At 69.0% G+C, this 57,671-nt stretch carries 49 protein-coding genes and 2 pseudogenes (2 of these 51 cut by a window edge); 28 read left to right on the top strand and 23 right to left on the bottom strand.

The features are described from left to right. A protein-coding gene (locus OHB13_RS02570; protein WP_328375274.1) for an FG-GAP-like repeat-containing protein crosses the window boundary here: on the top strand, positions 1-616 show its end. It extends 851 nt beyond the left edge of the window; only the last 616 of its 1,467 coding nucleotides appear in the window; its start codon lies beyond the left edge, outside the window; the stop codon is at positions 614-616. 795 nt (positions 617-1,411) lie between these two features. Here OHB13_RS02570 and OHB13_RS02565 read toward each other — a convergent pair. Then, positions 1,412-1,684, bottom strand: coding sequence for a hypothetical protein (locus tag OHB13_RS02565; protein ID WP_328375273.1), 273 nt, complete (start codon positions 1,682-1,684; stop codon positions 1,412-1,414). 428 nt (positions 1,685-2,112) lie between these two features. On the opposite strand from OHB13_RS02565, the gene OHB13_RS02560 reads away from it, so the two are divergent. Both OHB13_RS02560 and OHB13_RS02555 read left to right on the top strand, forming a co-directional pair. Beyond that, positions 2,113-2,721: a hypothetical protein gene (locus OHB13_RS02560; protein ID WP_328375272.1), complete on the top strand. Its 609-nt coding sequence runs from the start codon at positions 2,113-2,115 to the stop codon at positions 2,719-2,721. Positions 2,722-2,790: 69 nt separating this feature from the next. After that, positions 2,791-3,939 carry a helix-turn-helix domain-containing protein gene (locus OHB13_RS02555; protein ID WP_328375270.1) on the top strand — a complete coding sequence of 383 codons (1,149 nt, stop codon included), beginning with the start codon at positions 2,791-2,793 and terminating at the stop codon, positions 3,937-3,939. A gap of 504 nt (positions 3,940-4,443) precedes the next feature. On the opposite strand, the gene OHB13_RS02550 is transcribed toward OHB13_RS02555, so the two are convergent. The 4 genes from OHB13_RS02550 to OHB13_RS02535 all read right to left on the bottom strand — a co-directional run bounded on the left by OHB13_RS02550 (position 4,444) and on the right by OHB13_RS02535 (position 8,460). Next, a complete protein-coding gene (locus tag OHB13_RS02550) occupies positions 4,444-5,043 on the bottom strand; it encodes a restriction endonuclease (RefSeq protein WP_328375268.1) in 600 nt (199 codons plus the stop codon). Further along, positions 5,040-6,341: a restriction endonuclease gene (locus tag OHB13_RS02545; RefSeq protein WP_328375266.1), complete on the bottom strand. Its 1,302-nt coding sequence runs from the start codon at positions 6,339-6,341 to the stop codon at positions 5,040-5,042. Before OHB13_RS02545 ends, OHB13_RS02550 begins: the two co-directional genes overlap by 4 nt. Positions 6,342-6,933: 592 nt before the next feature. Next, a complete protein-coding gene (locus OHB13_RS02540; protein ID WP_328375264.1) occupies positions 6,934-8,151 on the bottom strand; it encodes a PIN domain-containing protein in 1,218 nt (405 codons plus the stop codon). A gap of 60 nt (positions 8,152-8,211) precedes the next feature. Then, positions 8,212-8,460, bottom strand: a complete 249-nt coding sequence (locus OHB13_RS02535; protein ID WP_328375262.1) for a hypothetical protein — start codon at positions 8,458-8,460, stop codon at positions 8,212-8,214. A 191-nt stretch (positions 8,461-8,651) separates the two neighbouring features. On the opposite strand from OHB13_RS02535, the gene OHB13_RS38700 reads away from it, so the two are divergent. The 4 genes from OHB13_RS38700 to OHB13_RS02515 all read left to right on the top strand — a co-directional run bounded on the left by OHB13_RS38700 (position 8,652) and on the right by OHB13_RS02515 (position 20,720). Beyond that, the gene (locus OHB13_RS38700; protein ID WP_443062919.1) at positions 8,652-9,695 is read left to right on the top strand and encodes a DUF6415 family natural product biosynthesis protein; all 1,044 of its coding nucleotides are present in this window, start codon (positions 8,652-8,654) and stop codon (positions 9,693-9,695) included. 17 nt (positions 9,696-9,712) lie between these two features. Then, positions 9,713-13,447 (top strand): LamG domain-containing protein, encoded by a 3,735-nt coding sequence (locus tag OHB13_RS02525; protein WP_405945067.1) that lies wholly within the window; start codon positions 9,713-9,715, stop codon positions 13,445-13,447. A 179-nt stretch (positions 13,448-13,626) separates the two neighbouring features. Continuing rightward, the gene (locus OHB13_RS02520) at positions 13,627-20,151 is read left to right on the top strand and encodes an RHS repeat-associated core domain-containing protein (protein ID WP_328375259.1); all 6,525 of its coding nucleotides are present in this window, start codon (positions 13,627-13,629) and stop codon (positions 20,149-20,151) included. A gap of 134 nt (positions 20,152-20,285) precedes the next feature. After that, on the top strand, positions 20,286-20,720 hold the full coding sequence (locus tag OHB13_RS02515; protein ID WP_328375258.1) for an SUKH-4 family immunity protein: 435 nt from the start codon (positions 20,286-20,288) through the stop codon (positions 20,718-20,720). Positions 20,721-21,081: 361 nt separating this feature from the next. On the opposite strand, the pseudogene OHB13_RS02510 reads toward OHB13_RS02515, so the two are convergent. After that, positions 21,082-21,392, bottom strand: a pseudogene (locus OHB13_RS02510) (hypothetical protein); the annotation flags it as partial. On the opposite strand from OHB13_RS02510, the gene OHB13_RS02505 reads away from it, so the two are divergent. Both OHB13_RS02505 and OHB13_RS02500 read left to right on the top strand, forming a co-directional pair. Beyond that, a complete protein-coding gene (locus tag OHB13_RS02505; protein ID WP_328375256.1) occupies positions 21,367-21,549 on the top strand; it encodes a hypothetical protein in 183 nt (60 codons plus the stop codon). The pseudogene OHB13_RS02510 and the gene OHB13_RS02505 overlap by 26 nt on opposite strands. Before the next feature lie 29 nt (positions 21,550-21,578). After that, positions 21,579-22,106 (top strand): hypothetical protein, encoded by a 528-nt coding sequence (locus tag OHB13_RS02500; protein WP_328375254.1) that lies wholly within the window; start codon positions 21,579-21,581, stop codon positions 22,104-22,106. 327 nt (positions 22,107-22,433) lie between these two features. Here OHB13_RS02500 and OHB13_RS02495 read toward each other — a convergent pair whose 3' ends face one another. Next, entirely contained in the window at positions 22,434-22,673 is a 240-nt protein-coding gene (locus OHB13_RS02495; RefSeq protein WP_328375252.1) for a helix-turn-helix domain-containing protein, read from the bottom strand. 300 nt (positions 22,674-22,973) lie between these two features. Here OHB13_RS02495 and OHB13_RS02490 point away from each other — a divergent pair, with 300 nt between their 5' ends. From OHB13_RS02490 to OHB13_RS02480, 3 genes are all read left to right on the top strand, one after another. Continuing rightward, positions 22,974-23,135 (top strand): hypothetical protein, encoded by a 162-nt coding sequence (locus OHB13_RS02490; RefSeq protein WP_328375250.1) that lies wholly within the window; start codon positions 22,974-22,976, stop codon positions 23,133-23,135. A gap of 145 nt (positions 23,136-23,280) precedes the next feature. After that, positions 23,281-23,508, top strand: a complete 228-nt coding sequence (locus OHB13_RS02485; RefSeq protein WP_328375248.1) for a hypothetical protein — start codon at positions 23,281-23,283, stop codon at positions 23,506-23,508. A gap of 2 nt (positions 23,509-23,510) precedes the next feature. Beyond that, the gene (locus OHB13_RS02480; RefSeq protein ID WP_328380198.1) at positions 23,511-24,548 is read left to right on the top strand and encodes an NUDIX hydrolase; all 1,038 of its coding nucleotides are present in this window, start codon (positions 23,511-23,513) and stop codon (positions 24,546-24,548) included. Positions 24,549-24,620: 72 nt separating this feature from the next. Here the strand turns inward: OHB13_RS02480 and OHB13_RS02475 are convergent, their stop codons facing one another. Continuing rightward, positions 24,621-25,415, bottom strand: a complete 795-nt coding sequence (locus OHB13_RS02475; RefSeq protein WP_266859746.1) for a TetR/AcrR family transcriptional regulator — start codon at positions 25,413-25,415, stop codon at positions 24,621-24,623. Between the two features lie 84 nt (positions 25,416-25,499). Here OHB13_RS02475 and OHB13_RS02470 point away from each other — a divergent pair, with 84 nt between their 5' ends. The 3 genes and pseudogenes from OHB13_RS02470 (at position 25,500) to OHB13_RS02460 (ending at position 27,327) form a co-directional block, all read left to right on the top strand. Then, a complete protein-coding gene (locus tag OHB13_RS02470) occupies positions 25,500-26,738 on the top strand; it encodes an FAD-dependent oxidoreductase (protein WP_328375245.1) in 1,239 nt (412 codons plus the stop codon). 192 nt (positions 26,739-26,930) lie between these two features. Further along, a pseudogene (locus OHB13_RS38695) lies at positions 26,931-27,116 on the top strand (helix-turn-helix domain-containing protein); the annotation flags it as partial. Positions 27,117-27,174: 58 nt separating this feature from the next. Further along, positions 27,175-27,327, top strand: a complete 153-nt coding sequence (locus OHB13_RS02460; protein WP_328375243.1) for a hypothetical protein — start codon at positions 27,175-27,177, stop codon at positions 27,325-27,327. Between the two features lie 153 nt (positions 27,328-27,480). Here the strand turns inward: OHB13_RS02460 and OHB13_RS02455 are convergent, their stop codons facing one another. Then, positions 27,481-27,858 (bottom strand): nuclear transport factor 2 family protein, encoded by a 378-nt coding sequence (locus OHB13_RS02455; protein WP_024757633.1) that lies wholly within the window; start codon positions 27,856-27,858, stop codon positions 27,481-27,483. A gap of 118 nt (positions 27,859-27,976) precedes the next feature. Next, positions 27,977-29,344 (bottom strand): dipeptidase, encoded by a 1,368-nt coding sequence (locus tag OHB13_RS02450; RefSeq protein ID WP_328375241.1) that lies wholly within the window; start codon positions 29,342-29,344, stop codon positions 27,977-27,979. 166 nt (positions 29,345-29,510) lie between these two features. Between OHB13_RS02450 and OHB13_RS02445 the strand changes: the two genes are divergently transcribed. Continuing rightward, positions 29,511-30,827 carry a geranylgeranyl reductase family protein gene (locus tag OHB13_RS02445; protein ID WP_266859752.1) on the top strand — a complete coding sequence of 439 codons (1,317 nt, stop codon included), beginning with the start codon at positions 29,511-29,513 and terminating at the stop codon, positions 30,825-30,827. A 123-nt stretch (positions 30,828-30,950) separates the two neighbouring features. Here the strand turns inward: OHB13_RS02445 and OHB13_RS02440 are convergent, their stop codons facing one another. Beyond that, a complete protein-coding gene (locus OHB13_RS02440; RefSeq protein WP_328375238.1) occupies positions 30,951-31,400 on the bottom strand; it encodes a nitroreductase/quinone reductase family protein in 450 nt (149 codons plus the stop codon). A 133-nt stretch (positions 31,401-31,533) separates the two neighbouring features. On the opposite strand from OHB13_RS02440, the gene OHB13_RS02435 reads away from it, so the two are divergent. From OHB13_RS02435 to OHB13_RS02425, 3 genes are read left to right on the top strand one after another with little or no spacing between them, the layout of a single operon-like run. After that, positions 31,534-32,229 (top strand): TetR/AcrR family transcriptional regulator, encoded by a 696-nt coding sequence (locus OHB13_RS02435; RefSeq protein ID WP_266859756.1) that lies wholly within the window; start codon positions 31,534-31,536, stop codon positions 32,227-32,229. A 59-nt stretch (positions 32,230-32,288) separates the two neighbouring features. Next, positions 32,289-33,758, top strand: a complete 1,470-nt coding sequence (locus tag OHB13_RS02430; protein ID WP_443062918.1) for a sensor histidine kinase — start codon at positions 32,289-32,291, stop codon at positions 33,756-33,758. Next, positions 33,755-34,420, top strand: coding sequence for a response regulator (locus tag OHB13_RS02425; protein ID WP_266859760.1), 666 nt, complete (start codon positions 33,755-33,757; stop codon positions 34,418-34,420). Before OHB13_RS02430 ends, OHB13_RS02425 begins: the two co-directional genes overlap by 4 nt. Before the next feature lie 61 nt (positions 34,421-34,481). Here the strand turns inward: OHB13_RS02425 and OHB13_RS02420 are convergent, their stop codons facing one another. Together OHB13_RS02420 and OHB13_RS02415 are read right to left on the bottom strand one after the other, a co-directional pair. Next, positions 34,482-35,228 carry a maleylpyruvate isomerase family mycothiol-dependent enzyme gene (locus tag OHB13_RS02420; protein ID WP_328375231.1) on the bottom strand — a complete coding sequence of 249 codons (747 nt, stop codon included), beginning with the start codon at positions 35,226-35,228 and terminating at the stop codon, positions 34,482-34,484. 41 nt (positions 35,229-35,269) lie between these two features. Beyond that, a complete protein-coding gene (locus tag OHB13_RS02415; protein WP_328375230.1) occupies positions 35,270-36,493 on the bottom strand; it encodes an MFS transporter in 1,224 nt (407 codons plus the stop codon). Positions 36,494-36,580: 87 nt separating this feature from the next. On the opposite strand from OHB13_RS02415, the gene OHB13_RS02410 reads away from it, so the two are divergent. Then, positions 36,581-37,795: an ROK family protein gene (locus tag OHB13_RS02410; RefSeq protein WP_266859766.1), complete on the top strand. Its 1,215-nt coding sequence runs from the start codon at positions 36,581-36,583 to the stop codon at positions 37,793-37,795. 60 nt (positions 37,796-37,855) lie between these two features. Here the strand turns inward: OHB13_RS02410 and OHB13_RS02405 are convergent, their stop codons facing one another. Further along, complete coding sequence (locus OHB13_RS02405) at positions 37,856-38,641, bottom strand: TetR/AcrR family transcriptional regulator (protein ID WP_328375227.1); 786 nt, start codon at positions 38,639-38,641, stop codon at positions 37,856-37,858. 114 nt (positions 38,642-38,755) lie between these two features. On the opposite strand from OHB13_RS02405, the gene OHB13_RS02400 reads away from it, so the two are divergent. From OHB13_RS02400 to OHB13_RS02390, 3 genes are all read left to right on the top strand, one after another. Continuing rightward, positions 38,756-40,234 carry an APC family permease gene (locus OHB13_RS02400; protein WP_328375225.1) on the top strand — a complete coding sequence of 493 codons (1,479 nt, stop codon included), beginning with the start codon at positions 38,756-38,758 and terminating at the stop codon, positions 40,232-40,234. A gap of 122 nt (positions 40,235-40,356) precedes the next feature. Beyond that, positions 40,357-41,991 (top strand): amidohydrolase, encoded by a 1,635-nt coding sequence (locus OHB13_RS02395; protein WP_328375223.1) that lies wholly within the window; start codon positions 40,357-40,359, stop codon positions 41,989-41,991. 225 nt (positions 41,992-42,216) lie between these two features. After that, positions 42,217-42,507, top strand: coding sequence for an SHOCT domain-containing protein (locus tag OHB13_RS02390; RefSeq protein ID WP_266859773.1), 291 nt, complete (start codon positions 42,217-42,219; stop codon positions 42,505-42,507). A 67-nt stretch (positions 42,508-42,574) separates the two neighbouring features. Here OHB13_RS02390 and OHB13_RS02385 read toward each other — a convergent pair whose 3' ends face one another. Further along, positions 42,575-43,072: an ATP-binding protein gene (locus OHB13_RS02385; RefSeq protein WP_266859775.1), complete on the bottom strand. Its 498-nt coding sequence runs from the start codon at positions 43,070-43,072 to the stop codon at positions 42,575-42,577. A 140-nt stretch (positions 43,073-43,212) separates the two neighbouring features. Beyond that, entirely contained in the window at positions 43,213-43,524 is a 312-nt protein-coding gene (locus OHB13_RS02380; protein ID WP_266859777.1) for a hypothetical protein, read from the bottom strand. A 222-nt stretch (positions 43,525-43,746) separates the two neighbouring features. Here OHB13_RS02380 and OHB13_RS02375 point away from each other — a divergent pair, with 222 nt between their 5' ends. Further along, positions 43,747-44,880, top strand: a complete 1,134-nt coding sequence (locus tag OHB13_RS02375; protein ID WP_328375219.1) for a PLP-dependent cysteine synthase family protein — start codon at positions 43,747-43,749, stop codon at positions 44,878-44,880. A 9-nt stretch (positions 44,881-44,889) separates the two neighbouring features. Here OHB13_RS02375 and OHB13_RS02370 read toward each other — a convergent pair whose 3' ends face one another. Further along, positions 44,890-45,363 carry an SRPBCC family protein gene (locus OHB13_RS02370; RefSeq protein WP_328375217.1) on the bottom strand — a complete coding sequence of 158 codons (474 nt, stop codon included), beginning with the start codon at positions 45,361-45,363 and terminating at the stop codon, positions 44,890-44,892. A gap of 203 nt (positions 45,364-45,566) precedes the next feature. Here OHB13_RS02370 and OHB13_RS02365 point away from each other — a divergent pair, with 203 nt between their 5' ends. Beyond that, positions 45,567-45,956 (top strand): DoxX family protein, encoded by a 390-nt coding sequence (locus OHB13_RS02365; protein WP_328375215.1) that lies wholly within the window; start codon positions 45,567-45,569, stop codon positions 45,954-45,956. A 32-nt stretch (positions 45,957-45,988) separates the two neighbouring features. Here the strand turns inward: OHB13_RS02365 and OHB13_RS02360 are convergent, their stop codons facing one another. Both OHB13_RS02360 and OHB13_RS02355 read right to left on the bottom strand, forming a co-directional pair. After that, a complete protein-coding gene (locus OHB13_RS02360; protein WP_266859783.1) occupies positions 45,989-46,690 on the bottom strand; it encodes a dienelactone hydrolase family protein in 702 nt (233 codons plus the stop codon). Between the two features lie 140 nt (positions 46,691-46,830). Then, positions 46,831-47,664, bottom strand: a complete 834-nt coding sequence (locus OHB13_RS02355) for a DeoR/GlpR family DNA-binding transcription regulator (RefSeq protein ID WP_266859785.1) — start codon at positions 47,662-47,664, stop codon at positions 46,831-46,833. Between the two features lie 283 nt (positions 47,665-47,947). Between OHB13_RS02355 and OHB13_RS02350 the strand changes: the two genes are divergently transcribed. After that, positions 47,948-50,341 (top strand): hypothetical protein, encoded by a 2,394-nt coding sequence (locus OHB13_RS02350; protein ID WP_328375209.1) that lies wholly within the window; start codon positions 47,948-47,950, stop codon positions 50,339-50,341. Here OHB13_RS02350 and OHB13_RS02345 read toward each other — a convergent pair. The 3 genes from OHB13_RS02345 to OHB13_RS02335 all read right to left on the bottom strand — a co-directional run bounded on the left by OHB13_RS02345 (position 50,301) and on the right by OHB13_RS02335 (position 54,387). Continuing rightward, a complete protein-coding gene (locus OHB13_RS02345; RefSeq protein WP_328375207.1) occupies positions 50,301-52,754 on the bottom strand; it encodes a right-handed parallel beta-helix repeat-containing protein in 2,454 nt (817 codons plus the stop codon). The genes OHB13_RS02350 and OHB13_RS02345 overlap by 41 nt on opposite strands. A gap of 89 nt (positions 52,755-52,843) precedes the next feature. Beyond that, positions 52,844-53,452 (bottom strand): Rv1733c family protein, encoded by a 609-nt coding sequence (locus tag OHB13_RS02340; RefSeq protein ID WP_328375206.1) that lies wholly within the window; start codon positions 53,450-53,452, stop codon positions 52,844-52,846. A gap of 491 nt (positions 53,453-53,943) precedes the next feature. Then, positions 53,944-54,387 (bottom strand): DUF6643 family protein, encoded by a 444-nt coding sequence (locus tag OHB13_RS02335; protein WP_266859793.1) that lies wholly within the window; start codon positions 54,385-54,387, stop codon positions 53,944-53,946. 283 nt (positions 54,388-54,670) lie between these two features. Between OHB13_RS02335 and OHB13_RS02330 the strand changes: the two genes are divergently transcribed. Continuing rightward, positions 54,671-55,960 carry a TerD family protein gene (locus OHB13_RS02330; RefSeq protein WP_328375203.1) on the top strand — a complete coding sequence of 430 codons (1,290 nt, stop codon included), beginning with the start codon at positions 54,671-54,673 and terminating at the stop codon, positions 55,958-55,960. 51 nt (positions 55,961-56,011) lie between these two features. On the opposite strand, the gene OHB13_RS02325 is transcribed toward OHB13_RS02330, so the two are convergent. Beyond that, the gene (locus OHB13_RS02325) at positions 56,012-57,250 is read right to left on the bottom strand and encodes a glycosyltransferase (protein ID WP_328375201.1); all 1,239 of its coding nucleotides are present in this window, start codon (positions 57,248-57,250) and stop codon (positions 56,012-56,014) included. A gap of 58 nt (positions 57,251-57,308) precedes the next feature. Between OHB13_RS02325 and OHB13_RS02320 the strand changes: the two genes are divergently transcribed. Continuing rightward, on the top strand, positions 57,309-57,671 hold the 5' portion of the coding sequence (locus OHB13_RS02320; RefSeq protein ID WP_328375199.1) for a glutamate racemase. 423 nt of this gene lie beyond the right edge of the window; only the first 363 of its 786 coding nucleotides appear in the window; its start codon is at positions 57,309-57,311; the stop codon falls past the right edge of the window.

The raw sequence follows: 57,671 nt of genomic DNA, 5'->3' as shown, positions 1-57,671 counted from the left end.
CCATGACGGCTATGCCGACATCGTTGTCGGCCGTCCGGTGGAGGGCTACGACAGTGATCTCAACCTGCCCCTCGCCAAGGGCGGCATGATCATGTACATCCCCGGTGGCGCGTCCGGCCCGCAGGGCACCAAGGCCAAGGCCTTCAGCCAGGACAGTGCGGGTGTCCCCGGGGCGTCCGAGGTGGGCGACAAGTTCGGCGAGGCGGTCTCCGTCGGTGACACCAACGGCGACGGCTACGGCGACATCGCCGTCGGTCTCCCCGGCGAGGCCCTCGGCACCAAGGCGAAGGCCGGACAGGTGATCGTCCTGCCCGGCAGCGCGACCGGACCCACCGGCACCGGCTCCAAGGCGTTCAACCAGGACACCCCGGGCGTCGAGGGTGCCGTCGAGGCCAATGACGCCTTCGGCGGGGCGACTTCGCTGATGGACGCCAACGGCGACGGCCGGGCCGAGCTTGTCGTCGGCTCGCCCGGTGAGAACGCCAACGCCGGATCCGTCTGGGTCCTGCCGGGCAGCACCGCCGGCACGACCGGCACCGGTTCGATGACCTTCGGATCCGGCACGCTCGGTACGGACCCGGCGAACGCCAAGCTGGGGTCGTCCTTCAACCGCTGACCCGCAGGCAGTACCAGTCGCTGACACAGGATGCCCAGGGCCCTGCCCTGGGCATCTCTGCTGTCCGGTGCACAGGGCGCCGCACCCGGGGGCCCCGTGCACGGTCCGTGCGGCGAATCGCCCGTCCGATGCACCATGCCGCCCAACCGGGTTTCCGTGGCAAGGTGTTGCGGGCAAACCACTGGGGCCCAGGCAGCGAAGAGGGGGAACCGTGATCGTCTGGATCAACGGGCGGACCCAGAAAGTTGCTGGTCAGCGGCTTACCTGCTGAAATGTCTTGCATTGTCTAGCCTAAGTTAGCTCGCTCTAGCTTTACTTAGCCCTGATGAGCAAGATCTTTCTCCCATCCGTCTCCCATGGGAGACGGATGGGAGAGGGCTGCGATGGAGTTCCAGATCCGAGACCGTTCGGTCAACCAGGGGCGCCGTGAGCTATCGCCGCCGAGCGGACTCGGGCCCCGCCGGGCTAATCCAGGGCGCCGCCGCCGTCCGGCTCCCGGAGCGTCGGCCGGATACCTTGCCCGCCGGGCCGGTGGTCCGTCGGCGGCGGTCGACCTTTGCCGACAGGTGGCGTCGCAGTACGCATAATTCGCACGCCCAGCAGAAACGGGCGTGCCGCAGGCGCCGCAGGGCGGCCCGATCCCCAGCATCCGCTACGCATGCGCGTGCGGGACGTCCGGCATGCCCGGGAGCAAGGTCCCCCTTAACAGCAATTCCGCCCCAGGATCCCAGGGCGGGAAGCCGGTCCAGCACCTGCTGGAGGCGCTGGACCCTCGTCTTTCGCTCGTCGTTCTCCTCATCCGCCAGGCCGCTCAGCAGGGCAGCGAATGCGGTCGTCTTGGCGAGAGCCCGCGTCAGGCTCTCGGTTGAAGGATGGGCGAGCAGTACCGAGATGTTCGACCTGTTCGACCTGTCGCAGTTTCGGCGGCCCGCGCACCGCGGACTGGCGCAGGAGGATGCGGCGTCCTTCGATTTCCGCGGCGGTGAGCTTTTCACCGTCGCAGACGATCGGCAGCCCCGGCCTCAGCGTCATCGTCCACTGACTCATCCGTTTCTCCGCAGTACGCATTCATCTGACAGTGGTCCCGCCGCCAGGTCCGTGGTCAGCCGGCCCGACCACAGCAGGGCCATCAGCACCGGTCGGGCCTCCTCGGGCTCGCGGTCTCCGGCCAGGCGCCGTTCGGCGAGCGCCAGCTCCCCGTCCGACGACGCGGCCCGTCCATCTTGGGCACATATGAATCGCTGTGCCCTTCCCCGCCGTGGCGGGGAGGGCACAGGTTCGCGGAAGGCAGGCCGCGGCTCGTCACTTCGCTCGCAACCAGTGGCGCAGTCCGAAACGACGAAGCCGCAGAATCTTATAAAGATGGGCCCTTGTTTGAGGTAGGGTCTCTCTCAGTCAACTGCCCTGTATCGGAGGTCCTCTTGCCGTTCTCCCTATCGATGTCCCCCTTGGAGCCCGACGACGTTCGGGCTCAACTTGGCGGAATGGGGACAAGGTTGGAGTACCTGCACGACGTTCTGCGCGCGGGCGAGGCGGCGCGGCGAACCGCAGTCCCCAACGACCCGACGGGGACTGGCGGGCGGAGGGCCTACGAGGCCCACGTGCGCACCCTTCGGGAGCTGCATATCGAGCGCGAGGGGTGGGCGCGGCTCGTGCATGGCCGCTTGGAGTTGGTCTGCAACGCCGATCGGTCGATGGCGATGGGCGTCATGGTCGGTGACGCCGCCACAGGCCAGGCGAGCCTGTTCCCGAAGAACGGGCGCCGCCGGGGCGCCGCCACCGGACAGGTCACCCAAGCCAACGAGGGCGAGGGGGCGGCACAAGTCCAGACCGCTCTGTTCGTGGCGGGCGCAGGGCCCAGGGGCGTGTCGCTCAGCGAGGAGGAAGCCGCCGCGCTGAAGACGTGGTTTCTTCTGTCGTACCGCACGAAGGTCGGGGACGCGGTACGCGTCGGCTGCGAGCTGTCGCGGCCTAAGCGGTTCGTGGACGGATTCGTGGTCGAATGGGGAAGACGGATTCCGCTTCCCGCGCTGACGATGGACGGAATCGAACCTTTGAACGATGATGGGCCTGGGGAGATCGACATCCCTGTCGATTTCCGCTGAGTCCGATGGTGGGGGCGTCGGAGTCCGCCGCCCCCACCAGGCACCACCGATAGCTGAGGCAGCCCCCACATGGTGACCCCGTCCCGCATCGCACTGGCACGCAAGCGCAGAGGGATGACCCTCGCCCAGTTGTCGGACCGGTCTAGTATCTCGCTGCAAAGCCTGTCGAACTATGAAACCGGGCGAACCGCTCCGCGCTCCGCCACCCTGAACAAGCTGGCGTCCGCCCTGGACTTCCCCGCAGCCTTCTTCCAAGGGCCGCCGCTGGAGGAACTCCCCGCCGACGGAATCTCGTGGAGGGCACGCAGCAAGACCTCACCACGGGTGTTGGATGCTGCCCGCGCCGCAGGAACGCTCGGTGCGACGCTTTACACCTGGATCGCTGAAAGCTTCCGTCTTCCAGCGGTGGACGTGCCATCTCTGGGCAGGCCGGATCCGGAAACGGCCGCCGCGATGGTCCGCACCCGCTGGGAACTGGGGGAAGCACCGGCACCCAATATGGTGCACCTTCTAGAAGCCCATGGAGTGCGCGTGTTCTCCCTGGACCCCGATCACGCCGAGGTCGACGCGTTCGCCGTCTGGCGTGAAGGCGTGCCCTTCGTATTCCTCAACACCCTAAAATCGGCCGAACGAGGCCGCTTCGACGCCGCTCACGAACTCGGGCACCTCGTGATGCATGGGAGCGAGCACGCCTGCTCGGGTCCCGAAGCCGAGCGCCAGGCGAACGCCTTCGCATCCGCGTTCCTCATGCCCAGGGCTAGCGTCCTGGGCCACATGCCGTCGGGTGCCCACGTCGACCAGATCATCCGCGGCAAGCGGATCTGGAAGGTCTCCGCCATGGCCCTGACGTACCGCCTGCACGATTTGAGCCTGCTCACGGACTGGCAGTACAGGTCGACTTGCGCGGAACTGAGCCGGTTGGGGTATCGCTCCGCCGAACCCGAGAGCATGGGAGAGCGGGAAACATCGCAAGTGCTGACCAAGGTATTCGCGGCGCTGCGCACAAAGGGTGTGAAGCCTTCTGCCGTAGCCGCGGAACTGGGGCTGACAAGCGAGGAAATGAACAGGCTTCTGTTCGGCCTTACGCTCACAACCGTCGCCGGCGGTGGACAGCAAACCGCACCCACTCCCACGCGACACCTGTCCGCAGTTAGCTCTCCTCCTTCTGTAGCCGCTCGTCCGCCGTCGAATCCCGTACCCGCGTTCGCTAGGCCGTGAGTTCGCCGCTTGGACAGGTCAGTCATCTGGTCGGGTCAGGCTTGGAGGCATCGACGCCCCCTCCTGTCCGGTGCTGGTTGCGTTCTCATGTGCCTCTGGTCCGGACCTCCGTGGTCCAGCGAGGCGCGCCCGCTGCGTTCCGGTCGACGCGCTCTGCCAAGTCGGGCGGCCCGACGCCATTTGGTCGAGCGCACGACCAAGACCCAGCCACGCGACCTGGCCTTCAGCAGCGCGTTCAAGGCAGCAATCAGCCGGTACAGGCTACGCGCCTTCGCTTGTGCACCCTCATGGTGGGCGAGCCCCGAGCACCTCTCTATGCCCCATCGGCCACTTCGACCCCGGCCCCGCCGAGGCGATTGGTTCCGTCTTCTCCGCCAAGTCCGGTCCGTTTTGCCCGGCCCGAAAGCCCAAGCCGGGCGTCTCTATGAGAAGCAGTCGGGCATCGCGGAAGGTGGAGCGCCCGTGGAGGTCGTTCACTCGACGCGGTTCCTGGACAGGGGAGCCTCACGGTGAATGTGGAGCGTTGTCCAGGCTGTTCGCCTTGCCCAGGCCGAGGATCTCCTGCAGGGATTCACCCCATGTGGCCCAGTGCGCCAGTTCCTGCTTGCCGAACGGGGCGATGTCGTGTTGCCGAGCGAACTTCAATGCGGGTTTGGTGAACTCGCTACTGGTGACGGCCACGACGAGGTCCGCGCCGTGTACCGGACGTGCAGTGCCGTTCAACGCGTACAGGACGCCCACTTCGACGCGCCGAGCGGTCGTGATGAGCTTGCACTGCGCGACCAGCTTCTCGCCGGTGGGTGCGACCGCTATGATGTCTGCGCCGCGGTCGCCTGCTCCGCCGTGTCTTTGCAGGACGTTGAATCCGTCGCGTTGGAGCAGGGTAGCGACCATCTCCTCGAACCCGCGCGGTGACATGGATTGGATGGCTGCCAGCGAGACGCTGCCCGGGGAGGTGGTGAATCTCAGGCCCCGTGCTTCTCGCATGGCCAGGTCGTGCAGGAATTCGCGGTCCCGGGCCAGTGCTTCGAAGATGCGCGGGGCACGGCCTTGTATCCCGTCGACGAGGCGTGCCGCCTCGTCGAGTTCGGACGGACTGTTCAAGGCGCTGCAGCGGTAGCGTTCCCGTAGGTCCGTCCGTACCAGCGGCGTAGCGCGTCCGAGATTTCCTCGGCCGCGGCGCACGCCGTTCGCACGTTCTCCAGTTCGTCTGCGAGGATCTTTCTTAAGTGGCCGGCAGCAAGTCGGCAAGGGGCGTCCATAGGCGTCCACCACGGTTCATCGAATTCCGGTCGGTACAGCTCCCGCCGTCTCGCGTGGGCGAGCTCCCGGTCGATCATGTCGTGGTGTAGTTGGATTTGTTCCGCGGCGTCTTGGACCAGTTCCATTTCGGTGGTCCAGGTGAACGCGGCGAGAAGGCCGTCCCTATCGGGTTCCAGGATGCGCAGCGCGGTGGGCGGGCCCTGCCGGAGGGCCCGGCCGGACGACGCCTCGGGAGGCTTGCCGGAGCCGAGTATCTCGGATAGGGGGGTACCCCACTCCATCCATCGACGTAGATCGTCCCTGTCGATGAGGAGGATCCGCTGTTCCCGGGCATAGCGGCGTGCGGGGCGTGAGAACCGTCCGTTCGAGGCGACGGTGATGAGCGCACCAGGGAAACGGTCGCCCGCCGTACGGCTGAGCTGCTGGACGCGAGGCAGCCCGACGGTGGGCGCAGGGAAGAGGTTGAAGAAGGAGTGAGGGACGGATACCTGTTCGGGCTGGATGACCAGGGTTTTGCCGTCCGGCAGGCGCGTCAGGACGGGCGTGCTCCTGATGCCCCTATGCACCACCGGCTCCATGGACCCGTCGGTAAGCTCTTCGATCCATTCGCCCAAGTCGTCGTGCAGGAGACGGTCCAGCCGCGACAAGGTGATGCCGTCCGCCGTCTTCGCCTGTCGCCGACTGGCTTCCTGAAGTGCGAGCTCGTGCAGCACGTCGCGGTCGAGGGCCAGTAGGTCGTCGAGCCGCTCCCTGGCGGCGCTGAGATGCCGAGACAAGGGCAAGACCGATTCCACGAGCGAACACGACCGTGATGCGTCGAGATCTCTGTGTATCTCGGCCAGCACGACGTCACACTCGTCGGCCGCCTGCCGGGCCTCTTCCTCTTCCGACGTCAAAGCGGTGACCAGTGATTCGGCTGCTTCGGCGCAGAGGGCGTGGACGTGTGAGGCGTCATGGGCCGAGGCTCGATGGCCTGCTCGTCGGCGTGCCTCCCTCAGCTCGCGTTCGGCCACCTCACGGTGTGCGTGCAACTGCCGCCCGATCCGCGTCGTGAGCTCGGCTTCGGCGGCCTGCGTGAAGGTCGCGAGCAGGTCGTCTGGTCCGGCCGACGCCAGGGCTTGGTCGAGCAGATTTCGCATCCGCTCATCGTCCGGACGGGGCCATGAAACGGATTGTGCAGGGAGGGAGGCCATTGTCGGATGGTAGGTGCCGACACTGACAGGAGCGGACACGCGTAATGAGAACCACTGTCGCCCACTTCGTCCGCTAAGAGGTCATCTGAACTATGCAGGTGGCAGGGCGAGATGATTGCGTGACTGCTGGGGTTGGTGGTCGTTGGACGAGGCGTGAACGCTCGCGGCACGTACCGTAGTGATGTCTCCGACGCTCGCCGGGCTCTGACCGGACGCGTCTTCCGCCAAACAGGGCAAGCTGCTCCGTGCGGAGCCCGTGGCACAGCAGATGGTGCGGACAAGGTTCGGCTGCGCGGGGAGTTCACCGACCTGGAACGCGAGTGGGCGACGTGGATGCCCACCGACCCTGACAGCCCCGGTCGTATTGACGCCTCGACGATCCTCGTGTACGGCCTGATCCCTGGCGAACAAGGGCGCCATCGTCCATGCGCCGCTGCCGCAGCCGTAAAACGGTGCGCCCGGCGCCGGGGCGTACGGGCGGCGCATCGCGAAGTGATGGAGGTTAACCGTACGTTGCCGCACTGCTGTCAGAGCCCCATCATTCGTCCATTGGGAGCATGTCATCGGTCTGTTCGGCGCGATAGCGTTCTGAGACCTTCCTTATCGTTTCTTGGCGGAGGATGTCGCCCGGGTAGGGGCGGCGGTATCCGTCCTCCTCAAGTGGTCCTGTGCCCAAAGCGCGACGGAAGTACTGCTCCTCGGAGCTAAGCGTCGATTCCAGAATGCCGGGCAAAAAGGGGTAAGGCGCGATGTGGAAAAGGTCCTCCGCCGTGGGCGGGAGTAGCTTCCGGGGCACGGTCACGGTCAGTCCCTTGCTCGGGGCGGTTGGGCTAATGAGGACGCGCGTCTCCCATGAGCAGTGGCCCCAATGAAAGCTTGTGCTGGTACTGAGAACGCCGGAGACAAGCCACCTTGCAGTCGCCGTGTACCACCGGTGCCCTGATATCTCATACGCGCGTATTTCCTCAACGGAGACGAATTTGATCCGTAGTTGACGCTCCCACCGCCTGCAAGGGACGTCTTCGAAGACGCTGGGCGGGCTCTCGATCGTGGCGGTGAAACCGCGTTGCCGCATGGCGGCGCGCTGGACAGCGCGATGGTTATTCAGGTGTGTTTGAAGAAGGCCCGTCAGCTCTTCTTCATCCGCCTTGGTTTGGGTCGCGAACTTCGTCAACACGTCGCTGAGTGATGTGAACAGAACGAACCTGTCCTCAATGCCCTCTAGATCGTCATCCATTGGAGACTCGAAGGAAGAACCGTCGCCGAAATCCTCGGTGTTGTTGCTGACGAAGTAGACGATCTCGGTCGGATTTCTACGCGCGTACTCCACTGCGGTGAGCCAGATTGCTGCGTCCCGTGATCCGGTCTTGTTCTTCCCGCTGTTCACCGTCTTGCACGGCGCGAGGAGGTTAGCCTCACGGAACATGGCCTGCTCGTACGTATCCGGGCTGGTTGGCAAGGTGTCCACGATGGCGGCGTACTGCTTGCGCCAGTGCGCACGAACGTGCTCCGAAACAGCCTTCTTCGGAGCTTGGACAGCAGCCCATGGAGTCGCCTTCCTGAGAGCCTCCATGGCGACCAGCGCCGCGTCGTACTTCTTCTGGTAGATCAGCGCTTGTTGCGCCGCCAGTTCTTCCAGGACGATCCATGGCGCAGCGACGCGCTCCGCCCTGGTTACGCGGATCGCCCGGATCAGCTCGGCCTCAGGGCCTCGCAGTGAGGTCCCCTTGAGTATGTTGGAGTCGAGGATGATCAAGGACTGATGCTCCGTCTCGGTCAGATCCGTTTTGTAGGGGCCCACTCTCTCAAGAACTGATCACGACGCGCTGCGAATTGGTCGGGAACCGGCCAGCCGGGCCAGGGGTTCCAGGTCTCCGTAGAGGGCAGCGTGGAGTGCGGCGGCGAGTTCGCGGGCTCGTTCTTCGCTGTGCACGCCGTGCATCATGAAGTAGACGGGCCCCGTGTAGGCGCCGAAGTCGGCCTCACGGTTGTTGACCAGGCGGAGGATCGCAACCGCGCTCGTGAGGTACTGGGGGTGGCCGGAGTTAGCCGACCCTGTCGCCATGTGCATCACGGAGCTGCTGTCCAACGTGTCCCGGCATACGGGATCGGGCCAGTGCGTAGTGCTCCTCCAGAGCACTCAATCTGCCTTACGCATCGTGGTGAGCGACGACAGTCCGGAACTCCCCGTGGTGCGTGAGCCCGAGTGACTTGCGGAGGACGGGCGCGGGAAGTTTCTGCTGAGCATGACGGCCGATGCATGGGGCGCTGATCCGACTGCCGCCGGCAAGGACGTCTGGGTCGAGTTCCGTCCTCGTCCCGAGGAGGCTGTCGTGTGAATGCCGCGCTCACTCACCCCAGGTCCAACTCGGGCCATGTGACAAGGGCTTTGCCACCCTGCACAGCGTCGTTGTCCGGCTCCACGCATCCCTTGTCGTGGATGACGCTCTCGATGACGACCTGGAGGCGGTCCTCCGCCCCGACGCGGAGCCGCTGAATCCCGAGGACGTCGCTCGGATGACGCCCGTCCTGGGCCGGGTCCTCGATCAGCTCGTAAACATCGCGCATCAGAAGTCCGGCGGGCCGCCGACCGCCGAGCTGTTGGAAGTGAGCGAACGTGCCGACCCCCTTCAGGCACGACGTGTTCCCGAGAGCGCCGAACAGGCTCTTGCACACCTGCGACGCCTGGCCATTGCTCTCGTGGACTTGCTCGGACTGACGATTCTCGATGACGGTCGCCCCCCACTTCGGCGCCACCCCAGCAGCGCCTCCCAGCCGGACCGTTCCCAGCAGTTGGCCAGGCACCGAGCGCTCCCGCACCGAGACGGCCAAGTTGCTGTCCCGTCCGCCCTTCACGCTGGAGAACGCCGGCAGCGAACTGCACCACAAGCATGGCATCGTCATGGTGCGGAAGACCAGCCCGGACAGACCTGGCAGGAACGGTGGCTAGCCAGCGGCATTGACCAAACTGGCTCCGCCTGGCGGCCGGCGATCAGGCACGGGCTGCACGAGCGCGGTCTCAAAGCAGCTTGGCGCATGCCGGTGGTGGGCCGGGCTCTGACGACAGTGATCAGTGCTGATCTACTGCGGCCATCGGTGGACTGGCTGGCCGCCGGGCCAGCCGCCAAGGGGTTCTGGTGTCAGTTGCGTTTATTTTGCCCGTTTTGCTGGTGGTGTGAGTTCTTACATTTTGTTTATTGGGGGTCTGGATTCCTTGATTTCCCGGCCGGTGGCCGCATATCGTCCATCAGTGATCTTCATCAGATGGTCATGTATGTGAAGGGTCTGGGGAGGCCCTGAAGGGGTTGGGGTGGGGTATGTCTGTCGGCAGACGAAGAGCTGCGCGGGTGCTGGGGCCATTGCTGGGGCTCGCCCTCCTGGCAGGGGGTGCTCCCGCTTACGCCACTGTGGCGGGCACGGTGGCCAAGCAGTCTTCGGATGCGGGCAACACAGCGCCGGAGCAGGACGCTTTGGCCCGCGCGGTGGCGTCGGGGGAGTCGGTAGAGGTCGAGGCGGACCGCACCGCTTACGCAACGACTGACGCGAACCCCGACGGGACTCTCACACTCACCCAGTCCACGACACCGCAGCGTGCGCCCGCCGAGGGCGGTGGGTGGCGTGATGTGGACCCGACGCTGGAGCGCCGTGCGGACGGCTCGGTAGGACCGAAGGCCGCGGTGGTGAATATGGCCTTCACCGGGGGCGGTGCAAGCGACAAGGCCATGATCCGGCTGGGCACTGCGAAGGGTTCGGTGTCCTTCGGCTGGCCGGGGACGCTGCCCCAGCCGACGCTCAAAGGCGCGACGGCCACGTATGCGGATGTCCTGCCCGGCGTTGATCTAGAGCTGACGGCGACGGCTGAGGGCTACCGTGAGATCTTGGTCGTCAAGTCTGCCCAGGCAGCAGCCAGTCCGGAGTTGGAGCAGGTCACCCTGTCGGCGTCCGGGCACGGTCTGCAGGTGGTACCGGGCGCGGGCGGCGGCCTCCGGGCGATCGATGAGAACGGCAACGCTGTCCTCAACGGCCCGGCCGGCCAGATGTGGGACTCCGCGGGCGATGAGGAAACGCAGCCGCAGCTGTCCAGGACGGCTGCCGCCGCCGACCAGACGGACCCGGCCGGTGACGGTGACCCCACCCAGCCGGGTAACGGGGACACCACAGCGGTACTGCCGGTGCAAGTGGACAGCGACGCAGTCTCGGTCAAACCGGACCTCGGACTCCTACGGGGCGAGGCCACGGTGTATCCGGTACGGATCGATCCCTCGGTGGGCCTCGGAATCTCCGAGCGATCGGTCATGTCCTCGGACGGTGACCGCTGGTGGCAGTTCAAGGGCGAGTACGGCGTCGGGAAGTGCGGCAACGCGGACGGCTACTACTGCGGCAACGGCTACACGAACCGCATGTTCTTCGAACTCGCGCCGACCCAACTGGCCGGCAAGCACGTCCTGGACGCCACGTTCCGTGCGCACGAGACGTGGTCGTTCAACTGCGACGCACACTGGGTGGACCTGGTGCGCACGGACAACATGTCCGAGGGCACGCACTATCCCGGGCCCAAGATCCTTGACCTGATGGGTGACCGGAACGTTTCCTACGGACGCGGTGAAAACTGCAGCCCTTCCCAGCCCGACAGCTGGGTGGAGTTCAACGACAATCCCGCGGAGCCGGACGAGAACCTGAAGTCGACGGTGAGCTCCTTCGCCGATGGCAAGATCAAGCGTCTGACATTCATGCTCAAAGCCAAGGACGAGGGAGACACCCGGTCATGGAAGCGCTTCGATGACAACGCGGAACTGAAGGTCAACTACGTTCACATGCCCGGAGTCCCCACCAACGTGGGCGTCATCCCCGGCAACGGCAGCACCGCGTACTGCAAGACGACCTCGACGGACCCGCTGATGGTCACCCGGGCCGACCCGCTGCTCCAGGCCCGGGTGCAGACAAAGGTCGAAGCACACCAGGGAGACGAGGAAGGCTCCCTGCAGGCCGAGTACATCGTCGAGCGGGGAGATGACAGCCCTTGGCACCAGGTGTGGTCCGACTACCGGCCGGCCAGTGGCTGGGTACCGGACGACACCCTGCAGAGCGTGCGCACCTCCAACCGGGCCGACCAGGGCCTGTACCGGCTGAAGTCCCGCACCCAGTCGCACTGGTCCTACGACGGCAAAAGCGGAGACCTCTTCTCCCCGTACTCGTCATGGTGCTACTTCAAGATCGACTCCACCGCGCCGAAAGCCCCGACCATCACGGCCGGAACCCCCTACACCGAATGCACCGCCCAAACGTGCGAAGGCCAGGGCGGTCCCGGCACCCCGGGCAGTTTCACCTTCAAGCCCAACGCGGCCGACACAGACGTGAAGGCCTACCGGTGGCGACTGCTGACGACCTCAGCGCAGAACACCAAGCAGGTCAGCGGCTCCACCGTCACCGTCAAGGACGTCACTCCGTCACTGACCGGCACACAAGTACTCTCCGTGGAAGCCAGCGACCTCAAACTCGACTCCAGCGGCCGCACACGCTGGGGAACCCCCGCCGAGTTCACCTTCAAGGTCTCCCCGGCGGCAGGACCGGTGGGCCGATGGCACTTGGACGACGGAGCTCCGGGCTCGGGCATCATGTCGGCCAAGGACACATCCGGCGCGAAGATCACACACGACGCGACCCTGCACGGCGCCGACGGCACCGGATGGTCAACCCGGGCCCGTCGCGGTGACACGGACTACTCGCTGCGCCTCAACGACGACACAACCGACCCCGCCAAGCAGATCGGATATGCCGCCACCGCGTCCGCAGCGGTGAACACCGCGGACTCCTTCACTGCCTCAGCCTGGGTCCAGCTCTCCAACCCCGCAGCAAACCGGGTGGTTCTGACCGAGCCCGGCACGAACGGCAGCGCGTTCGCCCTCTACTACTCATCCAGCCTCAAGAAGTGGATCTTCAACCGCACGGACAAAGACCAGGCGTCTCCGGGGTTCATCCGCTCTGTCGCTGATCAGGAAAATCCACCCTTGAACGTGTGGACCCATCTGGCCGGGGTCTTCGACACCCACGGAGACACCGACAAGAGCAACGACACCATCCAGCTGTTCGTGAACGGACGCCCACAGGGCAAGCCCGTAATCCTGAGCAAGAGCATGTCCACGTATGAACCGTGGACGGCGAACGAGGGCCTGCAGATGGGCCGCTCGAAGGTCGGCGGCAGGTACGGAGAGAACTTCTTCGGGCTGCTGGACGAGGTAGCGGTATGGCAGCGGCCGCTCACCGGTGACGAGATCGCCCAGGAAGCACAAGCCGCCGTGGATACCGTGCCCACGAACGAACTCGTCGCCCAGTGGGATGCCGCCGGAGCGACAAGCACCACCATCCCGGAGACCACGGCCTACCCCGTCCCGTCCATGAAACTGGCAGGCGGAGCCGCTCCCAACGAGGACAACAGCGCGGTAGTCCTCAACGGAACTACCGGCTACGCCTCGATGGCAGGCCCTGTAGTCGACGGGAGCGGATCCTTCACGGTCTCGGCGTCCGTCGAGGTAGACAGCAACGCCCTGGCCGCGAAACCCGTTGGCTACACCGGCCAGGTGGCCGGTCAGCGCACCGGCAACGAGTCCTCCTGGGCCCTGTGGATCACCAAGCCCGCTGCTGACACCTACCTGTGGAAATTCACACGTACAGCCCTCGGGACGGACGGCAAGGTCTCCCAGAGCGCGGAAGTTCCTGGCGGTGACCTCGCAGAGACCGACACATGGGTCCAGGTCACCGGGGTCTTCGACGCCCAAGAAGCATGGCAGTCGACAGACCCCGACGCCCCGGCCGATACCAATTACGGCAAGCTCCACCTCTACATCGGTGGCGACGACCAACCATCCCGGGACAAGTCCGGCTTCACGCTCGCCCAGCCCGGCAGCGGAGAACTCGCCATAGGCCGAGGCGCCCTCGGCGGAACCACCGGAAACTACCTGCCCGGAGGTCTGCAGGACCTCAGAGTATGGACCGGCGCCATGACCAGCGATCAGGTCACGTCCCAGGTCATGCCGGAGCAAGACGCAGGCTGACCCACACGCGGCCGGGGTGCCAACCAGACATCCAATACCCCCGGCCGACACCCCTGGTGCCGCCTAATGGCGCCTCTTCTGCACGTCGCAGCACACACCCACCGTCCCCGGCAGGCACAGGCCACGGGGCCAGGACTGAGACCGCCCCACAGGCGGCTCCTTCGGGGAACGGAAACCAAATGAACGGGTTCGGACCGGTCAAGGGCGCAGGCCGTCGCAGACCAAGCGAACAAACCTGGACACGGCGAATATCAGTACTCGCCGGCTTCATCCTCATACCAGGACTCCTGACCCCGGTCGCCTTCGCCTCCAGCGCTGACCCGCTGGGCAGACCGAACGTCACGATGCACCCGGACAAGGTCTCCCCGTTCAAGGCAAAGGCCGACAAGAAGACCGCCGAACGCATCAAGCAGGCCAAGGCCACCGACCGTGCCGCCATCGCGCGAGCCACGAAGGACGAGGCCCGAACAGTCACCTGGCCCAAGGCAGGCCAGGCGCAACTGGATCTGTCCGCCAAGGGCGGAGCCAAAGCTGCACCGGGATCGCTGCCCGTGACCCTGGACCGCCCGAAGGCACTCAAGGGAAAGAAACAGGTGCCGTCGGCCCGCTCGCTCAAGATCACCGTTCTTAACCAGGACCAGACCGCCAAGCTCGGCGTCAAGGGCGTCGTCCTGGCCGTCACCGGCCCCGCCACAGGAGGCATGGCACAACTCGGCATCGACTACGACACCTTCGCCACAGCCTACGGCGGGGACTGGGCAGGACGCCTCCAGGCAGTCCGCCTGGCCGACTGCGCACTCAACGACCCGAGCAAGGCAGCCTGCCGCGCCCGCACGCCCCTTGACTTCACCAACCACCGCCGAGACCATCGCATCGAAACCCAGCTGACTTTCAAGGCCGCACCCGACACACAACAATCAGTTGCCGGTCGCACGATGATGGTGGCGCTCGCAGCCGGCACCAAATCCGGTGCCGGTGACTACAAAGCCACCCCGCTCGCCTCCTCCTCGACGTGGGAAGCCGGCGGCTCGTCAGGCACCTTCACCTGGTCATACCCGCTGCGCACCCCGCCCGCCGCGGCCGGCCCGGCCCCTGACCTTTCGATCTCGTACGACTCCGGTGCGGTGGACGGCCAGACCGCGAACACCAACAACCAGGGCACCGCGATCGGCACCGGGTTCGACATCACCTCCTCCTACATTGAACGAAAGTACGGCTCCTGCGACGACGACGGACAGGACGACAAGTTCGACCTTTGCTGGAAATACGACAACGCCTCTCTCGTCCTCGACGGCAAGGCAAGCGAACTCGTCAAGGACGACACTTCCGGCACATGGCGGCTCAAGAACGACGACGCCTCCACCGTCACCCACTCCACCGGCGCCTCCAACGGGGATGACGACGGTGAATACTGGACCGTCATCACCGGAGACGGCACCAAGTACGTCTTCGGCCTGAACAAACTCGACGGTGCAGGCGACGAGCGCACCAACTCGGTATGGACCGTGCCCGTCTACGGTGACGACACCGGTGAGCCCGGCTACAGCAGCGGGACCACGCTCTCAGGCCGTGCCAAGAAGCAGGCCTGGCGGTGGAACCTCGACTACGTCGAGGACACCCACAAGAACGCCGCGTCCTACTGGTACACCGCCGAGAGCAACAACTATGACCAGTTCGGCGACGACAACACCGGGACCGGCTACATCCGCGGCGGTTACCTGAACGAGATCCGTTACGGCCAGCGCGCAGGCGCCCTCTCCGGACCGCACACCACCGTCACCACCGAAACAGCCTCGGACAAGGTCACCTTCAGCTACGCCGAGCGCTGCACCGCAACCGGCACAGGCTGCGACTCCCTGACCGAGGACAAGCGAGACAACTGGCCCGACGTACCCTTCGACGCGGTATGCAAGGACGACGCCAAGTGCACCGGCAATGTCGGACCGACCTTCTTCACCCGCAAGCGCCTGACCACTGTCACCACCTCCGCCTGGGACGCCGGCGCGGCAACGCCCGGCTTCTCGACCGTAGACACCTGGTCACTGAAGCAGCACTACGTCGACCCGGGCGACACCGGCGACTCCACCGACCAGTCACTGTGGCTGGATGAGATCAACCACACCGGCAAACACGGCACCGACCTCGCCCTGGACCCGGTGAAATTCACCCAGGAGTCCCACCCCAACCGGGTAGACGGCACCAGCGACGACATCCTCTCCCTGGAAAAGCCCCGCCTGAAAACCATCACCTCCGAGACCGGGGCACAGACCATCGTCTCCTACCTGGAGGCCGACTGCGTCGCGGGACAGACCATGCCCCGACCCGACCAGAACACCAAACACTGCTACCCGGTCTACTGGTCCCCCAACGGGGAGAAGACCCCGATTCTCGACTGGTTCCAGAAATACCCGGTCTCCTCCGTCCTCACCAGCGCCCCCGGCAGCGGCGCCGAAGACGTCCTGAACACCTACACCTACACCGGCGGCGGCGCCTGGCACTACGACAACGACCCGATGACCAAGGAGAAAGAACGCACCTGGTCCATCTGGCGCGGCTTCGCAAAGGTCACCCACCTCACCGGCGTCCCCGGCAAAACCCAGTCCAAAGACACCACCGTCTACATGCGTGGCATGAACGGCGACCGCGTCCTGGAAGACGACGGTAAAACCCTCGACCCCGACAAACGCAAGACGGCCACCACCACCGGCATCAAAGCCCCGGCCATCACGGACGCCGACCCCTACGCCGGATTCACCCGCGAGAGCGTGACCTACAACGGCGCCAACGAGGTCACCGGCACCATCAACGACCCCTGGTCGAAGAAGACCGCCACCCAGCACAAGTCATACGCCGACACCGAGGCGTACTACGTACGCACCAGTGCCACCCACACCCGGACCAACGTCACCAGCAGCGGCACACCCAAAGACCAGGTCCACTCCATCATCACCTCCTACGACGGCTACGGCATGGCCGAAACGGTCGAGGACAAAGGCGACGACGCCGTCACCGGCGACGAGAAGTGCACCCACACCTGGTACGCCCGCAACGACGACGCAGGCATCAACTCCCTCGTCTCCCGCGTCCGCGTAACCGGGAAACCCTGCGCCACCACCGGCGATGCACTGGACCTGCCTGCCGACTCCAAGACCGCCGGTGACGTCATCTCCGACACGGCTACCGCGTTCGACACCACCACCTGGTCCTCCACACAGAAGCCCACCGCGGGCGAAGCCCAGTGGACAGGACGGGCCAACGGCTACACCGCGAGCAACAACCCCACCTGGCAGAAACTGACCACCACCACCTACGACCCCCTCGGCCGGCCGCTCACCGTCAAAGACACCAACGACGCCCTCGTCACTACCGCCACCTACACACCATCCGACAAAACCGGCCCCCTGACAGCCAGTACCGACACCAACGTCAAGGGATACAAGACCACCACCGACATCGACTTCGCGACCGGCAGCGCAACCAAGGTCACTGACCCCAACGGCAAGGTCACCGAGTCGGAGTACGACGCCCTGGGACGTGCAACCAAAGTCTGGCTGCCCAACAGCCTCAAGATCCTGGGAGCCCCTCCCAACTACGTCTACACCTACAACGTCACCTCCACCTCCCTGCCATGGGTGTCCACAGGCACCCTCAAGGGAGACGGCTCCGGGTACAACACCACCTACGCCATCTACGACCAACTGCTGCGGCTCCGCCAGACTCAGAGCCCCTCGCCGGCAGGCGGCACGGTGATAGCAGAAACCCTCTACAACGAGCGGGGCCTGGCAGCATCAGCGATGGCCGACACCTGGGCCGAAACAACCAGCCCATCAGGAAAACTGGCCCAGACCGAAGGTTCGGGAGCCCCCACACAGACCGACACTACCTACGACGGTGCGGCACGTCCCGTCACAACCGTCACCAAGGTCTACGGCACCCCACGCTTCAACACGACCACGACATACACGGGCGACACCGTATCCACCTCGGCTCCTGCAGGCGGCCAGGCGACTCAAGTCACCACCAACGCCCTCGGACAGACCACACAGCGCCGCGAATACGCAAGCCCCCAACCCACCGGCAGCAACTACACCACCACTGACTACACCTACACTCCTGCCGGCCAGCAAAAGAGCGTGATAGCGAAGCCGGACCAATCCACATGGTCCTACACTTACGACCTCTTCGGCCGACAGAGCAGCGCTACGGACCCCGACAAGGGCACCACCCACACGACCTACAACACACTCGATCAGGTCACCAGCACCCTCGACGCACGTCAAAAGACACTGATCTCCGAGTACGACAGCCTGGGGCGACAGACCGGCCTGTGGGACGGAACCAAGTCTGACGCCACCCAACTCGCCGCCTGGACCTTCGACTCCCTCGCCAAGGGACAGCAGGACACCGCAACCCGCTACGACGGTGGCGCCAACGGCAGGGCCTACACAAGCAAAGTCACCCGCTACGACAACCTGTACCAGGTCACCGGCAGCCAGCTGATCCTCCCCGACACCGAACCTCTAGTCGCAGCCGGCGTACCCAAAACACTGTCCTTCACTAGCGGCTACAACCTCGACGGAACCATCCACCAAGCATCCCAGCCCGCCGTCGCCGGACTGCCATCCGAAACCACATCCAGCAAATACAACGCCCTCGGCCAGCAGACCACCCTCAGCGGCACCACCGGCTACCTCCAAGGCGCCGCCTACTCCCCTCAGGGAGACCTGCGCCAACTCACCCTGGGCACCGACCCCACCACCTCAGCGAAAAAGGCCTACCTCAACTACGACTACGAGGCAGGAACCCGCCGCCTCACACGCTCCTACGTTACCGACGACGTCCACGGCTACATGCCGCAAGAACTCAAGTTCACCCAGGACGACGCAGGCAACGTCACTTCCATCTTCGACGCCACCACCCAGGGCGGCACAGCGAAGACAGACAACCAGTGCTTTTCCTACGACGGCAACAAGCGCCTCACTGAAGCGTGGACCCCGAAGAGCGCAGACTGCGCCACCACCGGCCGTACCACGGCCAACATCGACGGCGCAGCTCCATACTGGACCAGCTACACCTACAACAACGCAGGTCAGCGCGGAACCGAAACGCAGCACGCCAGCACTGGCGACACCACTTCGACCTACAGCTACGGAACCGCCAGCGGCCAACCCCACCCCCTGGTGAAGACGGCTGGACCCAAGACCAACACATACGCCTATGACGAGGCGGGCGACACCACCAGCCGCCCCGGCAACCAGGCCCAACAAACCCTGACCTGGAATTCCGAAGGCAAACTCGCTTCCACCAGCGAGCCCTCCACCAGCAGTAAACCGGAACTCGACACCAGCTACCTCTACGACGCCAGCGGTGAACTCCTCATCCGCCGCTCCTCGGGCGACGGCGACACCGTCCTCTACCTCGGCGCCACCGAAGTCCACCTCACCACCCAAGGCACCACCAAAACCCTCACCGGCACCCGCTACTACAGCGCCGCCGGCCAAACCGTCGCACTGCGCACCGCAACTAAAGACACTACCGGCACCACCCTCAACTACCTGGCCGCCGACCCCCACGGCACCGCCAGCCTCGTTCTGACACCAGCCACCTGGGCCTACACCAAGCGCTACACCACCCCCTTCGGCGAAACCCGAGGCACCAAAGCCACCAACTGGCCCGACGACAAAGCCTTCCTCGGCAAACCCACTGACACCGCCACAGGCCTCACCCACATCGGCGCCCGCGAATACGACCCAAGCATCGGCCAATTCCTCAGCGTTGACCCCGTCCTATCCCTCGACCAAAACCAATCACTCAACGGCTACAGCTACGCCAACAACACCCCCGTCACTAGCAGCGACCCCACCGGTCTCATGCGTAGGTGTCCGAGCGACGTCCCCGACTGCAACACAGACGTCCTCCCGCCTGTACAGCCGCCGGCGACACGAAACACTGGGGGTGGAACGAGCAGCGGGAATGACGTAACCGTAGTTCCGTCAGCAGGAGGATCGTCAGGGAATAACTCCGGTGGCGGATCCGGTAGTTGCGGGTTCTGGGATGTGAAATGTGGATGGAAGCAACTCTGGAAGAGCGAATGTGGCTTCTGGGATGTCAGCTGCAGTTTCAAAGAAAATGCCCGGGCCTATAAAGATGCGGCAGTAGCGCTATCACCTCTCGAAGATGGCAAGCAGTGCCTGGGTGAAGGTGACGGTTCGGCCTGCGGTTGGCTCGCTGCAGGATTTATTCCGCTCGGGAAGCTAAAAGCGCTCGCAAAAGCGCTTGAAGAAGGCGAAGATGCGGCAAAGGCTGCCCGGAAAATCGGGACCGGGATCGACCTTGTTGGGAAAGTCGCATACGGCGAAGGGCACCTCAGCCAAGCTGTCCAAGTGCAGAGACTGATAAATAAAGACAAGTCTGGAAACTATGCCTCGGCACTCCTGAAGGATGGGACGGTGCTAGTCGCCAGATCGGCAGGAAAGGGGCTGCACTCTGAACGGAAGTTGCTCGATGCTGCAGGCGGAGATGTCGTCGCAATGTACTCCGAGAGGAAACCATGCGAAGGGAGACAGATTAACTGCATGGGGAACCTGGCCAAGGCTGGGGTGAAAAACATCAGTTGGTCGTTTGACTGGTCCACGGATAAAGTCGTGCAAGCAAAGACGACCGCCGACCTCAAATCCGCAATTTCCAAGCTATTTCGTGAATAGTTTGCATGCGTCGCTATCGCTAGCAACCCGGTACGGCTTTCCGGTGTGAGACACTGTGCCCCCTGCTGGAACATCGAGCAGGGGGCACAGTGTGGGTCGGTTTTCTTAACTCAAATAGCAACTGAGAGGGAGAAATGGATCTCCGGTTTATCGAGATCGGCACCTCCGACGGTAAGTTTTCCGTGAAGGTTCCAGATGATTTTTTTTCCTACAAGCCAAATGAGAGTCTGGTCCTAAGGAGGAATGGCGAAGGTGTCGAATATATCGAGTTTGCCACCTATGCCGCAGACTGTCATGTTTATATTGAGCACGGTACGGGGAATGTGATGTCGGGATGGGATATTAACGACTTGGGGTTCGCGAACTCATCGATCTCTCTTTTCAGTAAATGTATGACCGCTGTCGCATCTAGGTATCCATATTACGCGGAAGATGCGGAAGCGGAAGAATGGATCGCGGCCAGGGACCGTCTCGATGCGGTGATCCGCAGCATCGACCCCCCGGCAGCAGATGAGGATACTTATTGGTCTGAATTTACGTCAGATGTCCTGATGGGAGATTACTCGTAACCGCACTCTCGTGTCAGACTGTGCGCATTGCATCTTGTGGAGCCAGCGAACAACCTGGCCCAGTGCAGGGTGGCAGCGGCGCAGCCGCAGCAGCCGCAGAGCGCGCCCGGTGTGTGCCGGTTCGATCCGTCAGATTGTACGTCCATCATTGGTTCGGGTATTCACTAGTCGCTTGGCTTGGGCATGGCCGGGAGCCGACGCCTGGGGTTCTGCAATGGCGTACCGGAGGGATAGGCATCCTGGCACGATTGTTGGAGGCGGGCCCCTCTTCGTTCGGGGAATGAAAGTGCGGGTTGAGGCATTTGGCAGGCCGAAGATTCGGGACCTCTCATGAGAGGCCACCAGAATCTAAACTTGACGTTTATGCAGCTCCGGTGACTGTGGTGGCTGCCACGAAGTTTGGTTTGTCCAGTTTCCTGTCGGGGCGTTCACGTGCACGGTGCTTGTTCTTCATGCCGGTTGGCCGGCCGGGTCCTGCTGTGCTGAGTTTCGGTGCGCTGGCCGGCTGAGGGGTTTTCCCGTGGAGGCGGCGAAATCCTCGGCGGACACGCGCGGGTGTGAGGGCGCCCCTGGCGTGCGGGCCGCTCCCAGGGCTTGCGGAGGCCTTCTGCGAGGGGCCGTGCAAGGCAGAGTTGTGTGGGCTGCGATGACGAGCCAGGTCCAGCTGTCGGCGTGCACGTCGGCCGAACTCGCCCAGGCCCGCCGCAGGGGCGACAAGCCGGTCACCGTCGAAGCTGTGCAGTGCATCGCTCTGACGGAGTTCTCCCTGCTGATCGATGACCGGCAGTCCCGCGCCGCTCACGCCCAGCGCCGCAACCAGGGCCGCTGACCTCAAATGACTCCGCGTGTTGACAGGACATGACCACGATGACGCTGCGACTGGTGCCCGCTGCTCCGTCGTCCACTCGGCTGAAGCCGTTCCGCCCCGGCGAACGAGCCGATCTACGCCACGCTGACAGTCCGGCGGGGTTCCAAAAGCACATGGTCAGCACGCAGGTCCTGCCGGCGTCGGTGCTGGCACGGCTCTACGAGATCGCCGACGACCGGCGGCTGCCCGCTGAGGTCCGCGGCGGGAGCGGCTCGCTGCGCTACTACGCCAAGGCCCGGCACCGGCTCAGCGAACCGGAACGGCCGGTGGACCGCGCCAGCGACCGCGAGGTGCTGGAGCTGCTGTGGGCCTGCAAGTCGGCCAGCGATCGGCTCATCGTGCTGCTGCTCGCCCGCGAGGGCTGCGACGCAGTGAGGCCGTGGGCCTGCGCCGACAAGATCTGCACTTCGTGCTGGACGCCACGATGCTCGGCTGCCCAGTGCACGACGCGTACCTGCACGTCGCGCGCCGGTACAACCCAAACGGGGCCTGGGCGAAGTCAAAGCAGCCCGGTATGATTCCGGCGGACTTCCTCATCGTGCAGGCATACGACGCCTACGCAGTCGAGCGCGAACGCCATCCGCGGGCGCGGGCCAGTGACTTCGTCCTGGTCAACCTGTCAAGGAGCCACTGGGCCAGCCGATGCTGCCCGGGCCCTGAACGAGTTGCTGGCGCGGCTGTCCCAGCGGGCGAAGCTGACACGAATCGTGCACCCCCGCGCGCCGCGGCACGTCTTCGGAGTTCTCGCATGGGCCCGCAGGCGCGGCCTGGCAGCACGCCCCAGCCGAAGCAGGTCGGGCAACTGGCTGGCGGTTTGCACTTGCCTGCCAGCAGAACATAGGCCATCACATCGGCGGCAGAGACCGGCCGTCACGGCGACGCGGCACCGCCGCCGAGGCCGGGCCAGCCGCAACGGCGGCCTGCTGGCCGGTCTCCTCGCCGGGGCGGGTGACCTTCCCTGGCTCGGGTATCAGCAGGTCGCCGATGTCACAGCCGAGCACGACGCAGATGGCGTCCAGGTCCTCCAGCTTGAGCGAGACCGGCCGGCCGGACCACAGCCCGGATATCTTCCTGGCCGAGATCACCAACCCGTTCTGGGCCAGGCTTCGTTCCTGCCGTCCGGAAGTTTCGAAGATCGGGCAGTCCAACAGTGCATGAGGCGGTTCAAGGAAGCCCAAGGTCTTGACTGCCCGTCATGTCGTGGATGCCCGGCCAGGTATCCGCGGTAGGGAGGGCGGCAGAGGGAGTGTCCGCCGGTACCCGCGCAAACCGATCATCGAACTGGGAGGTGACAGGGTGCCGTACACGGAAGTTCGCGGGCGCAGCATCCGCGTGAGTGGTGAACCGGGCAGTACAAGCTGGACGACGAAGGCAAGCCGACGACCATGAAGCTGTACGCGTCCGCGTCCAAGAATCTGGACGGTGTGCCGTTCGCGGATGAGGACGAGGCGTTCACCTTCGGCCTCGGCCGGGAGTCCGATGTGCGGGACTGCCGGGGCCAGAGGGGTGCTGCCCCGGTCAACATGGCGGACTTCGGCGACCTCTGATTCAAAGGGGTCAGTCTGCGCAGCAATAGCATGTCGTCGTACAAGTCCCAGCTGTGGGCTGTGATCCGCCCCTATTGGGCGCAGAGCACTGTGGACGAGATCACGGCACAAGGCCAAGCTGGACGAAGCGGGTGACATACCGCGGGTGGCCGTCGAGGGCCGGATGGGGCATGAACTGCTGGAAGTGGTAGGCGCCTACAGTGAGGTGACCCTTGCGATGGAGGAGTGGATTGTGGGGTATCTCCAAATGGTGTGGGAGAAGGAGGTGGTGGGAGCCGGGCTGTGGACGCCGTCTTTTCCCACGCCTCTCCCAGATGATCTTGCGACCCCGTCATTGTCGCTGTTCAGCGGCCTACCCGCCTTGGAGTACTAGTGATTGTCGTCTGGATCAACGGTGCGTTCAGTGCGGGCAAGACCAGCACCGCGCGGGAACTGATCGATCTGATCCCGAACAGCACCTTCTACGACCCCGAGGTGCTCGGCGGGGCGCTGCGTCTCCTGCTGCCGCAGAAGAGACTGGCCGAGGTGAACGACTTCCAGGACCTGCCGGTCTGGCGGCGCATGGTGGCCGATACCGCGGCAGCACTCCTCGCCGATGTCGGCGGGGTACTGGTGGTGCCGATGACGCTGCTGAGACAGGAGTACCGCGACGAGATCTTCGGCGGGCTCGCCTCCCGCCGCATTCCGGTCTGTCATGTGCTGCTGACAACAGAGGAAACGATCCTGCGGGAACGGATCGCCGGGCGCGTCGAGCTGCCCGACGACCCGGAGGGCAGCGAACGCGTCCGGCAGTGGTCCTACGAGCACATCGAGCCGTACCGGACGGCGCTCGGCTGGCTCACCGCCGACGCCCACACCGTCGACAACACCGCGCTGACCCCCGCCGAGACCGCGGAGCGGATCGCCGAGGCGCTGCGCTCCGGGGCTGCCGGGCCCTGCGAGATCGTCCAGACCCCGGAGCCCACCTCCGAGACGCTCGCCGCGGGCGTCCTCCTCTTCGACGAGCAGGACAGGGTGCTGCTCGTCGACCCGACGTACAAGCCGGGCTGGGAGTTCCCCGGCGGGGTGGTCGAGAACGGCGAGGCCCCGGCGCAGGCGGGGATCCGGGAGGTGGCGGAGGAGATAGGGATACACCTCGGGCAGGTGCCCAGACTCCTGGTGGTCGACTGGGAGCCGCCGAAGCCCCCCGGCTACGGCGGTCTGCGGCTCCTCTTCGACGGCGGCCGCCTCGACTCCGCCGCAGCCGGGCGGCTGCTGCTGCCCGGCTCCGAACTGCGCGGCTGGCGCTTCGTCAGCGAACAGGAGGCGGCGCACCTGCTGCCTCCCATCCGGTACCAGCGGCTGCGCTGGGCGCTGCGCGCCCGGGAACGCTCAGCCGTCCTCAACCTGGAGGCCGGGGTGCCGGTCGGCTGACGGGCGCCCCGGCCGCATCCGCAGTGCCTCTTGCGGCCCGGTACGGACGGGCTCCCGTATTCCTCTTCCTCGCTATTCCTGCCGTGTGACCGCACGCAGGTATGCCTCGGTGAAGAGTTCGCAGACTTCGTTCACGGGTGGGAGGTCAAGGCTCTCCATGGGTTCGAGGACCGGTCGCGTGAGGATGTGGGTGATCATCGGGCCCAGCAGGAGTTGGACCAGGACCGGGAGTGGCAGTGGTCGTATCCGGCCCGTCTCCACGTGCGGCAGCAGGAGCCGGGCGAGGCTGTCGAACAGGCGCGGGAGATACGCCCGCGTCGCTCGCGCGGCGGGCCCGTCGGGTCGGCTGAAGAGGTCCGCGAAGATCGCCGGGAGCACGCGCGGTTCACGGTCGAACGCCGTGATCACGGCCCGGTGGAGCGCCCGCACCGTGTCCTCCAGGCGCTCCGGCGGGTCGGCGGTCAGGGCTTCCAGGCCGGGTAGCGGGCCGTAGCGTTCGTAGACGGCTCCGAGCAGGCCGTCGCGGCCGTCGAAGACCGTGTGCAAGCTGGGAAGCGAGCACACGGCCCGCTCCGCGACGGCGTCCAGGGTCATCGCGCCGAGGCCCCGCTCGGCGACGAGCTGCGCCGCCGCCTCGATCGCGCGCTCGCGGACCGGCCGCCGGCCGCCGGGGTCGACGCCCGCCCGCCGGACCGCCTCGTCCAGCGCGGCCCGTGAGCCGCCCAGCCGGCGCAGCAGCGTGCTGCGGGAGACGCCGGCCGCCGCAGCGATCACTGTCAGCGGGACGTCCGCGACGTCCCGGCCGCGTGCCTCCGCCGCCGCCAGGGCGGCGGCCACCAGATCCCGCATCTGCTCATGGTCCTGCATGTGAAACATGGTACTGCTTGACATCTGACACCGTTCCAAAGACTCTCTCTATAGGAGTTCCACTCGGAATGTGGGGAGAGTGCCATGAGTGTCGTCATCTCCGGGGGCGGACCGGCAGGCATGATGCTGGGCCTGCTGCTGGCGCGGGGCGGAATCGAGGTGACCGTGCTGGAGAAGCACGGCGACTTCCTGCGCGACTTCCGCGGTGACACCGTCCACGCGTCCACCGTGCGACTGATGGACGAGCTGGGCCTGGGCCGGGAGTTCGCCTCGCTGCCGCAGAGCAAGCTCAGCAACATGGTGGTGCCCACGTCTGACGGCGGCCGTATGCGGCTGACCGCCTTCGAGGCCCTGCCGGCGCCGTACAACTACATCGCGATGGTCCCGCAGTGGGACCTGCTCGACCTGCTTGCCCAGGAGGCCCGGCGCGAGCCGTCGTTCACCCTGCGGATGAATACCGTGGCGACCGGGCTGATCCGGGAGGGCGGCAAGGTCGTCGGCGTCCGCTACCGCACTCAGGGTGGCGAGGAGGGCGAGATCCGCGCCGCCCTCACCGTCGCGGCCGACGGCCGCCACTCCGCACTGCGCCAGGACGCCGGTCTGGTGCCGCAGGAGTTTCCGGTCCCGTTCGACACCTGGTGGTTCCGGCTGCCCAGGCATGCCGCGGAGCAGGCCCAGGAGCCCCGGCAGGTCGCCGCGTTCCGCGCCGGCGAGTTCGCCCTGAGCCTCACCAGGAACGACTACTTCCAGATCGCGTACTTCACCACGAAGGGATCCGATGCCCGGCTGCGCACCGAGGGCGCCGAACGCTTCCGGGCGCGGATCGCCGACCTGATACCGCAGTACGCGGACCGCGTCGACCAGCTGTCGGGCATGGACGACGTCCACCTGCTCGACGTCCGGCTCAACCGGCTTCCGCGCTGGTACGCCGACGGCCTCCTGCTGATCGGCGACGCCGCCCACGCGATGTCCCCGGCCGGCGGAATGGGGATCAACCTCGCCATCCAGGACGCGGTCGCGGCGGCCACGCTGCTCGCCGAACCACTGCGCCGGAACCGGCTGACCACCGCCGACCTGGCAAAGGTCCAGCGGCGGCGGTGGCGGCCCACGGTGATCATGCAACGTGTACAGCTGATGCTGCACGACGGGTTCTTCGCCCCGGTCCTCACCGGCCGCCGAGTCGGCCCGCCCACCTCGATTGTCCTGGCCACCCGGTACCTGCCCGGGTTCCGCCAATTCCCCACCCGCCTGGTCGCGTTCGGCCCGCGCCCGGAGCACGCACCGGCCTTCGCCCGGCGCCCCGTGGCGGAGCCGGCCGGCTAGTGCTGTGACCGCATAGGTTCGCCGGGTTGGTCGTCGTGGCGGTTGGATGTGCGGTGACGTCCGATCCGGCCGCTGGAGGCGCGGTGGCCGGGCCTGTCCGTGTGCGCAGACTGACCGACCGACCAGGAGGGGCAGCGGGTGCAGCAGATCGTGCGCCGGGGCAGCACCAACTCGGTGCGCTATCGGCACGCGATGATGCTGCTGGCCTCGGCCGGCGGGAATCGGGTGCCGGTGATCGCCCGGCTGGTGGCGGCCGACGAGGACACCGTGCGCGATGTGATCCACCGGTTCAACGAGATCGGCCTGGCCTGCCTGGACCCTCGGTGGGCGGGAAGCCGTCCCCGCCTGCTCAGCGATGACGACGAGGACTTCGTCGTCCAGACGGCCACCACCCGCCCCACCAAGCTCGGCCAGCCTTTCACTCGCTGGTCGCTACGTGCAGACACGAGCCCTGCACGCCTATCTACGCTGGCGCAACGCCAACGCCCGCCACCGCGACGTCCTGGCCGCCGAACGCAAGGAACGCGCCCGCATCCGAAGCGAGAAGGGCATCCGTTGGGGCGGACGCCCCCTCAACACCGCAGTCTGACCAACCGCGAACTTACACAGCCACAGCGCATCATCGGTCCGCTCGTGGCCAAGCGCGGACGACCGAAGCGTTGTGAAGATGATCTCGGCTGGGCAGACCCGGAGCCCCGAACGGGGCCGGTTCAGGAGAAGGGCGGCGCCAGAGGAGAATGGCTCAGGAGGCGGACGGCTCGATCTCCCCCGCGAAGACGATGACCTGGTCGATGAGGCTCCGCCGCAGATGGACGACGTCCGTTCCCGCCAGGCGGGGGCCTCCATCCGGCGTCGTGAAGACCCACTGGTACCGGGCCCACTCGTCCGGCATGTCCACCGCCGAACAGCGCACCATCGTGCCGGTCCCCGCGGGGTGGCGCCGGATGTCCAGCACGAACCGCTCGACCGCCTCGATCCCCTCACTGCGGCCCAACGGTCCCCAGAAGACCACGTCCGAGGTGAGGGCCTGGGAGAGCAGTGCAGTCACATAGCTGTCGTCCGAGGCGTTGAACGCGGAGATGAACGTGTCGATCGCGGACCGCGCGGTTTCTTCCTGCATGCACCAGTAATACCAGTCGCCTCGCGGACCGCGCTCGTCCCGTGAGCCGTCTCCCGACCACGGTGAACCATCCCGGTCACAGCACTAGCCACGTGCGAACGTGCTTACCGTGCCGTGCTTACTGCGCCGCCTTCGACTGCGCGTAGTTGAGGAGGAAGTGCGCCTCGGTGACGGAGAGCCGCTCCAGTTCCTCCGGTGAGACGCTCTCGTTGACGGCGTGGATCTGTGCCTCGGGCTCGCTCAGCCCGATCAGCAGGATCTCCGCCTCCGGGTAGAGCGTGGCCAGCGTGTTGCAGAGCGGGATCGAGCCGCCCATGCCCGCCGACTGCATCTCCTCGCCCGGGTACCCGACGCGCATCGCCTCGGCCATCGAGGTGTACGCGGGGCTGCTGGTGTCGGCGCGGAACGGCTGGCCCTGGCCGACCTGTTCCACGGAGAGCCGTGCGCCCCACGGGGTGTGCGCCTTCAGGTGCGCGGTCAGCAGCTCGGTGGCCTCGGCGGCGTCGGTGCCCGGCGGTACCCGCAGGCTGACCTGGGCCCGCGCGCTCGCCTGCACCGACGGTGTCGAGCCCACGACAGGCGGGCAGTCGATGCCGATGACGGTGACGGCGGGGCGCGCCCAGACGCGGTCCGCCACCGTGCCGCTGCCGATCAGCTCCACACCGTCGAGGACCTTCGCGTCCTGGCGGAACTCGCCCTCCGGGTACTGGAGTCCGTCCCACGCGGCGTCCGCGGCCAGCCCGTCGACCGTCGTCGAACCGTCCTCGGCGCGCAGCGAGTCGAGGAGCCGGATCAGTGCGGCGAGCGCGTCGGGCGCCGCGCCGCCGAACTGGCCGGAGTGCAGGTTGCCTTCGAGGGTGTCCAGCTGGACCCGGAGCATCGTCATCCCGCGCAGTGTGGCGGTGACGGTCGGCAGACCGACGCGGAAGTTCCCGGTGTCGCCGATGACGACCGCGTCGGCCGTGAGCAGCTCGGGGTGTGCCTCGGCGTAGCGCTCAAGCCCGCCGGTGCCCTGTTCCTCCGAGCCCTCCGCGATCACCTTCACGGAGACCGGGACGCCCCCGTTCGCCTTGAGGGCGCGCAGCGCGAGCAGGTGCATGATGAACCCGCCCTTGCAGTCGGCGGCCCCGCGCCCGTACCAGCGGCCGTTCCGCTCGGTCAGCTCGAACGGCGGGGACAGCCAGGCGTCCTCGTCGAGCGGCGGCTGGACGTCGTAGTGCGCATAGAGCAGCACGGTCGGCGCGCCCTCGGGGCCGGGGAGGACACCGTAGACGGACTGGGAGCCGTCGGGGGTGTCGAGGAGTGCGACGTCCTGGAAGCCCTCGGCGCGCAGCGCCCCGGCGACCCAGTCCGCGGCGCCCTCGCACTCGCTCCTGGGGAAGACCGCCGGATCCGCGACCGACTGGAAGGCCACCAGCTCGGTCAGCTCCGCCCGTGCGCGGGGCATCAGCGAGGCGACGGTCTCGGCAATCGGATTCGCGGTCATGGGCACGCTCCTCGTGGGTGCGACGTTGAAGTACGTGTACGTGTGTGCACACATGCGTTCGTTTGCGGGCTGACCGATCCTCCCACAGCGGGGTCGGCCGGCAGCGCGCCGTAGTATGCCGTCGACAAGCACGGGCCACTGGTCGGATCAGGAGCAGCAGCACATCGTGAGCAGCGAGAACGCAGACGCGGGCACGGAACACGACCAGCCGGTATGGGATGTGGTGGTGGTCGGCGCAGGTCCGGCCGGGGCCTCGGCGGCGTACGCCGCGGCGGTGGCGGGACGGAGAGTTCTCCTCCTGGAGAAGGCCGAGTTGCCGCGTTACAAGACGTGCGGCGGCGGCATCATCGGCCCGTCGCGCGACTCCCTGCCGCCGGGATTCGAACTGCCGCTGCGGGACCGGGTGTACGCGGTGACGTTCTCGATGAACGGCAGGCTGACCCGGACCCGAAGGTCCAAGCAGATGCTCTTCGGGCTCATCAACCGCCCCGAGTTCGACCAGGGGCTGGTCGAGGAGGCGCAGAAGGCGGGTGCCGAGATTCGCACCGGCACCGCCGTCTCCCGCGTGGAGCAGCACGGATCCGCCGTGCCCGACCGGCGCACGGTCGCAGTCGTCCTCGCCGACGGCGAGACGGTGCTGGCGCGCGCGGTCGTCGGCGCCGACGGCAGCGCCAGCCGGATAGGGGCTCATGTCGGGGTGAAGATGGACCAGGTGGACCTCGGTCTTGAGGCCGAGATCCCGGTCCCGCCGACTGTCGCCGAGGACTGGGCCGGACGGGTGCTCATCGACTGGGGCCCCATCCCGGGCAGTTACGCCTGGGTGTTCCCCAAGGGCGACACGCTCACCGTCGGCGTGATCTCGGCGCGCGGCGAGGGCGCGGCCACCAAGCGGTATCTGGAGGACTTCATCGCCCGGCAGGGGCTGGCCGGTTTCGAGCCGACCGTCTCGTCCGGCCACCTCACCCGGTGCCGCAGCGACGACTCGCCGCTGTCCCGCGGGCGGGTGCTGGTGTGCGGGGACGCGGCCGGACTGCTGGAGCCGTGGACGCGTGAGGGGATCTCGTTCGCGCTGCGTTCGGGGCGGCTGGCCGGTGAGTGGGCGGTCCGGGTCGCCGAGGCGCACGACGCGGTGGACGCCCGCCGCCAGGCGCTGAACTACGCCTTCGCGATCAAGGCCGGTCTCGGCGTGGAGATGGCGGTCGGGCGCCGGATGCTCAAGGTGTTCGAGCGCCGTCCGGTGGTGCTGCACGCGGCGATCACCGGATTCCGGCCGGCCTGGAAGGCGTTCGCCGGGATCACCCGCGGCTCGACGTCACTGGGCGAGCTGGTCCGTACGCATCCGCTGGCGCAGCGCGCACTCGGAGTGCTGGACCGCAAGGAGGCGGCCAGGACGGCGGGGAAGGCACCCGTCCCGGACGCGGAGGACGAGACCGCCGAGGGCAGCGGCGAGGACGCGGGCAGGGAAGTCAGCCCGGTCGACTAGCCCTTCGTCCGGATCAGGCCCGGATCCGCGACAAGAGGTACGGGGCGACGGCGCGGGGAACGAAGCGGCAGGAGACAACGGGGCAAGGGGCCTGGCCTCGGGGCCGGTGCCCCGGGCCGGATCTCACTCCGACGCCGTGATGCGGAAGACGGGATGGTCGGGGGCGATCCGGCTGAGTTCCTCGGCGGTCGAGTCGGCATCCACTCCGTCGAAGAAGGCCCCGACCTCCATCTTCCAGCGCTTCAGGTAGGCGCGAAGGATCTCCGGCTTCTCCTCGTCGGGCACCTCGACCGAGCGGAAGGGCTCCGATCTGCGGCCGAGCAGCAACTCACCGCCGCCGGCCGCGCGCATGTTGTGGGTCCACTGGACGTGCCCGCGCGCGGCGACCAGATACTGCCCGCCCGCCATTGTCAGCGGGTTGACCGGGGTGCGGCGCCACTGGCCGCTCTTGCGTCCGCGCACCGCCAGGACCCGCGATCCCCAGACGCTGACACCGCGCCGGGTCAGCCAGGCGACCATCCGGTTGAGCACCTTGACCGTGAGCCAGCCGGGCTGCCTGACATAGGTGGTCATGGGGATCTCCTTGATTGAGTGAAGTGTGAGCAGTGCTCTCGTTCAAGAGCAGTCTGCCTCTGATTGGTGATCCAAAGCAAGAGCGCTGCTCTCTTTATGGGGCGGTGATCTGGAATCTGGCAGACTGGCCACCATGAGCGCTGTCCGAGGAGCCAGAGAACGAGCCCGCACCGAGATCACCGCAGCCATCAAGGACGAGGCGCGCAGACAGCTCGCCGACCAGGGAGCCGCGAAACTGTCCCTGCGCGCTGTCGCCCGTGAACTGGGCATGGTCTCCTCCGCGCTCTACCGCTATTTCCCGAGCCGTGACGACCTCCTCACTGCTCTCATCGTCGACGCCTACGACGCGATCGGCGACACAGCGGAGACAGCCCTCGCCGGAGCCGGCGCGGTCTCCGCCCGTACCCGCTGGGTCACCGTCTGCATGGCGGTACGCGGCTGGGCCCTCGCCCGCCCGCACGAGTACGCCCTGATCTACGGCTCCCCGGTCCCCGGCTACACCGCGCCCAGCGCGACCATCGGCCCCGCGTCCAGGGTCGCCCTGGCCCTGATCGCCATCGCCGGCGACGCGTACCGCAGCGACGGCCTGGCGCTCCCGCCGGTGGCCCCCGCGCTGCGGCCCGAGGCGGAGCGCCTCGCGGCGGACATCACCCCGGACCTCCCGCCCGCCGCGGCCGTCGCGCTCGCCGCCGCCTGGGCGCAGCTCTTCGGGCTCATCTCCTTCGAGGTCTTCGGCCAGTTCAACCGGGTGGTGACGGACCGCGATGCCTTCTTCGAGCGGGCCGTGGAGAACCTCGCCGAATCCGTCGGGCTACTCCGCCGGGAGTAGACGTGACCGCCACGCCGGGCTGACGTCCCGGGTGCCCCCGCCGGTCTAGCGTTGCCTCCATGGACGAGCCCGGCACGGACGAGCGACACGGACCCCTGAGAGGCGGGGCGCCGTGGGTGCACAGCCGGTCGTCCGGCCGGGGCCGTACGGCGCGAGGCCGCGACGGGCGCGGCGGACCCGACCGCGCCGATCGCGCCAGCCGCGCCGGACGTAGCGGCCGTGGCGGGCGTGCCCGGCGGCATCCGCCCTGGGAGCACGGCGGCCCGGGCCGGTGGCAGCCGCCATGGGAAGGGGCGCCCGCACACCGGGTGCCGTGGCGCTCCACCCTGGTCCTCACCGTGATCGTCCTGGTGGGGACCACCATCGCCGCCCACGGGCAGGCCGGCTACCGCGCCCCGCTCGACGTCTGGGCCAGGCTGCTGCTGCTGGCCGGGCAGGCGTTCCTGCTGCTCCGCCTCAAGTACCCGGTCCTCACCGCCTTCGCCACCGCGGCCTGCGCGACGGTCTACCTGGGCGCCGGATATCCGTACGGACCGGTCTTCCTCACCGTTGCCGTCGGCTGCTTCGGCGCCATCGTCGCGGGCCACCGCTACGCCGCCTGGTCCGCCGTCGCGATGCTCTGGGCCGGGCACGTCCTGGCCGCCCACTGGCTCTACCGCTGGCTCCCGCCCGCCGGTGACCATGCCGCCCCCTGGGGGCAGGAACTGGCGGTCACCGCCTGGGTGGTGGCGATCCTCGCCGCCTCCGAGCTCGCCCGGGTGCGGCGCGAGCAGTGGGCCCGCGAACGGGCCGAACGCCGGGCCGCCGAGAAGCGCCGCGCCGACGAGGAACGGCTTCGTATCGCCCGTGAACTCCACGACGTACTGGCCCACAGCATCTCCGTCATCAATGTCCAGTCCGGCGTCGGCCTCGCGCTCCTGGACTCCGACCCCGAGCAGGCGCGTACCGCACTGACCACCATCAAGGCCGCGAGCAAGGAGGCGCTGGGCGAGGTGCGCCAGGTGCTGGACACCCTGCGGGCGCCCGGTGCGGCCCCGAGGGCGCCGGCCCCCGGACTCGACCGGCTCGACGAACTCGTGGAACAGGCATCCGCCACGGGCCTCACGGTGGACACCGTGACCGAAGGTGTACGCAGGGACCTCCCGCCCGGCGCCGACCTCGCCGCCTTCCGCATCGTTCAGGAGGCGTTGACCAATGTGGTGCGCCACTCCGGGTCCCGTACCGCCCGGGTCACTCTCGCCTACGCCCCGCGGCAGTTGGTCCTGCGGATCGAGGACGAAGGGCCGGCCACCGGGGACGACGCCGGAGGCAGCGGCAACGGCCTGGTGGGGATGCGGGAGCGGGCGGCCGCGCTGGGTGGCACGATCGACGCGGGCCCGCGCCCCGGCGGCGGGTTCCGGGTCGAGGCAGTCATCCCGTTCACCGGCCGGGGCTCCGAGCCCCGTTCCGAGCCCCGTTCCGCGCCCCCCGCCGGCCCGTCGGCAGGTCCACCTGCCGCACCGCCCGCCGCACCGAAGGAGTCACCGTGATCCGTGTCCTGCTCGCCGACGACCAGTCCCTGGTCAGAGCCGGATTCCGGGCGCTGCTCGGGGCCCAGCCGGACATCGAGGTGACCGGCGAGGCCGCCGACGGCACCGAGGCGCTGGCACTGGTACGGGAACTGCGGCCGGACGTCGTGCTGATGGACATCCGGATGCCGTTGCTCGACGGCCTGGCCGCCACCAGGAAGATCACCGCGGACCCGGAGCTGGACGGGATCAAGGTGGTCATGCTCACCACCTTCGAGCTCGACGAGTACGTCTTCGAGGCGATCCGCTCCGGAGCCTCCGGCTTCCTGGTCAAGGACACCGAACCGGAAGAACTGCTGCGCGCGGTACGGGCGGTGGTCGACGGCGACGCGCTGCTCTCGCCGGGCGTGACGCGCAGGCTCATCGCCGAGTTCGCCGCGCGCTCCAAGGAACCGGCCACCGCCGTCGGCCTCGGCGGACTCACCGAACGCGAGCGGGAGGTGATGGCCCTGGTCGGTATCGGCCTCTCCAACGACGAGATCGCCCGCAGGCTCGTGGTCAGCCCGCTCACCGCCAAGACCCACGTCAGCCGCGCCATGGTGAAGCTCGGTGCCCGCGACCGGGCCCAGCTCGTGGTCCTGGCGTACGAGTCGGGGCTGGTGCGCCCCGGCTGGCTGGGCTGAGCACACGGGCCGCCACCGGGCACCGGTCGCGTTCCACCACGCGGACCACCCGGCGCCCGGATCAGATCGCTGAGGTCTCCTGCCACAGCCGGGCCAGGGACGCGTCGCCCGTGACGGACACGGAGGAGAGCGGCCGGCGGTTCCACAGCGTCGCGTAGAGCAGCGCGGCGTCCCCGCTCAGCTCGCAGTCGGCGGGAGCGCCGTCGCCGGTGCGCTCGGCCCGTGGTGGTCCCGCCGAGAGCCGGACGGTCCACACGTCCCCGGTATCGGTGGCCCGCACCCGGAGCACCTTCGGCACCTCCGTGCGCACCCGGCTCCTGGACCTCGCGTGGAACGCGCACAGCAGTTCATCGATGCCGTCCGCCGCGAACTCCTGTGCCGGAGCGCCCGGTTCGGCGCCGAGCGCGGTGTCCGCGTCCATCCGGTGCACGGTGGTCTCGTGCGCCTGCCGCCGTGCCCAGAACGCCAGCGGGGACGCCGAGGGAAGAAAGGTCCAGCAGTCCAGATCCTCGGGCGCGGCAGTCAGCGCGGCCACCAGCGAACGGTGTCCTTCCCTGAACCACTCGACGAGTTCGTCCCCGTCGAGAGCGGGTCCGGCGCCGGCCCGGCGGAAGCCGGTGTGTCCCTCGGCGACGAAGGCCGTGGCCCAGCGGTGCACCGCGCCCGTGTGCCGGAGCAGGTCCCGTACGTGCCAGCCGGGGCAGGTGGGTACCGTGGCCCCGGTGCCCACTCGCGCGGCCGCCGTGGCGAGCAGCCGGCCTTCGCGGTCGAGGGCCGGGACGAGTACGTCGGTCGGCAGGGGTTCCATGCGGGCGATTGTGCCAGTGCCTCCGCGGACCTCGGGAGACCTCAGACGGCCTCAGGGGCCGAGGCGTTGCGGGTGGCGTATCCGATCAGGGCGGCGACAGCGGCGAGCAGCGCCACCGTCGTGAGGGCGATCGGCAGCGACAGCCAGTCCGCGACGAAGCCGATCACGGGCGGTCCGATGAGCATGCCCCCGTAGCCCAGGGTGGACGCCGTGGCGACCCCGCCGGGACCGGCCAGGGCGCCGGCCCGCGCCACCGCCACGGGAAAGCTGTTGGCGAGCCCCAGCCCGGCCAGCGCGAAGCCGGCGAGTGCCAGCCAGACCGTGGGTGCGAGCGCCCCCAGCAGCAGTCCTGCGGCCGCGACGGTCGCACCTCCGACGAGGGCGCGGGTCAGGCCGAGACGTTCCAGGAGCGCGGTGCCGGAGAGCCGGCCGACCGTCATGGCCAGCGCGAAGAAGGAGTACGCGGCGGCCGCGACCCCCGGATGCGCGTGGAGATCCTGTTTCAGGTGCAGGGCGCTCCAGTCGGCCATGGCCCCCTCCCCGTACGAGGTGCACAGGGCGATCGTCCCGAAGACCAGCACCAGCCGCCCGGTGTGGCTGGTGAGGCGCCGCGGCACCGCGTCCCGTACCGCGGTCCTCGCTGTCTCCGGGACCGGGTGCCGGAGCAGTGCGGGCCCGGCGGCGCAGGTCACCAGCAGTCCGACGACGGTCAGGCCGAGCAGATGGGACGCCGGCGACAGCCGGCCCGCGACGAGTCCCCCCACCCCTGCCCCGACCATGCCGCCGAGGCTGAACGCGGCGTGGAAGCTGGACATCACCGGGCGGCGCAGCGCGGCGACCAGATCGACGGCGGCGCTGTTCATCGCGACGTTGAGCCCGCCGTACGCGGCGCCGAAGAGCAGCAGGACCAGGCCGAGAGCGAGCGTCGAGTGCGTCTGCGGCGGCAGCGCGATGCTCAGCGAGAGGAGGGCCGCGGAGGCGACGGTGACCGGGTGGTTGCCGAAGCGCCGGCACAACCGCCCCGTCAGCATCATCGTGATCACGCCCCCCGCGGACACCCCCAGCAGCGCCAGGCCGAGTGCGCTCGCCGAGGCGCCGGTCTGCTGCTTGATCGCGGGAATGCGGACCACCCAGCCGGCGAACACGAAGCCGTCCAGGGCGAAGAAGACAGTGAGGATGACCCGCAGACGGAGCAGGGAGGGTACGGCGCTGTTTTCGCCGGGGCCTCCCGAGAGCACCGTCCCGACTTTGTTTAGATTCGGCACAAAAGAAGGATAGGGGGAGCGGTGGCCGGGAACAAGGGCGGTACCGGATCGTCTTCCACCGCCCGGGATCATGGGAGACTCGCCCCCATGAACGGCAAGGTGACGACCAACCGGACCAGACTGGAGCGTGGCCGCAGCGCGCTGGGACCGGCGCTGGAGCTGGTCCACACGGGCCGCGCGCCCACCCGGGCGGTGCTCACGGCGGAGCTGGGCGTCACCCGCGCCACCGCCGGCGCGGTCGCGGCCGAACTCGAATCGCTCGGGCTGATCCAGGTCGACTCGCGCCCCGGCGCCGCCGCCGGCTCCCAGGGCAGGCCCTCGCACCGGCTGTCGGTCAACAACGGCGGGCCCGTCGTGCTGGCCGCCCAGGTGCACGCGGACGGTTTCCGCGCCGCGCTCGTCGGGCTCGGCGGCCGGGCGGTCGCCACCTCGCCCGGCTGCGTCACGGTCTCCGCCGACCCCGCGCAGGTCCTCGGCGCGGTCGTCGACGAGGGGGCCGCGCTGCTGCGCGACAGCGGTCTGCGCTGCGTCGGAGCCGGACTCGCGGTGCCGTCGGCCGTCGCCGAACCGGAGGGCACCGCGCTCAACCCGCTGCACCTGGCGTGGCCCGCGGGGGCCCCGGTCCGCGACATCTTCGCCGACCGGGTCCGCGCGGCAGGCATCACCGGGCCCGCCTTCACCGGCAACGACGTCAACCTCGCGGCGCTCGCCGAACACCGGCACGGAGCGGGCCGCAGCGCGCAGCACCTGCTCTGCGTGGCCACCGGGCACCGCGGGGTCGGCGGCGCCCTGGTACTCGACGGCCGTCTGCACACCGGGAGTTCGGGGCTGGCCCTGGAGGTCGGGCACGTCACCGTCAACCCCGAGGGCCGCGCCTGCTACTGCGGAAGCCGGGGGTGTCTCGACGTCGAGACCGACCCGCTCGCCTTCCTGACAGCGGCCGGACGTACCCCCGGCCCCGAGGGTTCGCTGCTCCAGCAGTCCCGCGACATTCTCCGTACGGAGTTCGACGACCCGGGGGTACGGATCGCCGCACAGGAGATCGTCGACCGCCTCGGGCTCGGCCTGGCCGGACTGGTCAACATCCTCAACCCGGACCGCATCATCCTCGGCGGGCTCCACCGCGAACTGCTCGACGCGGACCCGGAGCGGCTGCGCGCGGTCGTCGCCGACCGGAGCCTGTGGGGGCGCAGCGGCGGGGTGCCGATCCTGCCGTGCACGCTGGAGCACAACAGTCTGGTGGGGGCGGCCGAGTTGGCCTGGCAGCCGGTCCTCGACGACCCGCTCTCGATCATCGGCTGAGGGCGGGGGAGTCCCGGCCCGGCCCGGCTCAGGTCCCACCGCGCCTCAGGCTCGCGTGGATCACTCCGGCTTACGTGGACCACTCGGGCTGTGGGTCCTGGCCTCCGGGGCATTCGCTCCCCGTTCCGGCTGAGCGGCTCCGCGCAGGACGACGAGGCGCGCCGACGCCGCCTCCAGCAGCAGGTCGAGGCTCTGCGTGTAGGCGGTGCGCCGCATCTCCGCGAGCAGCAGCGTCGACGTCGCCGCGATATGGGGGTGGCTGCCCGCCGGCAGCGCAGCGTAGGTGCGGTGCCAGACCTGCCGCTCCGCCTCCCGTGCCTGCGGTGGCAGGGCCATGGTGCTCGCGTCCAGTGCCGCGAAGGCGAGGCTGGTGTCGACGAAGCTGTGGTAGATCCGCACCGCCTCCAGGTCCGGGAAGCCGCCACCGCGCAGCGCCCCCAGGATCGACTCGACCGCGTACACCTCGTGCGGCCGCCCCGTGACCCGGTGCGCCGCCAGCATCGCGGCCTGCGGATGCTCCTGATAGGCGGCGTGCATCCGGAGCCCCAGCTCGCGCAGGTCCTTCCGCCAGTCCCCGGTCGGCGCCCACCCGGCGAAGGACTGGCCGATCAGCTCGTCGGCGACGGCCAGCAGCAGCCCGTCGGTGTTCGGGAAGTAGCGGTACAGCGCGCTGGGGTCCGCTCCCAGTGCCGCGCCCAGCCTCCGTACGGTCAGCGCCTCCCCGCCGTGCTGCCGGATCAGCCGCAGCGCGGTCTCCACGATCAGCTTCTCCGAGAGCACCGTGCCCTGCTTGGTGCGCCGCCTCCGCGCTCCGGTCGTGACCTGCCGTCCGCTTCCGTCCGTCATGGCCGAGACCTTATGACAACAGCGTTGACTTGGTAAGACCCGGCGCGCTTCCATGTGGCTCCGGCAGGCGACGGCAGTGCCTGCCGAGGCGCTAGCGAGAGCAGTGGTGGTCCGATGACAGCAGACCTGAGAAAGTCCCTCGGCGTGGTGGACGGCGTGGTGATCGCCGCGTCCAGCACCGCCGCCACATCGAGTATCGGCATCGGTATGGGCCTGATCGCCGGAGTGGTCGGGCTCCACCTGCCCATCATCATGCTGCTGGGCTTCCTGCCGGTCCTGGGCATCGCCGCGGCCTTCGCCCGTCTCAACAGGGTCGAGCCCAACTGCGGCAACAGCTATGTCTGGGTGGGGCGTTCACTCAGCCCGTGGCTGGGCTTCCTGTCCGGCTGGGTGAACATCGTCGGCACCGTGGTCTTCCTCGCGTACACCACCACCGTCACCGGCTCGGTGCTGCTGCAACTGGCGGGCGAGGCCGGACTGCACTCTGCTGCCGGACTCGTCCTGGACCCCGGGAACACCCTGCAGACCACCCTGATCGGGATGGTGGTCCTGGCCTGCGTCACCGCCGCCGCGGTCACCGGCATCGATGTCGCCGCCCGCATCCAGCGCTATCTGCTGGCGTTCGAGTACCTGGTACTGCTGGGCTTCTGCGGGTACGGGCTCTTCGCGGGCACCCATGCCTTCACCCTCGACTGGTTCAACCCCCTCACCATCCCCTCCCTCTCGGGGCTCGCCCAGGGGATGGTGCTGTCGGTCTTCTGCTACTGGGGATTCGACGCCGCGTTCAGCGTCTCGGAGGAGGTCCGCGACCCGCGCGACGCCTCCCGGGGCGGGATGATCGCACTGGTCACCATGCTGGCCCTGTTCCTGCTCGGCGGGACGGCCTTCCAACGGGTGCTCTCGCCCCGGCAGTTGGCCGACCACGGCGCCGAGGGGCTGACCTTCTTCGGCAACCAGCTGGCCCACCAGCCGCTGGCGGCGCTCCCTCTGGTCGCGCTGATGTTCTCCGCCGTGGCCTCACTGCAGTCCGGCGTCATCCCGACCGTGCGCGGGATGTTCGCCATGGGCCGCGACCGCACTCTGGGCCGGGTCTGGACCCGGATCGACCCGAAGTACGGCACCCCCGCCGCGGGTACACTCCTGGTCGGCGCGATCGCCGCGCTGGTCGCCGTACTGTCGCTGGTCATCCCCAGGGTCAGTGATCTGATCAGCGCGGCGGTCAACGCCATAGGCATCGTCGTCGCCCTGTACTACGGTCTCACCGCACTCGCGGCAGCCGTACGCTTCCGCGGTCTGCTGCGCAGCGCCCGCCGGGAGGCGCTGGGCTCCGTCGTCGTCCCCACGCTGAGCGCGACGGTGCTGTTCGCGCTGGGCGGCTATATGTGCTGGGGGTACGCCACATCCACCGACCACTTCGCGCTCCGCGCCGACAACGGCTGGTTCGCCCTGATGGTGCCGGTCCTGATGGTCGCGTCCGGTGTGCTGGCGGCCGCCTGGGCCAAGTGGGGCCGCAAGTCCGCGTACTTCAGCACCGGCCTGGCCACCGACGCCGACGCCCTCGACCTGCTCGGCCCCGGACCCACCACCGTCTGACCTCACCGCGTCCGGCCGCACGGCGTCCGGCCTCGCCGTCCGCCCGCGCTTCAGCCGTATCAGTCGCACTACTGCACCTGGCGCACCAACTGCATCAGCCGTACCAGTCCAAGGAGTACCGCATGACCACCCACGCCGATCTCGTCTTCACCGGCGGTCCCGCCTTCACCACCGACCCGGCCCACCGTGGTGCCGACACGGTGGCTGTCCGCGGCGAACGGATCGTCGCCGTCGGAGGAAGCGAGGTGCGCGAGCTGGTCGGACCCCGTACGGAGGTGGTCGACCTGGCCGGGCGGCTGCTGGTCCCCGGCTTCACCGACGCCCATGTCCATGCCGTCTTCGCGGGCGTCGAGCTGGGCGAGTGCGACCTCACCGGCACCACCGACCTCAAGGAGTACCTGAGCCGGATCGCCGCCTATGCCGCGGCCCACCCCGAGCGGGAGTGGATCACGGGCAGCGGCTGGTCGATGGAGTCCTTCGCCGGCGGTGTGCCCACCCGGCAGCTCATCGACGCCGTCGTCGCCGACCGCCCGGTACTGCTGTTCAACCGCGACCACCACGGCGCCTGGGCCAACACCCGCGCTCTGGAACTCGCCGGCCTCACCGCAGGATCCGCCGACCCGGCCGACGGCCGGATCGAGCGCGAGCCCGACGGCACGCCCGGCGGAATGCTCCAGGAGGGCGCCACCGGCCTGGTCGCACGCCTCGTCCCGCAGACGACCACCGCCGATCGCGTCGCCGGGCTGCTGCGCGCCCAGGCCGTACTGCACTCGCTGGGGATCACCGGCTGGCAGGACGCCATCCTCGGCGTCTTCAACGGCGGCCCCGATGTCTCGGACGCCTACCTCACCGCCGCCCGCGACGGACGCCTCACCGCCCGCGTCAACGGGGCGCTGTGGTGGGACCGTTCGCGGGGCGCCGAGCAGATCCCCGAACTCGTGGAACGACGTACGAAGCTGCGCGCCGGGCGCTTCCGGGCCGACTCCGTCAAGATCATGCAGGACGGCATCACGGAGAACTTCACCGCCGCCATGACCGCCCCCTACCTGGACTCCTGCGGCTGCGCCACCGCCAACAGCGGTCTGAGCTTCGTCGACCCGGCCGCGCTGCGGGACCATGTCACCGCACTGGACGCACTGGACTTCCAGGTCCATTTCCACGCGCTCGGCGACCGCGCCGTCCGCGAGGCGCTGGACGCCGTCGAAGCCGCTCTGACCGCCAACGGCCCCCGCGGCAACCGGCACCACCTCGCCCACCTCCAGGTCGTCCACCCGGACGACGTGCCGCGCTTCGCCCAACTGGACGCGATCGCCAACCTGCAGCCGCTGTGGGCGACCCACGAGCCGCAGATGGACGACCTCACCATCCCGTTCCTGGGCGGCGAACTCGCCTCCCGGCAGTACCCGTTCGCCGATCTGCTGCGTGCCGGGGCCACGTTGGCGGCGGGCAGCGACTGGCCGGTGAGCAGCCCCGACCCGCTCCAGGGCATCCATGTCGCGGTCAACCGGACCGCTCACGGTGAGGACCGGCCGCCGTTCCTGCCCGAGCAGCGCCTCGACCTGGGCACCGCGCTGGCCGCCTACACGGCGGGCTCGGCGCAGGTGAACGGTCTCGACGACGGCGGCACGATCCGCGTCGGAGCCCTCGCCGACCTGGCCGTGCTCGACCGCGACCCGTTCGCCGGACCGCCGGAGGAGATCGGCGGCACGGGCGTGGCGCTGACGTACATCGGCGGCGAGCGCGTCCACGAGAGCTGAGCCCGGACAGGCTCACCGGCCGGTCGCGCGCAGCCACCTCGTACTCCCGCGGAGCCGTCCTGTACTCCCGCGGAGCCTCCTCGTACTCCCGTCGGGCCCCCTCGTACTCCCGTCGGCGCAGACGCACAGCCGCTGGCCGTACGACGCCGTGGGCTGCTCGTCGCGAGAGGCTCGAAGGCAGTAGGGAACCAGTAGGGAACCTTCCCACCGAGGAGCTGAACCGACATGAACACGCTGGCCTTCGCGGGACCCGGGCCGTGGATCCTGCTCTTCCCGTTTCTCTGGGCGGCGGTCATCTTCACGGTCGTCACCGTTCTGCGCCGTACCGTGTGGCGCGGCAGGCGAGGCCCGTGGCAGGGCCCCGGCCGGATGAGCTCCGCCCAGGGCGAGCACGCGCCGATCGCGATTCTCGGCCGCAGGTTCGCCTCCGGAGAGATCGACGAGGAGGAGTACTGGCGCCGGCTGTCCGTCCTGGACGAGCAGTTCGGTCCCCTGTCCAAGGGCGGGTCCCGCTGACCCGTCGCCTCGTCCCGCCATGGGGCCCGCAGTGACGCTGCGGGCCCCACGGCCGTGCGGTCTCCGGTCAGCTCACCAGGGCCGGCCGGGTTGCCGGGCAGCCGTCGGCGAACGGCCCGGATGTCGTCGCTCCGTACACGGCAGTGCGGCGCGCGAGCGGTGTGGCGGGCGGCGCGGCCGGCAGCGTGAACCACACGACCTTCCCCGTCGCCCCGTGCGGCCGTACGCCCCAGCACTCGCTGACAGCGGCGATCATCGAAAGCCCGCGCCCGCAGGTCGCGAACTGCTCGGCGTCGCGCACCATGGGCATCCGGGGGTCGTGGTCGTGGACGGAGACCGTGAGCCGGTCGAGGAGCAGATCCATCTCGACGGTGCACAGCTTGTCCGGCTGGGCGTGCCGGTGGACGTTGGTCAGTAACTCGGTGACGCCCAGCGCTGCTTGGTCGATCAGAGGATCGAGATGCCAGTAGCGCAGCTGCGCCGATACGATTCTGCGGACTTGCCCGATGCGGGACGGCAGCGCTTGAAGTTCCACCGCGCAATGCCTGGTTGGCTGGGTGATCACGGCAGCGACTCCCCGAATGAGGTCCGGAAGAAGACGAAGTGGCCCGGCGGAGAGCTGCTCCCAGCGTGACTGCCGGTAAACCGTTAGTGATGTGACACCAGAGTCACCCAGGGGGTGCGGCTTCGCAACTCGCGCCGGGCTCAGCGCCTGCTGCCCCTGTGCACCGCGTCGAGGAACGTGGAGACCGACCTGGAGCTGTCGAGCGGCATGTTCCGCTGGCCCATGGTGAGCCGGTAGCGGGTGCCGTTGACGGTCGCCACCATCCGTCCGACCTTGGCGAACCACGGCTTTGCCGCGCTGACAGTGGTCAGCGGGGCGCTGTCGATCTCGCGTCCGCTGCTCGTGAGCAGAGCCAGCCTGCCGTCCTTGATCAGTACCTGCCCGGCCCGGGTGAGCGAACGGGTCCACCGCTCGATCCGTACACCCGTCGCAGTGAATTCGGCCTCCGACATCGCGCTCCCCGCCCTCTTCCGTTCGTCTCCCTCCGGGAAGTGTGCCGGGGCGCGGGCCCGCGCACCAGTGCACCGGGGGTAACCGGCCGGCATTGGCATGTGCCGGTATGTCCCGCAGTTCCGCAAGTCAGCCCTATGGGTGGTCAAAGTGAACGTTTGTGCAGGTGGGGCGGGTATGGTCACGGATGGAGACCGGAGCGGACACCATGAGGGGCGGCACGCGTGACGACGAGCGCACAGGGACCGGAGGGCGGGGCCGCGGCGACCGCCGATGTGGACCGCAGCGACCCGGAGTACCGGGCCTGGCTGAAGGAGGCCGTCCGCAAGGTCCAGGCCGATGCCAACCGGTCGGCCGACACCCATCTGCTGCGGTTTCCGCTGCCGGAGGAGTGGGGCATCGACCTCTATCTCAAGGACGAGTCCACCCACCCCACGGGCAGCCTGAAGCACCGGCTCGCCCGTTCGCTCTTCCTGTACGGGCTCTGCAACGGGTGGATCCGTCCCGGGAAGCCGGTCATCGAGGCGTCCAGCGGTTCGACGGCGGTCTCCGAGGCGTACTTCGCCAAGCTCATCGGCGTCCCCTTCATCGCCGTCATGCCGCGCACGACCAGCCAGGAGAAGTGCCGGCTGATCGAATTCCACGGCGGGCAGTGCCACTTCGTGGACGACTCCCGGAAGATGTACGAGGAAGCCGCCTCGCTCGCCACGTCGACCGGCGGCCACTACATCGACCAGTTCACGTACGCGGAACGGGCCACCGACTGGCGCGGCAACAACAACATCGCCGAGTCCATCTACCAGCAGCTGAGGCTGGAGCGGTACCCCGAGCCCGCGTGGATCGTGGCGACCGCGGGGACGGGCGGCACATCCGCGACGATCGCCCGCTATGTGCACTACATGCAGCACGACACCCGGATCTGCGTCCCCGATCCGGAGAACTCCTGTTTCTTCGACGGCTGGACCCGGAACGACCCGACCGCGACCAGTGACTGCGGCTCACGCATCGAGGGCATCGGCAGGCCCCGGATGGAGCCGAGCTTCGTGCCCGGTGCCATCGACCGGATGATGAAGGTGCCGGACGCGGCCAGCGTCGCCGCGGTCCGCGCACTCGACCGGGTCATGGGACGCAAGGCGGGCGGATCGACCGGTACGGGGCTGTGGAGCGCGCTGAAGATCGTCGCCGAGATGGTGGCCGACGGGCGTAAGGGCAGCGTGGTCACCCTGCTCTGCGACCCGGGCGACCGCTACCTGGACAAGTACTACTCCGACAGCTGGCTCGAAGAGCAGGGCCTCGACATCACGCCGTACGCCACGGCCATCGAACGGCTGCTGGTCACCGGCGTCTGGACGAGCTGAGGACCCGGTCTACGGGGCGGCCGCGGCGATCCGGCCGTCCAGCTTGCGCGTCGCGTCGCGGAAGGCCCGCCCCAGACCGGACCTGCCGAACCGGATCCCGGCGAGCAGCGGTGCGGGCCCGTCCATCGCGAACGTCCACTGGACGCGGGTCCCGGAGTCCGTCGGGGTGAGCCGCCACTCCTCCAGCAGGGCCCGCAGGCCCGGGGTGTTGGTCTCGTCGACCCGGTAGACGTACCGGCTGGAGGGGTCGGCGGCGAGCACCGACTCCCGGAGGCGGGCGCCTCCCCTGAGCCGCACCTCGCGGCCGCCCTCGGTGGCGCGGGCCATGGTGACCGCCGTGAACCAGCACGGCCAGTCCGCGACGTCCTCGGCCAGCGCCCGGTAGACGGCCCCGGGGGCGGCGGACACCCCTGCGGCGAATACCAGGCGCAGCGGGGCGGTCTCGACGAAGTCGAGGCCGACGGGGTGGAGTCGGCGAGCCATCGGGCCGCACCTCCGGAGGTCGGTGGGGACAGGCCCGCACACCATAGCTGACGGCTTATCAGCTGTCTGTACCGGGGGAAGCGGTCGTCCGCGCGGACGAGGCGACGCCGGGCTTCCCAAGGAAGCTACCGGCAAGTAAGAATCACTCCGTACGCGTACCTGTGCGATGTGTACGCCGCAGCGCACCGAACTCTGGAGGCCCCATGCCGGCCGCTGACCGTCCGACGAAGTATCTGGTCGCCCTCCTGGCCGGTGCGGGAGCGGCCCACTTCCTGGCTCCCCGCCCGTTCGACACCACGGTGCCGCCCTGGCTGCCCGGCAGGGCCCGGACCTACACCCAGGTCAGCGGAGTGGTCGAGCTGCTGCTCGCGGCGGGTGTGGCGGTGCCCGCCACCCGGAGGGTCAGCGCTCGCGCCGCCGCCGGCTTCTTCGTGGCGGTCTTCCCCGCGAACGTGCAGATGGCGTACGACTGGCGGCACCGGCCCGCGCCGCTCAAAGCGGCGGCGCTCGCCCGGCTGCCGCTCCAACTGCCGCTGGTCGCCTGGGCGTCGAAGGTGAGCCGGACCGCGCGCCGCGGCGGCGCCGCGCGCTGACACCGTCGCGGCGCGCGGTCCGGCGGCCGGTCTCACTCCGTCCGGGCCGCCCCGGATTCCAGCGCCCGGTCCACCATCCGGGGCAGCGGCGCCAGTTCCAGCAGGCCCGTGACCGTACCGGCCGTGAGGGCGTGCCAGAGCCCCGGCCTGCGGAGCATCGCGTGATCCCCGCCGGTGACCGTCAGCGCGCACGCCCGGGCACCGGATTCCCGGGCCCGGTGCACGAACGCGGCGCTTTCCCCGGGATCGGTCGTACGGTCCCGGTCCCCGTGCAGCAGCACGACCGTGCGGCCGCGCAGATGACCGGTCGCCTCGTCCGGCGGGCACCAGGGGGCCAGGCCGACCACCGCGCGTACCGACGGGTGCGCGGCGGCGCTCAGCGCCGCGCGGCCGCCCATGGAGTGCCCGACGAGCACCACCGGGATGTCGCCTGCGGTTGCGGCGAGTTCACCGAGGGCGCGCCGCGCGTCCTGCGCGGCGTCCGCGCGGGTGCCGTTCCAGCCGCGGTACCGGTAGCGGACCCGCCCCAGCAGCACCGAGTGCCCCGCCGTGGCCCCGGCGATCCGCGAGGCGATGGGCCGCATCCGGACCTCCGGCAGATTCCACGGCGGCGGCGGACGCAGACCGTCGGCCCGGCCGCCGTGCAGCAGCAGCACCGCGGCCTTCGGGGCCGTGCAGGGCCTGGTGAGTATCAGGGCGGGCTGCTGCACGCCGTCATTGCGCCGTTCGGACACGCGCGGGACTTCCTTTCCTGGCCGGTGGGTTCGCGGGCCCGTACGGCTGCGCCGTCCGCCCCCCCGCAGGGTTCTTCGTGGCCGCCGGGGGTTCGGATTGCCCCACCGCGGAGCGTGGAGCGCGTGGCCGGGTCCGGCCGTCAGCCGGTGTCCTCGCGGTCACCCGCCACGACAAGCCCCGGCAGATACTCGGTGATCTCCTCACGTGCCCCTTCGGACAGCCCGGAGTCGGTGACGAACGCGTCCACATCCTCCAGCGTCGCGAACGAACTCAGCCCGACGGTGCCCCACTTGGTGTGGTCGGCGACCACCACCACCCGCCGCGCGGACTGCACGAACCTGCGGTTCGTCTCCGCCTCCGCGAGATTGGGCGTGGAGAGCCCCGCCTCGGCCGATATGCCGTGCACACCGAGGAACAGCACATCGAAGTGGAGCGACCTGATCGCCTGGTCGGCCACCGGGCCCACCAGCGAGTCCGACGGCGTACGCACCCCGCCGGTCAGCACCACCGTCGCGGCGCCCGGCCGCTGCCCGCCCCCGCCCATGACCCGCTGGGCGGCGTGGAAGACATCGGCGACGCGCACCGAGTTCGTCACCACGGTCAGATCCGGCACGTCCAGCAGGTGCTGGGCGAGGGCGTAGGTCGTGGTCCCGCCGGACAGGGCGATGGCACTGCCCGGCGCGGCCATCGCCGCCGCGGCCCGCGCGATGTCCTCCTTGGCGCTCAGTTCGAGACCGGACTTGGCCTCGAACCCCGGCTCGTGCGTGGACGCCTCGACCACCGGTACCGCGCCGCCGTGCACCTTCTCGATCACACCCTGGCGCGCCAGCGCGTCCAGGTCCCGGCGGACCGTCATGTCCGAGACGTTGAGTTTGCGGGTGAGCTCGTTGACGCGGACACCGCCCCGTCGCCGTACCTCGTCGAGGATCAGGGCGCGACGCTGCTCCGCGAGCAGATTCTGATTGTCGCTCACCGCAGGGTCCGGTCCTTCCACGCGCCGATGCGGTGGCCGGAAGCCAGGGCCTCGTGTTCGGACCGTGCCGGGCTCGCGGGGGTACCGCACGGTCGAACGAAGACCCTCACCCCCTGGCCACCGGGGGATCCCTCATCCTCGCACGCAGAGTTCCCCGCCGCGCCACTGGTTGCCGGTCCTCTTCCGGGGGGAGATTCAGTGAGAGCCGTGCGGCGGGCCGCAGCCGTCCAGGATTCTGGACACACACCGCCGACCGTCCCCTCCACGAGAGCGAGCCACCGCAGTGTCCCCACCCCCGTCGCCCGCCGAGAGCGGTGCCCCCACCCTCGAACTCCTCGTTCACGGCGTCGGCGGAGCCACCCCGCAGGGGATGCTCGGTGACGCGCGCACCGTCCGGATCACCGGCGACGAGACCGCGGCCGTCTACCGCCGCGCCGCCGACCTCCACGCCGAGGCGCACCCGCAGGACGCCAGGGACCGGCCGGTCCCGGAGGCGTACGTCTGGTCCAACCTCACCTCCGGCAACAGCGCCCGCGCCCTGTGGCTGCTGTTGCTCCCCTTCATGGTCGTCAATCTCGCCCACTGGATGCTGCCGTCCGGCCGCGGTGGGGGCCGGGCAGTGCGGGTGTACGGCGTGCTGGTGCGGCTCGTCGCGCTCAGCCTCACCGTGCTGCTGGTCGCGGCGGCCTGCGAAGTGGCACTCGATCTGACGGCCTGGCAGTGCGCCGGATCGTCCGGCTGCTCCGACGGCAAGTCCTGGCTCGGATTCCTGGCCGCCGACCACGGCGGCTGGTGGGCGCAGCCCGGCCGGAGGCTGGCCGTGGCAGCTCTCGTCCCCTCGGCTCTGACGGCGCTGCTCTGGTACCTCTCCAACCGCACCTGGAGCGCGTACGAGTCCCAGCAGCCGCTGGGCGACGACGCGCGTGCGGCGGATGCCGGAGACCCCGCGGAAGGCGACGGACAGGGCGGCGCGGGGGCCGACCCCCGGCCGGCGCTCGGCAGGCCCGGGTTCTGGTACGGGCGCAGGCTCGTGGCCCGGCTCCGCGCGGCGCACACCGCCGCCGGATTCCTGACCGTCGCCGCAGCGCTCACCGTCGCGGCCGCCGCCTTCGACCGCCGCTCGTCGGGGACACTCCTGGAGGCCATCGGCTGGCTCCTGGAAGCAACAATCCTCGTGTCGGCCGCAGTTGTGGTCTGGGTGGTCTGCCGCAGAGGCCGTACCGAGACCCGGCTCGACGAGGAGCTCGACCGGGCCGTCGTCACCCTGCTGCCCGGCGGCGCGCTGACCCTGCTCGGACTCTCCGCCCTCTACGCAGCCTGGTCGCGGCCCGGCTGGCGGTCGAGCGGCACCCTTCCGGGCGACCGCAGCTTCGGCATCCTGACCCTCGCCCAACTCGCCCTCGTCGTCGTGCTGGCCGCTGTCGCCATGGCGATGTACCGCCGGGCTCCCCACATCCGTACCGCACTGCGCGGACTCGCCGGCCCCGCGGTCGCCCTGCTCGCCTGCGCGCTCGGCGGCGTGATGACCGGTGGCGTCGCCCAGCGCGTGGCCGACTGGCTCGACGGGCCGGGTACGCCCGGGATGGGCAGCAAGAGCTCCATCGCGGGACCACCGGTGCTGCTCAGCTGGCAGGCGTCCGTCATCCCGGTGCTGCTGCTCCTGCTGCTGCTCCCGGTCGCCTACTACGCCCTGCGCACCCTGCGCAGGGAACGCCGTATCGCAGCGACCCTCATGACGGACTACCCGCACGAGAGGCCGGACACGGTGCGCACCCGGCAGATCGCCGGGGTCCGCGCCCGCGCCCAGCTCACCGACGCCGCACCGCCGTTCGTCGGTATCGTCTCGGCGGCCACCCTGCTGCTCGGAGGGGGCGCGCTGATCGGCTCCTGGCTCAGCGACCAGGTGCCGGGCCGGGCGGCCGACGCGGCGCCCTCCGTCATCGCGTCCGCCACCGACGCCGCGCAGGCGGCAGGGTCCTGGCTGGTGGGCCTCGGCTTCATACTGTTCGTCACCCTGGGCAGGCGCGCGTACCGCGACGCGTCGGCCCGGCGAAGCGTCGGCATCCTCTGGGACGTGGGCACCTTCTGGCCGCGCGCCGCGCACCCCTTCGCGCCGCCCTGTTACGCCGAGCGCGCGGTCCCCGACCTGACCTGGCGCATGTTCACCTGGACCGACCGCACCGGCGGCAGGCTGGTCATCTCGGGTCACTCACAGGGCAGTGTGCTGGCCGCGGCCGCCGTCTGGCAGCTGCCCGCCCGTACCCGCCGCAGGGTCGCGCTGCTCACCTACGGCTCACCGCTGGAGCGGCTGTACGGGCGGTGGTTCCCGGCGTACTTCGGGCCCGACTGCCTGGACGGGCTGCACCTGGAAGTGCCCTGCTGGCGCAATCTGTGGCGGGCCACGGACCCCATCGGGGGCTGGGTGCTGCGCGACGGGGACGTCGACCGGGGGCCGCTGCTCGATCCGGCCGCCTACGGCAGAACCCGCGAACACCCGCTGCCGGACCCGATCCTGGGCCACTCCGACTACCAGGCCGACCCGGCGTTCGCCGAGGAGCGCGCGGCACTGCTGGACCGGCTGGCGACGAAACTGCCACGCCAGGCCGGTCCGTCCGGAGAGGCTGATTCCGGTCAGGTCACGGCAGTTCCGGCAGATCCTCCGGGAACAGCAGACTGAGATCGTCGGTCGACATCTCGGAGAACTGGGCCACCCGGCCCGCGTGCCGCTCCACCATGGACTCGAACGTCTGCCGGGCGGTCCTGCCGTTGCCGAAGGCGGGGCCCTTGGGCAGCACCGTGAAGTACTTCAGCAGGGCTTCCGGCGCGCCGTCACCGAGCCGGTACTCGTGCTCGTCCGCCTGCTGCTCGACGATCCGCAGCAGCTCGTCGGGCGCGTAGTCGCCGAAGGTGATGGTCCGTGAGAAACGGGACGCGACACCGGGGTTGACGCCCAGGAAGCGCTCCATCTCCGCGGTGTAGCCGGCGACGATCACCACCACCGCGTCCCGGTGGTCCTCCATCAGCTTGACCAGCGTGTCGATGGCTTCCTTGCCGAAGTCCCGCCCCGAATCCTCGGGGGAGAGCGCATACGCCTCATCGATGAAGAGCACCCCGCCCCTGGCCCGGTCGAACGCCTCCTGAGTGCGGATGGCCGTCGAGCCGATGTGCTCGCCCACCAGGTCGACCCGGGAGACCTCGACGAGATGCCCGCGCTCCAGCACTCCGAGGGAGGCGAGGATCTCGCCGTACAGCCGGGCCACCGTGGTCTTGCCCGTGCCGGGGGAGCCGGTGAACACCAGATGGCGCCGGGCCGAGGCTGCCTTGAGGCCCGCGGCGGCGCGCCGCCTGCCGATCTCGATCATGTCGGTGAGGGCGCGCACCTCGCGCTTGACGCTCTCCAGACCCACCAGGGTGTCGAGTTCACCCAGGACGTCCACCGAGGAGCGTATGGGCTCGTCCACGGGGGCGGGCGCGGCCGGCTGCGCGGGGGCCCCGGCCGGCCGCGGGCCGGGCAGTGTGCCGAGCAGACCCGCCGTCTGCGTCGCGGTCGCCACGGCGGGAGCGCCCACAGCAGGCGCCCCGTGCGGATCGGTCAGCAGGCCGCTCTCGTCGCTGGTGCAGTCCTCCACCACGGGGCCGCCCGCGCCGCCCTCACCCAGGGCGCCGTCGGCGAACTCGTAACCGCTGCGTGCGCACCGCTCGGTACGGCAGCGGGTCAAGGTGGTGCGGCAGCCGTCTATGACATGGAAGCCGTACCCGGCGCTGCCCGTCACCCGGCAGTTGTGGAACGTGCCGCGTCCCTCGGCCGAGACATAGAAGCCCGCCTCCGCGGGCGAGGTCACGGTGCACCGCTCGATCCTCGGGTCGGCGCCCTTGGTGACGATGACGCCGGTCTGCGCCGCGTCGATGGTGCAGCCGCTGAGCGTGCCGCCGCTGCCGTGGTCGCGGAACCAGGCGCCGGTGGACGCCTCCCGGATGCGGCAGTCGTCCAGCTGCGCGGTGGCGCCGTCGCTCACCGAGACCGCCGTGTTCCGCACCTGCGAGAGATCGCTGTCGACCACGTCGGCCCGTGAGCCGCGGTCCAGTACGAAGATCGCGTCCGGCACGTCGTGCACCCGGCAGGAGTCCAGCACCACCGTCGCCCCGTCGCTCACCCAGACGGCCGGGTAGTCGCCCGTACTGTCGTGGATCTCGCACTGGTTGGCATCCACCCGGGTGCCCGGATCCCAGACCGAAAGACCGTTGCGCCCGAAGCGCCGGACGGTCGAGCGCGTCAGCGTGAGCACCGAACGGGACCGGAGGTCGACCGCGTTCTCCGGGATGTCATGGATGTCGCAGTCCGACAGTGTCAGTACCGCGTCCGTGTCGAGCGTGACGCCGTCGGCCGATGTGCGGTGGACGGTGCAGTCGGTGAGATGGGCCGACGCGCGCGCGGCGACCTGCACACCGGTGCCCTTGACCTCGTAGATCTCGCAGCCGAAGGCCTCAAGGCCGCTGCCGTCGCCGGAGACGCTCAGTCCGGCGCCCGACGCGTGGTGGACCCGGCAGCCCTCGATCCTGGGGTGCGCACCGCCGTGCACCGAGATGCCCGACTGGCCGGCCGCGACCACCTCGCACTCCTCGAACACCCCGCCCGCGCCGTCCAGTACACCGATTCCGACGCCCGCCGGATTGTCGACCGTGCAGCGGCGCACGGTCGGCCGGGCCGCCCCGCGCACCTCGATGCCGACGGCCGAGCGGGTGACGATCCGCAGCCCCAGCAGCTCGGGGGTGCCCTCCTCGACGAGCAGCGCGGGCGCGGACGAGTCCTGCCCCTCGACCTGGAGGTCCTGGACGACCGCGGACGCCCGCACGGTGAGCGGGATGCCGTCGGCGGGCGCGATCCGCACCGAGCCGACCGCGCCGTCGGCGCCGCGCAGCGTGATCGCGTGCTGGACGACGAGATTCTCGCGGTACGTGCCGGGAGCGACCGTGAGGATGTCACCGTCGCCTGCGGCCTCCAGGGCTGCGGCGAGGGAGACGTACTCGCCTGTGCGGCGCCGCCACCTCGATGTTCCGGTGTACGTCACCTGGACCGTGCCCTGTGCCATGGCGCTGTTGTGCCCCCACCTCGTGTGCCCGACGGATGTGGCCCCACCGTAGCGCGCGCGGGAGGCGGGAGTTGACGCGAGAGCCGGTCTCAGCTGCCTGTGCCCGTGCGTCCCCAGTCAGGACCGGCTTTGCTCCAAGCGCGGTCGAGTCTCACATACCGCCGCTGCACCAGACGCCATACGACGAGACGCCGTCCGACCACGATGAGCCCCGCCGTGCCGGCGGCCGCCCCGAACCCCGCGAGCACCGCGCGGGCCCGCACCGTGCGGGGCTTCATGGGGCTGTTGACGAAGTGTCCGCGGTCGTCGGTCCAGATGCGCAAGCGGACGCCTGGCCGGCTGTCGCTCTTGAACGTGGAGAGTGCCCCGCGGTGTCTGCTCCCGTCCACACCGGTCCAGACGACGGCGGCCCGGCCACGCGGCACGGCGTCCGAGATCCCGTCGGGGTTGGCGGCCATCACCGACCGGTCGGGCAGCGCACGCACGACAGTGGCGGTCGTCGCGTGCCGGTGCCGGCGCTGGGCCCGGGCGGTGTCCTGGAGGGCGCTGCCGGTGAGAGAGCCGCAGAGCCATCCCGCGAGCGGCGCCGCGACCGCGATGAGCAGCAGCGCGACGAGCGTCACCCATGCTTCGGCGAGATCCGTCCCACGGCGCAGGGGATTGTGACGCCAGCGCCACACCCCGGCTGCTGCTCGCACCGTCCCGCACCCCCTTCCGCTTCCGTCCTGACCTCACTGGCACGGACTGCCCACGACGGGACGCAGCGAGATCAATCTCACTCCGTACAACGAGCGTGCCGTATCTGTGAGTTCCCTGGGAAACGGTCTCATCCGAGGATGTGCACAGGATCACCGACGTGCGGGACGCCGGTCGTCCCGGGGACGAGATTCTGGCCGGACAGCAGGTCATTGTCCACGCGGCGGTGCCGGGCCAGGGCACGCGGTGGCTGCCAACGCCGGCCGTGGATACCGGCGTTGGGTGACGGTGTTGCGTGACGGTCTTCCCGTTCTCGTCCCCGGGTATCCACCGCCGGTCTCCGGCCGCCTCCCAGGGTTCGACCGCGGTCGAACCCGACGCACACCCCCGTGAAGGACGTGGCCGGATGGATGTGGAACCTGTGCAGAACTGCGGGAACCGGTTGCGACACGGCAGTCGACCTGCCACCGGTCCTGATGTGCCGGAAGGGCCGTCAGTATCCGCGGCCCTGGTAGGGGCGGTTGTACGGATCCTCGTACGGCGAGGGCGCGGGCCGCTGGGCCGCGGGACGCATCGCCTCGTAACCGGCGCCGCCGACGGGCCGCTGCGGCTGTTGCTGCGGTCCCGGGTACCCGCGCGGCGCCGTGGCCTGCTGCGGAATGTACGGCGCCGGCGCGTGCTGCATCGGCGCGGGCTGTCCCATGGGCTGCGGATAGCCGTAGGACGGCGCCTGCTGCGAAGGACCGGCCGGCAGCGCGGGAAGCGCCGACGGCAGTGCCGGCAGGTAGCTGTTTCCGGTGTCGTAAGCCGAAGGGACTCTGATCGGAGCGATCTGAGGGGTGCCCCGCTCTGCGACAAGAGAATCGTAGATAGGGGTGTCCGGGAAGGACGGCGCGGAGTAGTAACCGCCACCGTAGGTCGCACGGGGGGACGTCATGGCACATAAGTAAAGCCCACGATGTGCTGATTGGGGAGCCCGATAAGAGGGTTGTTTTGCGCGTTCCGGGTGACTGTGGATCCCCAATGCGAGCGAACTTGCCAAAAACGGTCGTCAGGCCCGACGCTGATCGGGTAGAGGCCTGCTCGCGGGCCGGTTACCGACGGGTTGCCGTCAGATGGCGCAACGATCTTCCCGTGCTCGTCGGGCGCGCTCACCGGTGGCTGGGATTAGGTTGGCCGTACGGAAATCTACGGCTTCACGACGCCAGTTGGGGGCGAGCATGTCAATGCTTAAGGGAACCAATGTTCCGGTGTCGGCTCAGGCCGTGCGGGTCGAATTGGGATGGCGGCCGGGTCCGGGGGTGCCGGATGTCGATGCCTCGGCGCTGTTGCTGGCATCGGGAAAGGTCCGTACGGACGCCGACTTCGTCTTTTACAACCAGCCGCAGCACGCGTCGGGTGCGGTCCGCCACGAGGGCAAGACGACCACACCGGGCACCGCGACCGACACGCTCTCGGTCGACCTCTCGCTGGTGGAGCCCGCCATCGAACGGGTGGTCCTCGCGGCCTCCGCCGACGGGGGCAGTTTCGGACGGGTGCCCGGACTGTACATCCGGGTGCTCGACGCGGCGGACGGTACGGAGATCGCCAGGTTCGACAGCCAGGACGCGACAGTGGAGACGGCCTTCCTCCTCGGCGAGCTCTACCGGCGGCAGGGCGCCTGGAAGTTCCGTGCGGTCGGGCAGGGGTACGGCAGCGGCCTCGAAGGGCTGGCCACGGACTTCGGGATCAGCGTGGACGACGGACGCAAGCCCGCCCCGCAGAGCCCGGCCGCCCCACCGGCACCGCCGGCCCCACCCGCGGCACCGCAGACCGCTCCCGCCCCGCCCGGCGCTCCCGTCCCCCCGCCGCCCGCCGCGCCGCCCGCCCCGGTACGGCTGAGCAAGGTCACCCTGACGAAGGAGGCGCCGGCCGTCTCCCTCACGAAGCAGGGCGGGACATCGGGGGCCATGCGGGTCAACCTCAACTGGGTGACCCGCCAGCAGCCCAAGGGCTGGGCGGCCAAGCTCGGCAAGGCCGTCGCCGGGAACTCCGGTGTCGACCTCGATCTCTGCGCGCTCTACGAGCTGACCGACGGCCGCAAGGGTGTCGTACAGGCCCTGGGCAACGCGTTCGGATCGCTGAGCCGGCCGCCGTACGTGCATCTCGACGGCGACGACCGCACCGGCTCGGTCTCGGCCGGGGAGAACCTCACCATCAACCTCGACCAGAAGAACAACATCAGACGGATCCTCATCTTCGTGACGATCTACGAAGGGGCGAAGAGCTTCGCCGATCTGCACGCGACGGTCACGCTCCAGCCGCAGAACGGCGCGGCCGTCGACTTCTCGCTCGACGAATGCACCGTGCCCTCCACGGTCTGCGCGCTGGCGCTCATCACCAACAACGCCGGGGACCTCGTCGTCCAGCGCGAGGCCCGCTACCTGGTGCCCGACCGCGGCGTCAGCCCGCAGCGCACCATCGACCAGGCGTACGGCTGGGGCATGAACTGGACGCCCGGCAGGAAGTGAGCACCCCGGGCCCGCCCCGGAACGACCGTCGCGGAGCCCGGGGAACGGCGCTCAGAGGTCCTGCGCCGCTCCGGGCGGGAGGCCGGGCCCGGTCCCGGCGTCCGCGGCGCCGGCTGCACCCGGTCCTGGCTCCGGTTCCGGCTTGGAATAGGTCCGCCCCTTCCAGGCGGCGCCGCGCCCGCGGTAGTGCTGCACCGCCGAGTCGACCGTCATCAGCAGATACAGCAGCGCCGTGAACGGCAGGGCCGGGGCGAGCAGGGGCGACTGGCGGTAGTAGCGCAGCATCGGCAGATAGCTGCCCGCCATCACCAGCCAGGCGAGCCCGCCCGCCCACGCGGCGGGGGCATCACGCCACAGCAGACCGGCAACCAGCGTGAGCGGCGGCGCGAGATAGATCAGCGCGAGGCCGAGCACCGTGCCGGTGAGCAGCAGGAGGCTGTGCCGGAGCTGGGCGTACGCGCTGCGCGAGACCATCCGCCACAGGTCACCGAGCCCCGGATAGGGGCGCACGCTGTCCACCCGCTCGGCGAGCCCCAGCCAGATGCGGCCGCCACTGCGCTGCACCGCGCGGGCCAGCGACACGTCGTCGATCACCGCCTGTCTGATGGACTCGGGGACACCGGCCCGCTCCGCCGCATCGGCCCGCAGCAGCACGCAGCCCCCGGCGGCGGCCGCTGTACGGGCCCCCGGCCGGTTGATCCAGCGGAACGGGTACAGCTGGGCGAAGAAGTACACGAACGCGGGCACGACCTGCCGCTCCCAGAAACTCGCGACGCGCAGCCGCGCCATCTGGGACACCAGATCGAGCCCGGCCGAACTCGCGGCGGCCACCAACTCGCGCAGGCTGTCCGGCTCATGGGCGATGTCGGCGTCCGTCAGCAGCAGATATTCGGGCTGCCGCGCACGCGCGATCCCGATCCCGTACCGCAGCGCCCACAGCTTCCCCGTCCAGCCGGGCTCCGGCTCACCGGGGGAGACGACGGTCAGCGGGAGGCCGCCGTGGCGTGCCGACAGCCGTGCGGCCAGCTCTCCGGTGCCGTCGGAGCTCCCGTCGTCGACCAGGAAGATCTCGGCTTCGCCGGGATAGTCCTGGGCCAGCAGCGAGGGAAGGCTCAGCGGCAGGACCCCGGCCTCGTCCCTGGCCGGCACGATCACCGCCACGGACGGCCAGACGGCAGGGGCGGCGCGCGGTGGCAGGCGCTGGTCCGTCCGCCAGAAGAACCCCTGGCCCAGCAGCAGCCACATCCACACGGCCAGCGAACACACGGCGATCCAGGCAATGGCGCTCATCCGCCGAAGTCTGCCCCACCGGGGCGGGCCAGGACGAGCCGTCGACTAGGGTGACCGGGTGAAGATCGCGCTCATGGACTCCGGAATCGGCCTGCTCGCGGCCGCCGCCGCGGTACGCCGTCAGCACCCCGACGCCGATCTGGTGCTGTCCAGCGACCCCGGCAGCATGCCGTGGGGCCCGCAGACGCCCGAGAACATCACCGCCCTCGCCATGGCGGTGGCGCGCGCGGCCGCCGCTCACCGGCCGGACGCACTGATCGTCGCCTGCAACACCGCGAGTGTGCACGCCCTGCAGGCCATCCGCGCCGCGCTCGAACCGGACATCCCGGTCATCGGTACGGTGCCCGCCATCAAGCCGGCCGCCGCCGACGGCGGATCCGTCGCGATCTGGGCGACCCCGGCGACCACCGGCAGCGACTAC

The sequence above is a fragment of the Streptomyces sp. NBC_00440 genome (assembly GCF_036014215.1).
In the GTDB taxonomy this organism is placed as follows: Bacteria; Actinomycetota; Actinomycetes; order Streptomycetales; family Streptomycetaceae; genus Streptomyces.
Note: the sequence above shows the minus strand (reverse complement) of the source record. Positions and strands in the feature narration are given on the sequence as shown.

Bases quoted from the DNA above. Each gene is read 5' to 3' on its own strand.
- OHB13_RS02565 (WP_328375273.1), bottom strand. From the start codon at position 1,684: ATGCGTACTGCGGAGAAACGGATGAGTCAGTGGACGATGACGCTGAGG.
- OHB13_RS02555 (WP_328375270.1), top strand. From the start codon at position 2,791: ATGGTGACCCCGTCCCGCATCGCACTGGCACGCAAGCGCAGAGGGATG.
- OHB13_RS02545 (WP_328375266.1), bottom strand. From the start codon at position 6,341: ATGCGAAATCTGCTCGACCAAGCCCTGGCGTCGGCCGGACCAGACGAC.
- OHB13_RS02535 (WP_328375262.1), bottom strand. From the start codon at position 8,460: ATGGCGACAGGGTCGGCTAACTCCGGCCACCCCCAGTACCTCACGAGC.
- OHB13_RS38700 (WP_443062919.1), top strand. From the start codon at position 8,652: ATGCATGGGGCGCTGATCCGACTGCCGCCGGCAAGGACGTCTGGGTCG.
- OHB13_RS02525 (WP_405945067.1), top strand. From the start codon at position 9,713: ATGTCTGTCGGCAGACGAAGAGCTGCGCGGGTGCTGGGGCCATTGCTG.
- OHB13_RS02520 (WP_328375259.1), top strand. From the start codon at position 13,627: ATGAACGGGTTCGGACCGGTCAAGGGCGCAGGCCGTCGCAGACCAAGC.
- OHB13_RS02515 (WP_328375258.1), top strand. From the start codon at position 20,286: ATGGATCTCCGGTTTATCGAGATCGGCACCTCCGACGGTAAGTTTTCC.
- OHB13_RS02505 (WP_328375256.1), top strand. From the start codon at position 21,367: ATGACGAGCCAGGTCCAGCTGTCGGCGTGCACGTCGGCCGAACTCGCC.
- OHB13_RS02500 (WP_328375254.1), top strand. From the start codon at position 21,579: ATGACCACGATGACGCTGCGACTGGTGCCCGCTGCTCCGTCGTCCACT.
- OHB13_RS02490 (WP_328375250.1), top strand. From the start codon at position 22,974: ATGAAGCTGTACGCGTCCGCGTCCAAGAATCTGGACGGTGTGCCGTTC.
- OHB13_RS02475 (WP_266859746.1), bottom strand. From the start codon at position 25,415: ATGCAGGACCATGAGCAGATGCGGGATCTGGTGGCCGCCGCCCTGGCG.
- OHB13_RS02470 (WP_328375245.1), top strand. From the start codon at position 25,500: ATGAGTGTCGTCATCTCCGGGGGCGGACCGGCAGGCATGATGCTGGGC.
- OHB13_RS02455 (WP_024757633.1), bottom strand. From the start codon at position 27,858: ATGCAGGAAGAAACCGCGCGGTCCGCGATCGACACGTTCATCTCCGCG.
- OHB13_RS02450 (WP_328375241.1), bottom strand. From the start codon at position 29,344: ATGACCGCGAATCCGATTGCCGAGACCGTCGCCTCGCTGATGCCCCGC.
- OHB13_RS02440 (WP_328375238.1), bottom strand. From the start codon at position 31,400: ATGACCACCTATGTCAGGCAGCCCGGCTGGCTCACGGTCAAGGTGCTC.
- OHB13_RS02435 (WP_266859756.1), top strand. From the start codon at position 31,534: ATGAGCGCTGTCCGAGGAGCCAGAGAACGAGCCCGCACCGAGATCACC.
- OHB13_RS02430 (WP_443062918.1), top strand. From the start codon at position 32,289: ATGGACGAGCCCGGCACGGACGAGCGACACGGACCCCTGAGAGGCGGG.
- OHB13_RS02420 (WP_328375231.1), bottom strand. From the start codon at position 35,228: ATGGAACCCCTGCCGACCGACGTACTCGTCCCGGCCCTCGACCGCGAA.
- OHB13_RS02410 (WP_266859766.1), top strand. From the start codon at position 36,581: ATGAACGGCAAGGTGACGACCAACCGGACCAGACTGGAGCGTGGCCGC.
- OHB13_RS02405 (WP_328375227.1), bottom strand. From the start codon at position 38,641: ATGACGGACGGAAGCGGACGGCAGGTCACGACCGGAGCGCGGAGGCGG.
- OHB13_RS02400 (WP_328375225.1), top strand. From the start codon at position 38,756: ATGACAGCAGACCTGAGAAAGTCCCTCGGCGTGGTGGACGGCGTGGTG.
- OHB13_RS02395 (WP_328375223.1), top strand. From the start codon at position 40,357: ATGACCACCCACGCCGATCTCGTCTTCACCGGCGGTCCCGCCTTCACC.
- OHB13_RS02390 (WP_266859773.1), top strand. From the start codon at position 42,217: ATGAACACGCTGGCCTTCGCGGGACCCGGGCCGTGGATCCTGCTCTTC.
- OHB13_RS02380 (WP_266859777.1), bottom strand. From the start codon at position 43,524: ATGTCGGAGGCCGAATTCACTGCGACGGGTGTACGGATCGAGCGGTGG.
- OHB13_RS02370 (WP_328375217.1), bottom strand. From the start codon at position 45,363: ATGGCTCGCCGACTCCACCCCGTCGGCCTCGACTTCGTCGAGACCGCC.
- OHB13_RS02365 (WP_328375215.1), top strand. From the start codon at position 45,567: ATGCCGGCCGCTGACCGTCCGACGAAGTATCTGGTCGCCCTCCTGGCC.
- OHB13_RS02345 (WP_328375207.1), bottom strand. From the start codon at position 52,754: ATGGCACAGGGCACGGTCCAGGTGACGTACACCGGAACATCGAGGTGG.
- OHB13_RS02335 (WP_266859793.1), bottom strand. From the start codon at position 54,387: ATGACGTCCCCCCGTGCGACCTACGGTGGCGGTTACTACTCCGCGCCG.
- OHB13_RS02330 (WP_328375203.1), top strand. From the start codon at position 54,671: ATGTCAATGCTTAAGGGAACCAATGTTCCGGTGTCGGCTCAGGCCGTG.
- OHB13_RS02325 (WP_328375201.1), bottom strand. From the start codon at position 57,250: ATGAGCGCCATTGCCTGGATCGCCGTGTGTTCGCTGGCCGTGTGGATG.